Below are 57,671 nucleotides of genomic sequence, written 5' to 3'. Positions count from 1 at the left end.
TACCGGGGCCGGAAAGAGTTACATGGCCCGGCAGATTTATGAGTTTTCTGTCTGTCATGGGGTACTTCCGGAAGGGGCGCCGTTCATCACGCTGAATTGTGCCCAGTACGCCAACAATGTGGAGTTGTTGTCCAGCAATCTGTTCGGATATGTAAAAGGAGCGTTTACAGGGGCATACGGTACATCCAAGGGACTTTTGGAGGCAGCAGACGGAGGGATGCTGTTTTTGGATGAAGTGCACCGCCTGAACAATGAAAGTCAGGAAAAACTGTTCATTTTTTTGGACCAGGGAATCTTCCGCCGGATGGGAGAAAGTGAAGGGTGGCATAAGGCAAAAGTCAGGATCGTTATGGCTACCACAGAAGATCTCGCTTCCAATTTTCTGGACACATTTCTGCGCAGGGTGCCTATTGTGGTGGAAATCCCTGATCTCATGGAGCGGGGATACCAGGAGCGGATGCAGTTTATTTACCGCTTTTTTATTCAGGAGAGCAAGGTGCTGGAGAGAACATTTTCAGTTTCGGGAAATGTGCTGGACGCGCTGGCAGGACATAACTTTAAGGGGAATGTGGGCGAACTCCAGAATACCATCAAATATCTCTGTGCCACAACTTACGCAAAAAATAAAGAAAAGGAAAAGATCGCACTCCGTCTGGGGGATCTGCCGGACGAGATCATTTCGGAGATCGCCCAGAACGACGGAATGAAGATTAAGAAGAGCCAGGAAGTGCTGATCACGCCGGAGTCCAGGCCTGAGACGGCTGCAGGTGCGGACACGGAAGAATCTATACATTACAGGGAACTGTTTGAAAAACTCAATTCCATCTATGAAGAATTCCAAAGCCAGGGATATGCTCTGGACCAATTTGAGAAACGGTGCTTCCATGCGGTCAGCGACATGCTGGACCGCCTCATCTATCAGCAGAGTAAGGAGTCGGAAACTATGCTCATGCGCTATGTGATCGGCAGTGTCCACGAGGCTTTCCGGTATGTGGAATACAGCTGCAATGTTCGATTCGGGGGCAATGTCCTCCACGCTGCGGCAGCCTATTTCTTCTATCTGAACGGTCATCCTGCGGAATATGAGTCCGGGGGAAAAGTATCGGGGCAGTTTCTTTCGTTTGCGGAGGAACATTACAGACAGGAAACGCAGCTCGTTAAGAGGATGATGGATCTGCTTTCCGCGAAGATGGATTTAAATGTAACGGAGGCGGACCTGCTCCCTCTCGTGCTCTATTTTAAGAGCCTGAATGTGAAGTCACAGGACGGCAGGACTAAAGCCATCATTTTAGCCCACGGATATGCCACGGCAAGCAGTATTGCCAATGTGGCCAACCGGCTTTTGGAAGAAACAATATTTGAGGCGGTGGATATGCCCATAGATAAAAAGATGGAAGATATTGTCCTATGGATCAAAGAATATATTGAGCTTCATGATCTGAGCAGCGGCCTTCTGTTTCTGGTGGACACAGGCTCCCTGATGGACATTTATGAGGAACTCAGCGATATGCTCAGAGTGCCCGTAGCCATCGTAAACAACATTTCCACGCAGATGGCGGTGAACGCCGGACAGATGGTGAAACAGAAGTACCGTCTGGAGGACATTCTCTTAAGGCTGAAGAAATACAATCAGACCGAATACCAGATGATCTATCCGAAGATAGACAAGCAGAAAGTGATCCTGACCTGCTGTCTTACCGGGACCGGGACCGCAGAGCAGATCCGGGGCCTGATCGACGACAGTATTCCTTCGGACATTGATATTACGGTGGTCTCCTACGACTATGACCAGCTGAACAATCAGTCAACGGCCGATGCCCTGTTGGACGGCTACGACATCCTGGGAGTCATAGGGACTGTAAATCCAAAGCTTTCCGGCATCGAGTTCATACCTCTTGAGGAGGTTGTGTCAGGGGAGGCGGAGAGGAAGATGGAAAAGATCCTGTCCCCGGTTATCTCTCATGAGCGCATACAGGAGATCAATGACCATCTCGTGAGAAACTTTTCTGTCCGGCAGCTGATCGGTTCCCTGACGATCCTGGATACGGACAAGATCATGAACCACATCGAGGACTGTCTGAAACAATATGAGGTCACGGACGGGAAAGCACTTTCAAACAGTACAAAGATCAATCTTTTCATTCATGTGGGATGTCTTGCGGAGCGCCTGATCAGGAGGAGCCCGATCGAAGACTATCCTGATATCGATGCATTTGAGGCAGAACGGACAGAAGAGATTGCAAAAATACGGAGTGCCTTTAGTGGGATAGAAAACACTTACAGTGTCAAAATCCCACTGTCTGAAATCGGATATATTTATGACATTATAAATGGAATATAAGATAATCAGCGGTTTGCGGAGCCAGAGACAAAAGCGTGACACTAAGTTGGCACGCTTTTTGTTGTATAAATGGACAGAAAGCAAAAAACATCACATTTATATGATCTGGGAAGGAGAACTACATACAATGATTATTTCAATGGGAGAAATGCTTGGCAAGGCAAAGAAAGAAGGATACGGGGTGGCGGCCCCAAATGTATTCAACAGAGAGACGATCGAGGCATCTTTTCTGGCCGCAGGAAAACTAAAAGCGCCGGTGATCCTTGATGTGGCTTCTGTCCACGGCATTTACGAGTGTGCAGACCTGGCGAGGTTTTATGCAGCCAGATATCCGGAAGTACCCGTGGCGGTGAATCTGGACCACGGCGGCGCCTTTGAGGATATCATACAGGCGATCCACGCCGGATTCAGTTCTGTCATGATCGACCGTTCCACACTTCTGTATGAGGAAAACGTAAGAGAAGTAAAGGAAATCGTAAAAGTGGCTCATGCGGTCGGCGTTTCCGTAGAAGCAGAGCTTGGTCATGTGGGTCAGGGCGACGAATATGAGGAGACAAGAGATGCGGGACTGACCAAATTGGAAGAAGCACAGTCCTATGTGGAAGAAACCGGAATTGACTGCCTGGCTGTGGCCGTGGGAACGTCGCATGGAGTGTATAAAGGAACTCCTCATCTGGAATTTGAACTTCTCTCCACTTTATCAAAAGAAATCAAGATTCCTCTTGTACTCCACGGAGGTTCCGGCACAGGAGATGACAATCTTGCCAAAGCAGTGAAGACCGGAATACAGAAAGTCAATTTAAACACAGATTTAAGCGAGGCAGGAAAGAATGCACTGAGGAAAGCCCTTGAGAGCAGCGCGCCAAGAAAAGATGTTAAGGCCGCAGGAGAGTTTGCACCGAAGAAAATGAACATGCAGCAGACCATCGCAGCGGGAACCGAGGGATTTCAGGAAGTGCTGGAACACTACATGAGGCTGTTTGATTCACAGAACCGGTGGTAAACCTATGGATCTGATCGACAGGAAACAGCCCGCTCCCATGAATCATATCTTCCGCTTTTATGAGTTTAAGGACTATCTGAGGGCGGCAGCAGAAAGCGGCTATGAGAGCATTGACCTTTGGACATGCGGAGCCCACTATTTTGTGGATGCCCATACTCATGAGGAAACAAAAAGCCTCAAAAGGATGCTTGGAGACTATGGGCTGAAAGCGGTGAGCATGACGCCGGAGCAGTCCTGTCCGAAGCCATTTCACATGGCCGCAAAAAGACCGGAGATCAGAAAAAAGGCGAAACGCTATTTTCAGCATATGATCCGGGCGGCGTCAGAACTTGACTGTGACAGAGTGCTGATCACATCCGGCTGGCAGTTCTTTTCCGAAGACAGGGAAGAAGCCTGGAAAAGGAGTGAGGAAATGGTCGGGGAACTCTGCAGATTTTCAGAGGATTACGGCGTATATCTGACTATGGAGACCTTATCGAAGAAGAGCACCAGGCTGTGCAACCGGCTTGAAGATGTAAAACGGATGATGGAAGCGGTCAACTCCGGACAGTTTGCCGTGACCGCAGACATCCATACGATCCACAATGCCGGAGAATCCCTCCAGGACTGGTTTGATGCATTTGGAAAACGGCTGAATTTGGTACACTTTATGGATTACAGAGACGGCGCCTTTTCCCATCTCAAATGGGGAGACGGAACTTGTGACCTGGAAGGGACACTGAAATTACTGGATCAAAACGATTACAGAGGGCCGCTGGTGCTGGAGTATACAGACAGCAGATATTTTGAAGACCCGGCGGCAGTCTATGAGGATACGATGAAAAGATTGAAACCATATATCAGGAGATAGAGAAAGAGGTAAGCGAAATGGCAAAAACAGAGACGACAAGATTTGCAGTGATCGAACAGGAACGGGTGGTGAAAGTACATGAGCGGAAGATTCCGGAACTGAAAGCCGATGAGGTGCTGATCAAAAACGGAGCCTGCAACATTTGTACGACAGATTACGGACAGTGGACCGGGGCCAGAAAGAATCTGAAGTTTCCTATGGCATTCGGGCATGAATTCAGCGGGACGATCGTTGATATGGGATCGGAGGTAAAAGGATTTGAAATAGGAGAGCCGGTTGGCATCGGCTATGACAACTGCGGGAAATGTGAGTTCTGCAAAAAGGGCCTCACAAGTGAGTGTGTGACTCTGGGAGAAGGAAGGAATAAACTTTCACCGGACGGTTACCACGGAGGCTTCGGCTGCTCTGAGTATGTGGTCAAGCCGTACCGCTCTCTGTTTAAGATGGACCCGTCCATCGATCCTTCCGAGGCGGCATTTGTGGAACCGGTTGGCACGGTCTGCCAGGGACTGCGCAAATTAAGAGTGTCCGCGGGAGAAAAAGTGGTCGTCATCGGAGCCGGAACCATGGGGATTCTGAATGCACTGGCGTTAAAGGCAGAAGGATGCGATGTGCTCATCACGGAAATGATGGAGAAAAAACTTAAAGTAGCAAGAAATCTGGGACTTCACGCAGTGGATGTATCTAAGGAAGATCCGGTGGAAAAAGTAAAAGAATGGACGGACGGACGCGGCGCCGATGCGGTCATCCTGGCGGTAGGTGTCACGGCGGCCAATGATCAGGCCCTTGAGATGGTGAAACATCTTCACGGAAGAATTCTATTATTTGCCGCAGGATATCCGGCTCCGGAACTGCATGTGGATTCCAACCTGATTCATTACAGAAAAATGGAGCTGATCGGAACATTTTCAGCGGATCTCTGTGACTTTAAAAAAGCCGCGGAGCTGATCAGCGAAAAGAAAATTGACCTGTCTAAACTTGTGGAGGCAAAATATCCGCTGGATCAGGTGCAGGAAGCCTTCGAGGCCGCTGTTGTCCCCGGAGCTTACAGGGTCAGCGTAGTATTTTAAGAAAAGAATGAGGAGGGATTACCTATGATTAAGAAATTAAGAGTCGATTATCGTCTGGTACACGGACAGGTGGCGATCTCCTGGTCCAGGGCGCTGGGAGTGGATTGCATCCTGGTGGCAAATGATGAGGTGGCAAAAGATGAGATGCGCCAGTCTATGCTGCGTATTTCCAAACCCCAGGGAATTAAGCTGGTCATCAAATCTATGGAGGATTCCATTAAGGCCATCAAGTCAGGCGTCACTGACAAGTATAAATTGTTTATTGTGGTCAACAACGTAAAGGACGTGGAAAGGCTGACAGATGCCGTTCCGGAGATCAACGATGTAAACCTGGGAGTACTTCCGGCAGTGGAGGGAAGCAGGGCACTGAGTAAGGCAATCAACGTGACCGCAGACGACACAGAAACTCTGAAACACCTGCTTTCTAAGGGTATCCGCATGGAAATACAGCAGGTACCCACAGAAACCGCTGTAAAAGTTACGGAAAAACTGTTGGAGAGTTAGAAGGGAGAGAGGGATATGTTAACAAAAGCGCTGCTTGTGGGGCTGATTTTAGGCCTCTGCAAAATGGAATATTTTTTTGGGTACTGCATGATTTGCCGACCGATTGTCATTTCCACGCTGACTGGACTGGTTCTTGGAGATCCGGTGCAGGGTGTGATTCTTGGAAGCGTATTGGAACTAATGTTTATCGGGTCTTTTCCTATCGGAGCGGCAGTGAGTCCCGACTATGGCTCTGCGGGAGCTATCTGTACGGCATTTGCCATTATAACAACCGGAGGAAAGGCCGTGGCTACTACTCTTGCAGTGCCGATCGCCCTGCTCGGAGGCTTTATCTTTATCGGGTGTAAACTGATGAACGCGGCATTCGGACAGGTCATGATGAAGAAGATCGAGAAGGACAATACAAGGGCTGCAGGAAGAATTTATCTCTTTGGTGCATTTTTCACTAGTTTTGTTGTTTACTTTTTGTATGGCTTCCTGTCCATCTATGCGGGAAGCACTGCGGTGCAGGCAGCCGTCAATGCCATCCCTAAGGTGGTCATCAACGGGCTTGCCTCTGCGGCCAACCTGCTCCCGGCCATTGGTTTTGCCCTGCTTCTTAAAATGATCATCAGCAAGAAAATGGCACCGTACTTCTTTGTGGGATTTATGCTGGCGGCTTATCTAAAACTGCCGACCATTGCGGTGACATTGTTTGCAGTCATGATGGTACTGATCATCTTATCCAACCAGAAAAATACGCCGGAGACGGCAGAGGCCTATGGAGGTGACGAAAATGAGTTCTAAGTTAAACAAGAAAGATTTAAAACAGATTTTTATCCGGTATCTTGCGCTGAATGCCATGAACGATTATCCGGGACAGATGCACAATGGCTACACTTTCAGCCTGATGCCGGCCATTGATAAGATTTATGACAAGAAAGAAGACAGGATAGAGGCAAAGAAACGCCATATGGAATACTTCAATATTACTCCGAATATTGCGGGATTTGCCCTGGGGATTTCTGCGGCAATGGAGGAGGAAAATGAAAAAAATCCAGACTTCGACGCCACGAGTATCAATGCGGTAAAAACAGGTCTCATGGGCCCGCTGTCAGCCATCGGAGATACTTTATTTCCTTCTACGCTGAGAATCCTTGCCACATCCTTAGTCATCGGCATGGCTGCCGCGGGAAATGTGTTTGCTCCGGTCTTATTCCTGCTGATGTACAACATTCCGAATGTGCTGGCCCGCTGGTACAGCTTAAAATACGGGTACAGTATGGGAACAGAATTCCTGCTGAAATCCGAGAAGTCCGGAATCATGGACAAAGTTTCCTATGCCTGCTCTGTGGTCGGACTCATGGCCATCGGCGCTATGATCGTGGCTACGGTCAACGTGTCTACGCCAATCACTATCGGGGATGTGAAAAACGGCGGAATGGTACTCCAAACAACATTGGACAGCATCATGCCGAAAATTCTCTCCCTTGGCCTGGTTGGTACAATCTACTGGCTGCTCGGCAAAGGAGTCAAAGTCGTGCCTCTCCTGATCGGCACCATGGTTGTGGGAGTCGTCTTATTTGCACTGGGCATCATCGCATAGGAGGTCTTGACATTGAAAAAACAGAAAAAAGAACTGCTGGTCATCGGAGCAGGAAATATCGGACGGGGCGTCATCGGAGGGCTGTTTTATGAATCCGGTTATCATCTGTACTTATATGACATCATGGCAGAGCGGATGGAACAGCTGAAAAAACAGGGTACCTATCTGATCGAGAGAGTCGGCGCCGAAGAAAAACGGCGTGTGCTTGTAAAAGGATTTGACGTCCTGGACTGTTCAGACGAAAAAGATCTGGTCCTGCACATGGAACAGGTGGATCTGATTGCCTGCTGTGTCTATGAGGGGGCATTTGAGAGCATCGCGCAGAATCTGGCTCAGGCCATAAAGGTCAGAAGCAGGGAAAATGCAGGGAACTTTAACATCCTGCTCTGCGTCAACGCCCTTGGGGCTCCGGATTTCTTTGAAAAACGTCTTGGGGAATTGTTGAAAGGTGATGAGGAAGCGCTGGCTTATCTGAAAGAAAAGACAGGAATCTGTCAGGTTATGGTCGGCATGGCAGCTATGCCGTCTTCCAAAGAGCTGATGGAAGAAGACCCGTTTGCCGTCACAACCAAACTGGACGGACACATCGGTATTGACGCGGAAGCGTTTAAGGGAGAATTTCCAGAGGCAGAACAGGTAGGGAAATCGGTGAAAGCCAAAGCCCAGATTTACCGGAAAGTATATACAGGGAATATGAAGCACTGTATGACGGCATTTCTCGGGAAAGCAAAGGGATGTACTTACATTGCAGATACATATGACGATCCGTGGATCGATGACTTTATTTCCGGCGCCTTTTATGAAGCGGAAGAAGCGGTTTCCAGAGAGTATGGATTTACAGAAGAAGAGCGGAAAGAATGGGTGGATTTTATTATGAATGCGCCGAAAAACCGCAATTTAAAAGACGAGATCCGCAGAGTTGCCGCAGGGCCCAAAGGGAAACTCTCAAGAGGGAACCGTTTTACAGGACCAGCGCTTCTGTGTATGAAACATCATATCCTTCCGTATTATCTGGCGAAAGGAATCGCCTATGGATTCCTCTACCGGGATGAGGAAGAACCAGAGAGCATCGAGATCACGGATTACGTAAAGGAACATGGAATCCGGGAGGCCATAATGAAATACTGTGGACTGCTGCCGGATGAATGGGAGCTTTTAGATCTGATTGGAGCACAGTATCAAGAAGCATTGAAACAGAGATAGGATCAGGAGGAAATCATGAGATATAAACATTTTAAAAATGCAGGAGCAGATATATCAGCGCTGACCGTGGGAACATGGGGAATTGCGGGAGCCAATTCAGCGGGAGTCAGCTGGGGAGACGTGGATACAAAGGAATCCATCGCAGCCGTGCGCCGGATGGTGGAAAATGGGGTCAATATGGTGGATACCGCACCGATTTACGGGGAAGGACACTCAGAGGAGGTCGTTGGACAGGCGTTAAAAGGGATCAGGGATAAGGTATATTTGACGACCAAGTTTGGGTCTTATATTAATCATTTTACCGGTACGTCTGTGAGAGACTGCAAATATAATACCGTGGAGAGGGAGATTGACGAATCCTTAAAACGCCTTCAAACGGATTATATTGACTTTTATGTTATGCACTGGCCGGATGTAAATACGCCGATCGAAGAGACGATGGCAGCGGTCAATATGCTGAAAGAAAAAGGCAAGATCCGGTTTATCGGGATGTCCAACTCTCCGAAAGAGCTGATCATGGAAGCGCAGAAATATGCAAAGATCGATGTGATTCAGCCGCCGTTTTCTATGGTAAATCAGACGGAGAGAGAGCTGATGGAATGGGCGGAGACTCAGGGCATCGGCACCATGACGTATGGTTCCCTCGGCGCAGGAATTTTAACCGGGGCTATCAGGGAGTGTCCGGAGTATGATCCGAAAGATATGCGGCTCGTATTCTACCCATTTTTTAAAGAGCCGACATTTTCAAAGATCATGGAATTGTTAAAGACTCTGGATGCCATCGCAGAGGAACACGAAAAGCCGGTGGCACAGGTTTCGATTAACTGGAGTACACAGAAAAGCTTTGTGAGTACGGCGCTCACAGGTGTGAATACCCCGGCACAAGCCGATGAAAACTGCAGTGCTTTTGACTGGGAGCTTACAGAGGAAGAGATAGCAAGGATCGACAGCGAGATTAAGAGGCTTGAGATCGGATGAGTATGAGAAGAAAGATAAAGATCCAAAACAGCAGCGGTATTCATATTCGCACGGCGGCCGAGCTTGCAAATTTATGTGAAAATATGCCGTGTGACGTAAAGATCATGTGGAAGGACCGCACCTATGACGGAAAAAGCATCATAGAACTTCTCGATGCCAGGATACGTAAAGGGGACGAGATCATCCTTGAAGTTACAGGCAAAGAAGAAGATAAGACAATAAGAAAAATTGAAGACTGTATTCTTCGCTGGAGATAAGGAAGGACAGATGCCGAACAAAACGGGCATCTGTCCTTATTTACTTCCAGCGGAAATTATTTGACATTATAATTGACACACCTATCATAATCATACATGTTTGTATAAAAAGAGAAATTTCTGTTTAAAAAGGGGTATATTTTCAGTCATAAGAAAAGAGCATCAGATCAATACTTCCTAGAGCGACAAGGGACAGGTGTTCGACAGTTCTTCTGCAAAGAGTGGGGAAGACCACACCGTGAACTTCAAACCGGAGCCCGGTTACTATGTCGGCAAAGTAGTCGTGGATGGTGTCGGGAGAGATGATCTGAAAGACGCAGGAAGCATTCAGTTTAAGGGGGTGGCGTCTGATCATACGATTTACATAGAGTTTGTAAAGCATGATGGAAGCACAGCCGGAAAGCAGTTTGATATTTCTACTTCCATCGGAGGAGGAGAGGGAACGATTTCCCCGTCTTCCAAAGTTGAGGCCGGAACAAACAAAGAAGTACAGTGGAATCTAAAAGAAGGATATGAGGTTTCTGCAGTGATCATAGACGGAGTTACCAGGGATGATTTAAAAGAAGACAAAGGGAAGATATCATTCAGTGGCGCAGACCGGAACCATTCTTATGGAAGTTATTTATAAAAAGAAAGACAACAGTACACAGGGAAACCCTGACTTTATAGAGATTAAGACATCCAGGGAAGGAAAAGGAAGCATCACAGCAGGCGGAGATGTAGAAAAAGGTGGAAGCTATCAGGTTGTATGGAAGCCTGCCAAGGGATATGAAGTCCAGAAGGTCATTGTGGACGGAGTAGAACGGAAAGATCTTAAAAATGCTGGAAAAATTGACTTTAAGAATGTGAGCGGAAATCATACGGTAGAAGTTGTGTATCAGAAAGAACAGAAAAACAGCGGCAATACCGCAGATGATCCGTCAAAGAGCAAGAAGAAAAAGAAAAAAGATGATAACAGCGGTAAGTTTCATGCAGGCAGTTCAGAAACAAGATCCAATCGGGTTCTTAGAAAAGGCGTAGCTGAAACAGGAGACGAAGACAAGGGTGAAATGGAATTGATCTTTTTGATTGTGTCCGCGGCAGCAGTGTATATGGTCTTAAAGAAAAAGCGGGAGATTCATTAGGTCCCTGTTGTTGAGAAGAGCAAAAAAGGAATGCATTTAGGTGCATTCCTTTTTTGATGCGTAGAAAAATCAGCAAACGTATTTGACAATCACCGCAGATTGTTATACAGTGAAAGTGTAAATGCACACATTAGTGAAAATATGTGCACATAACAGAAAGGAGAAACTATGGAGGAAAGATTAAAAGCTTTAAAACAGCAGATACAGCAGCGAAATGATATGGGAGTGCGGTCCACTTATCTTTATAAATATATTGCGGATTCATTAAGGACGACAGAGAATGAACCGGTACAGATCAGAAGGGCGAAAGCTTTTGCCAATATACTGGAAGAAGTAAAATTAGAAGTCCTTCCGTATGAATTGATTGCCGGGAGTATGCTCGGCATGTGCCCGGTGTATGAGGAACGGATGACAGAGGAAGAACAGGAAAAGAAGTCTGTACAGACGATTGAGAACTATCGGAAGGAAAAAGCAGAAAATAAGAATCTTGACGGATCCATCGTGTTTGAAGAGGGCCATGCAAAAAGCTTTGAGGACGATTTCACCAGCAAAAAAAGCCGCTGGTCGCTGATGTCCAGAGTCCACCATGACGCCAGCATCGAATTTAAAGATCTGCAGAAGCAGATTGCATTGATGGAAGAGCGGTACGCCGGATGTAAAGATCTGGAACCGTATGAGATCGGAAGAGAGCTGGAACGCGCATTCAAGATCCCATATGCGGCAGAGGACAAAAAGCTGTACAATGAGCTCCCGTGGTTTGTGGGAAATCATTTGAATCTCAATTACGGGAGGGCTTTGCAGAAAGGTCTTTTACAAATGAAAGATGAGATCATCAGCCGGCTTGGCAGTTCGTCAGACCCGGAAAAGTCTGAATATTATGAGGCAGCCCGTATTGCGGTTGACGCAGTGATCCGATTTATCAAACGGTATGCGGATGAACTGGATCTGCACAGCCAGAATACCAACGTGACGGAGGAGAGAAGCAGAGAGTTAAAAAGGATGGCAGACATCTGCCGGAAGATTTCAGAGAAGCCTGCAAAATCATTTTATGAAGCCGTCCAGCTGACCTGGATGCTGCATATCATTGCCAATATCCAGGGCGGTTCTGCATTATCTTTCGGAAGACTGGATCAGTATTTATATCCGTATTTTAAGAAGGACACAGAGGAAGGCAGAATTACATACAGCGAGGCAAAAGAGCTGGTGGGATGCCTGTGGCTGAAGGTGAATGAGCCGAAGATGCGTACTGTACAGAGTGTTACATTGGGAGGGATTACCCCGGATGGAAAAGATGCGGCCAATGAGCTGACCCGGATCTGTCTTCAGACAGCAAAAGACGCCGGGATGCCTTATCCAAATGTGGGACTCCGGGTGAACCGTCTGAATCCTGACTGGATTTATGAGGAGGCACTGGAAACGATCAAAGCCGGATGCGGGCAGCCGATGCTGTTAAATGACGAGATATGGATCACAAATATGAAGAAGCTTGGATATCCGGAGGACCAGGCCAATGATTATTACAATATGGGATGCGTGGAGATCATGATTCCCGGGAAACAGCCCAACTGGGGAGTTACAGAGGCCATCGCATTTCCGGTCCTCATAGAAGAAGTTATGAGAAAATGGGGAGCAGGGGAAATTAAGATCCGGTCATTTGATGAGTTCATGGACGCATATTTACAGGAGATGGATATAGCAATAGAAGCTGACCGGCAGGAGGCACTGCAGAAGAAAGCCAATATGACAGAACGGTGTTATGATCCCTTTTCTTCAGTCTTGATCGATGGGTGCCTGGAACATGGAAAAGATATGCTGCAGGGCGGAAGCGAGTGTCCTGTGCACTGGTCTGTCTATGCCTACGGCATCGGAACTGCGGCTGACTCCCTGTGTGCAGTGAAAAAATTTGTCTTTGATGATCAGAAGGTGACACTGGAGCAGATGAAGGATGCGCTGGAGGCAGACTTTGAAGGTTATGAAGAACTGCGCGCCATGCTGGACCGCATGACACCTGCTTACGGCAATGGATTAGAAGAAGTGGACAGTATTGCGGACAAAGTCCTTACTCATTTCTCCAAATCGGTCTTTGAGCTGAATCACAATTCAGAAAAGGATAAATATGTGTCGACGCTCTTCGGTTACTTTTTCCACATTTATCACGGGGAAATTGTCGGTGCGACACCAAACGGCAGGCATAAAGGAGAACCGTTCAGTGACAGCATGGGACCGGGACAGGGAAAAGACGTAAAGGGCCCTACCAGGCTGCTCCATTCTGTCATCCGGCTGAATGATGACTATATAACGGGCGGATATGCCTTGAATTATAAGCTGAATCCTGCATTTTTAAATGAGGAAAAAGGGAGGCAGGCTGCCATCAGCCTCCTTAAGACCTACATAGAAAACAGAGGACCGCAGATCCAGGTTTATACAACAAATTTGGACGATATAAAAGATGCCCAGGTCCATCCTGAAAAGCACAGGGATTTGATCGTACGCGTAGGCGGTTACTGCGAGTTTTTTGTGAATCTCGACAGAGTGCTGCAGAACGAAATTATTGCAAGAACGATGTACGGGGAAGGATAGAGATATGGAAGAGGAAGTGAAGGGGCTGATTTTTGGTATCCAGCATTTTTCAATTCATGACGGTGACGGAATCAGGAGCAATGTTTTTATGAAGGGATGTCCGCTCAGATGCCTGTGGTGTCACAACCCTGAAGGGCTGGCACCGGCCGCTGAACTGCAGTATTTTGAAAACAAATGCCGGAAGTGCGGCAAATGCGGCGGCATCTGTCATAATCTGCAGACCGTATCCAAAGAGCCACAGTCCATAAAAGAAACATATGCAAAAGGCTGTCCTTACGGTGCACTGGAACTGGTGGGAGAAGAAATGACGGCAGAGGAAGTTCTCGAAGAAGTCTGTATAGACCAGGCATTTTTCCGTACAAGCAAAGGTGGAATTACTCTTTCGGGCGGGGAGCCGATGATACAGGCAGACTTTGTTCTTGAGCTGTTAAAGAAATCGAAGGAGATGGGACTGTCCACAGCCATAGAGACCAGCGGGTATTCTGACCAGAGGAATTATGAACGGATTCTTCCCTATGCGGATGAGTTTTTATGGGACTATAAAGAGACAGACAATGTAAAGCACAGGGAATTGACCGGAGTGGAAAACAAGAAGATTCTTGAAAATTTAAGATTTCTTTACCAGAAGGGTGCAGTGATCACTTTGAGGTGCCCGGTAATCCCGGGAGTGAACGACACAGAGGAACATTTCAGAGGAATCGCGGGACTCATAAAAGAACTGAGGAATTTGAAAGGATGGGAAATCATGCCCTACCACCGGATGGGCATTGCAAAAGAAAAGAGATTAGGAAAAGGTGAGAGCATAGAATTCTCTGTGCCCTCCAAAGAAGTACAGGAACAGTGGAAACAAAAAATTTTATCATATATAGGAGAAGATTCAGATGTTAATGTTAATTGATGATGCAGATTTAAGAAATATTGAGGAATTGTACAGCAAATACCCATATGATGGGGTGACAACAAATCCTACCATTCTGAGCAAAACAGGAAATCCTGATCCGATGGACCAGCTGAAACAAATCCGCAGCCTGATTCCTTCAGATGCCATGCTTCACGCACAGGTATTATCTGTGGAAACGGAAGATATGGTGAGAGAGGCGAAATATATGGTATCTGTGTTGGGAAAAGATACCTTTATCAAAGTCCCCGTCACGGAAAATGGATTAAAAGCAATTTCTATTTTAAGCAGTGAGAATATCCGTGTTACAGCCACGGCCATTTACGGCACGATGTCAGCGTTTCTGGCAGCCAAGGCGGGAGCAGAGTTTCTGGCGCCTTATGTAAACCGTCTGGACAATCTGGGATACAACGGTGTACAGACTGCTCTGGATATCCACATGATGGTAAAAGCTGCAGGCTATAAGGCCGAAGTCCTTGGAGCGTCATTTAAAAACGCACAGCAGGTCATTGATATGGGGAAAGGCGGCATCGGTGCGGTGACAGTCAGTTCCGATCTGTTAAAGTCACTTGCATTTAACGGGATTGCAGAAAACGCGGTGAAAGACTTTATCCGTGATTTTGAGAGCTGCTGCGGTGAGGGGAAGACCATGCTGGATTTTTAGAAAAAAAGATAGATTATTTGTTGGCACGAAGAGCTCCGGAATTGTTTCCGGAGCTCTTTTGTGATTTTAACCACTAAAATGAAAAAATGTGCATTTTCTATTGACAAAGAGGAAACAGCTGGATATAATAACACCATAGAGAACATAATCACACTTATATGGAAGTATGAACAGGAGGATCGAATTTTGAAGGTTTACAGACAGGAAAAAATGAACAAAGACCTGCCGGGGATCATTTTATTAAGTCACGGACCGTTTGCAGTCTCTCTGGTAAAAACTGCACAGATGATTTTCGGAGACAGTGAAAACATCGCAGCCTTTTCTCTGGAAGCAGGAGATGATATTGACAAGTACAGAGGAGCTTTTACAGAAATGATCGAAGCATTTCCGGAGGGAAGCCTGATCATGGTTGACCTGTTCGGCGGAACGCCGTGCAACCAGGTTATGAGATACATTCAGGAGACAGGAAAGACACTGGAAGTTGCGGCAGGAATGAATTTACCGATGCTGATCAATGCAGTGATGTCCAGGGAAGAACTCATAGGAAAGGAATTCAGCATGGACACAGTGGAAAATGGCAAAAAGGGAATTTTCAGAATCGATGTGGAAGGATTTCTTAACGATGATGATGAGTAAATAACCATCAAAATAAAAGGAGAGAGCTTATGGCAAAGAAATTAGCAGTGAGAGTGGATGACAGGTTAATTCACGGACAGGTGGTAACACAGTGGGTCAATGTCTTTAAAGCGCAGCACATCGTGGTCATAGACAACAATGTGGCGAAAGATAAGATGCAGAAAAGCGTGTTAAAGTTTGCAGCGCCGCCGGATATCAAAGTAAGTATTTTCTCTGTGGACAAAGCAGTGGAAGCATGGGAGAAAAACCAGTTCGGGACGAAAAATGTGTTCGTACTTTTCAGAGATGTAAAACAGATCGCCGAACTCCAGGAAAAAGGGGTGTCCTTCGAGGAGATCACCATCGGACAAATGGCGATCATCAACGACAGAAAGCAGATTTATAAGCAGGTTGGTCTGTCAGAGAGTGAGGCACAGACTTTAATGGATATTGAAAAGACCGGAGTGAAGTTATACTTCCAGATGCAGCCCACAGACAAAAAAGAGTCGCTGGAAATCATGAAGAAAACATTTCCTGATCTGCACTAACTTATTTACATAGGAGGAGAGAAACTATGACGATTACAATTTTACAGGCAGTGCTGCTTGGCTTATTCTGCGGGATAGCAAAATGCTGTGTTCCTTATACGGCCGGAGCTTTCATGTTCAATACCGTCATCTTTAACGCGGTGGTTGTCGGAGCCGTGCTCGGAGACATGCCGCAGGCAATGATTATTGGTGCGTCACTGCAGCTGATTTACCTGGGAGTCATCTCAGCGGGAGGAAATCAGCCGTCAGATCCTTGTCTGGCCGCTTATATAGCAATTCCGGTTGCTATGGCTTCCGGACTCAACACTACAGCAGCAGTTGCTTTGGCAGTGCCGGTTGGACTGCTGGGAGCACAGATTACAAATCTGATTTACTTAATGGCCGGATTTTTTGCCCAGAAAGGCGATACATTCGTAGAAAAGGGCAATGCGGCAGGAATGACCAGATGGTCGGTGATATATTGTGCCATCGCAAGAATTATCTGCTTTGGTGTCCCGGTTGCCATCGCATTATATTTTGGAAGCGGTGCCCTTCAGGGAGTGCTGGATAATATACCGGCAGCAGTGACAAACGGTTTATCTGCCATGGGAGCCTGTCTTCCGGCAGTAGGATTTGCCATTATTGCAAACCTGATCTCAAAACCAAAATATATTCCATTTTTCTTCGCAGGATTTTTCCTGATCCAGTATACGAAGATCGGAACCATTCCGCTGCTGATGGTGGGAGGATTCCTGACATTCCTTTACATCACATTTAAATCCAACGAGTTCCAGGGAGAGACAGACGAGGATGAGGACGACGAAGATGAGGAAGAAGAACCGGCAGAAAAACTGCTGAGTAAAAAAGATATCCTGAAATCCTGGGTGATCTGGTGGTTCAGCGCAGAGACCTGCCACAGCTTCGAGAGAATGCAGGCGCCAAGTTTTTGTACATCATTGGTACCGGCACTGAAGAAGTTTTATCCGGGAGAAGAAAATAAACCGCGTTATATTGAAGCATTGAAAAGAAATATGACATTCTTTAACACAGAGGCACACTGGGGCGGAGGACCGATTCTTGGACTTACCTTAGCACTGGAAGAAAAGAAGTCACGCAACTATGAAGCGATTCCGGGAGAGGTTATCATGAACCTCAAAACCGGTCTGATGGGACCGCTGGCAGGTATCGGTGACACGATCTCATGGTCAACCCTGATGTACCTTTTAATCGGTTTATTCCTTCCCCTTGCTAAGAAAGGAAATCCATTGGGCGGCATCGGGCCAATCGTACTGCTGACTGTGATCTGCTTTGGAATCGGATATTTCTTAACACAGAAATGCTACACATTTGGATACTCTTTTGCAGAAAATATGCTGAAGTCAGGCTTAGTCAACAAGATTATTGCAGGAGCAAGTATTTTAGGACTGTTTATGATGGGAGGGCTTGCCTCTACCTATGTGACAGTATCCACACCAATAAAATTTGCCACAAGCGCATACACGACGACACTCCAGTCCATTTTTGACTCTATTGTGCCGGGACTGCTTCCGCTGATCGTTGTACTCTGTGTATGGGGATATCTTTCAAAAGTAAAACGAAACTATTTTGCGGCCACTTTGGGAGTTACAATAGTCTCTTTAGTATTGGGATGCTTGGGAGTTATTATTTAATTCAGCTGATTCTTTCGATTGACGTGTCCTTCCGGAGTTATGTATACTAGAAATAGAAAAATACCTTATCGTGCGAAGCACGTTTACCCGAAGGGTATAGATTGAAAACAGAAAGGCGTGGGCAAATTGAGAGAAGAAAGATTCATCATCAAAGTGGTAGAAATGCATTATAAACAGGGGATGTCACAGCTGGAGATAGGGAAAAAACTGAACGTTTCGAGGACGACCATATCAAGGACCCTGGCTCAGGCCAGAAAAGAAGGGTATGTACAGATCAAGATCAATTATCCTGACGGGGCCATGACAAGTACAGAGACGATTCTGGAAGAAAAGTTTCATTTAAAGGAGGCAGTGATCGCCTGTGTAAAAGATGGTGAAGACCTCAGTGAAGAAATTGCCTTTTATGCGTCAGACTATATACTGAGAACGCTGAAGAACCATATGACTCTTGCCTTGACAAGAGGAGTGACCCTGCAGAAGACGGTGGAGTGCCTGGCGAAGGACGTGAGGCTGAGATTCCTCAAGGTGGACGATGTTAAGGTGGTGCCTCTGATGGCCACGACCAACATTCCTCTTACTGCAGAGAAATCATTTCGTCTGGCTTACTCTAATTACCTGATCGATGAGGTGGCAAAGATCATCAACGGCAACGGCTATCAGCTGCTGGCACCGCAGTATGTGACGTCCTCGGAAATAAAAGAACATTTCCTCAACGAGGCCAGTGTGAAGGAAGTCATGGACCTGGCGAGAGCGGCAGATGTGGCGGTAATGGGAATCGGAACCGTGGATCAAAACTCCGCTATCATCAATGCAAAACTCATTCCAGTGGAAGAGTTTGAGCGGATGCAGGAAAAAGGCGGAACAGGAGAAATCCTTTCCCATGTGGTCAACAAGGACGGAGAACTGATCGAAGATGACTTTGAAGGAAGACTGATCAGTTTAAGCCTGGAAGACCTGAAAAAAATACCGATCCGCGTCGGCGTGGCATATGGCATGGAGAAAAAAGATGCGATCTTAAGCGTATTAAAAGGCCAGCTGATCAATGTGCTGATCACAAATGACAATGTAGCAGAATATCTGGCTAAAGTATGACATTTTCACCAGTTCTCCGGCTTGCTGTCTCAGGAATGTAAGATTTTCTAACTTTCAGCAAAGTTCCTCCGGCGGCCCGTTCGGAACTCGCTAACGCTCAGACAGCCTCACTGCGCTTTGCGCACCGCCTGCGAAACTTTGCTTCAAGAAGAAAAACTAACATTTCTTCGAATGCAAGGCCTCCGAACTGGTGAAAATGGACGTAATGTCTGCTGGAGCAGGTTGTTTAAAGACAAAAATCCCAAAGAACAAGCTTCTTTGGGATTTTTTCTTTTGATATAGAAAGGGAGAAAAATGAAGATTTGTGTGAAAGAAAAATTAGAAGAGATAACGCCCCATGCATTTGAGAAGAAAGTTCTGGAGAGGGAGATGGCAAAAGGGGAGCCGAGGGTCGGTATGTTTTATCAGAAAAATCAGATCCCGTCGGAGGATCTTGACCTGGCCCTTCTGCGCACGGAGATGAAACGGGAAGGTGAGGATATCACGACAAGTGAAATCTGGGAGATCTCGAAGATTATTAAAGTAAAAGATCATATGATCAATATCCATATATACGGGGGAAAGGACACCGGAAAGAAAAAGAATGCGGTGCTGTTTATCCATGGAGGCGCATTTTTTGGCGGGGATGTGAAGACAAAGGGGAATCAATGCCGGTATCTGGCGGAACAGGCAGAGGCAGTGGTGATCTCGCCGGAATACCGTCTGGCCCCGGAGACACCGTTTCCGGGAGCGGCAGATGATGTGCTGGGAACTTTAGACTGGATGACGGAACATGCGGGGGAACTGAAAATCGATGAGGATAAGATTGCAGTTATGGGAGAGAGTGCAGGCGGCACCCTGGCTGCCAACTGCTGTCTTATGGATCAGAAAGAGAGAATTAAGCTGGCGGTTTATATTTATGGAGCCCTCGACCTGACTCCGGCAGAGAAGACGCCGTATCACTGGGACTATTCTTTATATGACATGTATGAGGGGCAGAAGGATTATATTATGAACCGGCTGTTCCGCTTTAAAGAACTGGCAGGTTATATGGAAGAGCTGTATGTGCAGAATGGATATTCTACAATGGACGGAAATGTATCGCCTCTTTATGCAGAAGACTTATCAAAAATGCCTGAGACTCTGATGATAGAGGCAGAATTTGACTATTTTAAAATATGCAATGACGAATTTGTAAAGCGGCTCACTGAGGCCGGGATAAATACGGAGGTGATCTTATATGAGGGCCTGGACCACGGGTTTTTTGACCGGATCGGTTCACTGCCCCAGGCGGAAGACTGTATCCGGGAGATCGCCGAAAGAGTAAAACGCATGTAAAAAATGAGATCTGTCGTCTGTTCCGCTGATGATTGAAGTTTCAGTGAATGTGTGGTAAGATTCAGAAAGAAATGAAAACAAAATATGCTGGTGTGCCCGGATGAAATCCTGCTGGTCAGGAGAGAATAAGACGGAAGACTGCCGGAAGCGGACATATGCCTGAGGGCTGTGTCTGCTTTTGGCAGTCTTTCTGTTTTATTGGAATCCCCGGTGAAATAAAAAGATATTTGTACAGACAGCACACAAATGAGTATAAAAATGATTCTGAGGAGGCGTTAAAATGTATGTGATGGTGGATCACTATGATTCCTATGTTTATAATCTGGTGAGGGACTTTCAAAGTTTGGGAGCAGAAGTAAAACCGGTAAGGAGCGACTGCATAGATTTTGAATCTCTGAAGCGGCTGGACAGGCAGAAGGAACTTCAGGGACTGATTCTGTCTCCGGGTCCTGGCAGTCCGGAGGAATGTGTAAAATCCGTGGAGTTGGTGAGGAGGTTTACAGGCAGGGTTCCAATTCTCGGAGTATGTTTAGGACATCAGATTATCTGTCATGCCTTCGGCGGCCGAATTATCAAAGGATCAAGACCTATGCATGGGAAACTGACCCCGGTAAGGCACAGACAGGAGGAATTGTTCGCAGGGCTTCCTCAGGATTTTCTTGTGACCAGATATCACTCTCTGACTGCGGACAAAGCGGGCCTTCCGGAGACACTCAGAGTGGACGCTGTCTCCCCGGACCGGGAGGTGATGGCGGTCAGCCACAGATCAGAGCCGGTCTGGGGCGTCCAGTTTCACCCGGAAGCGGTACTTACCGAGTACGGGCCGGAGCTGCTTGCAAATTATATGAGACTGTGTGAGAGGTGGAGAGCATGAAGACAAAAATAAAAAAGCTGGATTTTTATAAGGAGCCGGAAGAGGCCTTTTATCCGTACAGGAACGAAAAATATGCCGTATTTCTTGACTCTTCTATGAAGAATGAACAGGGCAGATATTCTGTCATTGCCCTGAAACCTTATCTTATTCTGGAGGAGAAAAATGGAGTGTGCAAAATAAACGAAAACATTTCCCGTGATCCTATTGAGAAAGTTCTGGATCATTATCTGAACTTATATAAAGAAGAAAATATCACCGGACTGCCTGTGGTTTCCGGGGCATTTGGGTATTTGTCTTACGATTTCGGAAGAAAATTTGAGATGATCCCATCCAGACATGCAGACACGTTAAAGATTCCGGATGCCGTATTCGCTTTTTATGACCGTCTCATCATAGCGGACCAGGAAGAGAGACAGCTTTATCTGGCGTCAAGAGAGGAACTTACCGGCGCCGGTAAAGCATTTCTGGAGATGGAGGAGACACTGCAAAACAATACGGTTCCTGATTTTTTACAGAAACAGGAGGGGAGAGCAGAGTTTTTTCCGGATTTCAGGAAGGAAGAGTATGAGAAAGCGGTGGAACAGATGATTGCTCATATTGAAGAAGGAGATATTTATATTGCCAACATGACACAGCAGCTTTCGATTCCGGGAAACGGAAGGTGTTATGAGGTGTTCCGGTATCTGCGCACTTATAATCCGTCTCCGTTTGGAGCCTATATGAACTATGGGGAATTTCAGGTGATCTGTGCCTCTCCGGAACATTTTCTCAGCGTAAAAGACGGCGCCGCCGTGACAAGACCGATTAAGGGAACCAGAAGAAGGGGTGAAAACGCAAAGGAAGATGCACTGCTGAAAAGAGAGCTTTCAGAGTCGGAAAAAGACCGAAGCGAACTGCTGATGATCGTGGATCTGGAACGGAATGACTTAAACCGCGTGTGCACGCCCGGAAGTGTCCGGGTGCCGGAACATTGTGTGCCGGAGGAGTATGCGACCGTATTTCATTTGGTCAGCACCGTGACAGGGAAACTGGAAGATCAGATGTCTGTTGACCAGCTGATAAAAGCCATGTTTCCGGGGGGATCGGTAACCGGGGCTCCGAAGATCCGGGCAATGGAGATCATTGACCGGCTGGAGAGGAGCAGAAGGGGACTCTATACCGGCTCTATCGGGTATTTTTCACTGAACGGGGACTGCGACTTCAACATTGTAATCCGCACAGCAGTTTATAAGGATGGAACATACCATCTGGGCGTGGGCGGCGGTATTACATGGGAATCGGACCCGGAGTTTGAACATGAGGAAACGATGCAGAAAGCAAAAGCGGTGCTGGAAGCTATCGCGGCAGGAGAGAGGAGACAGGAGCAATGAGACTGCAGATGGATGAAGGGTATTATTTTGGAATCGGGGCGTTTGAGACAATGGCTCTGGAAGACGGAGAACCGGTATTTTTTGACCGGCATATGGACAGGCTTGAGGAGGCTGTTAAGTATTTCGGAATATTTTTTGAAAGGAAAACGGCAGAAAAAATGGTGTGGGAATATCTGGACCGGAACAAAGAAAAGCTTTCCGGGCATGATGCCCTGAAGACTGCGGTATCAGAGAAAAATTTTGTGATCTCTGTGCGCCCAAACCCATATGCGGGAAAAGAGCCAGATACAAAAATCCGTACAGCATACAGCGGGATTCGAAGAAACGAGACATCGCCGCTCACATACTATAAGACACTAAACTACGCAGAAAATCTGATGGAAAAGAGGAAGGCGGCACAGCAGGGATTCGGCGAAGCTGTTTTTCTGAACGGAAGAGGAGAGATCACAGAGGGAACCGTATCCAATGTGTTTTTTGTAAAGGGCGGGAAGCTTTATACTCCGCCCGTTTCCTGCGGGATGCTTCCCGGTATCATGAGAGCATATATATGCCGGTCTTTTCAGGCGGAAGAGACGGTCATCCGGCCGGAGGACATAGAAATGTACGATGAAATGTTTCTGACCAATTCCCTTATGGGCGTTATGCCTGTGGAGAGTCTGGGAGAGCATCGGTTTCATTCTTTAAAAACGGCAAAGAGACTGAGAAGCCGGTGCAGCCCGGGACATTTTCAGCCTGCCCTCTAGGTCTCTTTTCTGTCGTAGGTGCCTTTGATCCCCATCTGTTCCCGGTATTTTGCCACAGTTCTTCTGGAGATGGAGATTCCTTTGTCCTTTAAAAGATTGCAGAGTTTTTGATCACTGTACGGCTTTCTCGGGTCTTCTGAGGCTACCAGCTCTTTTAAGATCATCTTGATATCTCCCGTGCTGACAGACGCGCCGGAGGCAGGTGCAGCGCCGGAAAACAGGGATCTCATGGAAACGATGCCGCACGGAAACTGAAGATATTTGCCCTTGATGCCGCGGCTCACCGTGGAGACGTGCATGTCAATATCCCCGGCGACGTCATTCATGGTCATGGGCTTCAGACAGCCATGGTTTAAAAAGAAATCAGGCTGTCGTGCAAGAACGGCTTCTGTGATCTTTAACATGGTCTGTCTGCGCTGTTCAATGCTTGCGATGATAAAACGGCACCGCTCATATTTTTTTTGAAAATAGTCTTTCAGTTCCGGGTCTTTTGCGTCTCTGAGCATTTTTACATAATAGTCATTCAGAGAATAATTTCCTACCCAGTCGTCATTCAGCCGGATATCCCACTGGTCCTCCTGGTATGTGACAATGATATCCGGCGTGATATATTCGGTCCTCGCCGTTGAAAAGCCCTGGAGCGGCTTGGAATTCAGGTTTCGGATGACGGCAATGTTTTTTCGGACTTCTGCCGTGCTGAGCTTTAGTTTCCTGGAAATAGTGCTGATATGTCCCAGGGCAATGTCATCCAGATGATCCAGGATGATCGTCTCCAAAATATCGGTTTTTTTACCTTTCACCTCCAGCTGTTTGAGCAGACACTGGGACAGGTTTTCAGAAAAGATTCCGGCCGGTTCCAGATCGGAGAGCACATCATAGCACTTCCTGATCTCATCTTCCGGAATGGTTAAAAGAACAGAAAGTTCATGAACAGAAATCTTAAAGAAACCGCCGGAGTCCAGGCAGTCGATCATGAACTTCATGGTCTGCCATTCCATCGGTGTGAAATCATTCTGGTTCAGCTGATCCAGCAAAAAGGTTTTGACTTCCTCCGTGTTTTCGGCCGGGATGTCAAAACTCCGGTCTTCAGAAACGGTATAGGAAGAGGGGGACGGTGAATAATCCAGGATTGGATTTTCAATATATTCATTTTGCAGGAACTCAGACAGCTCCCCATTATCCAGTGCCAGTATATTCAAAGACTGGATCTGTGACTGGGACAGCTGCTGCTTTTGGTTCAGTTCCAGGCTTGTGCGGTAAGACGTATCCACGAAATCCTCCTCCTTTTCACGTGCTCATTTTAATATAGACATATTATATCATATATCGTTCTCCAGGGCACGCTCCGCGAAGCGGGAGATTTCTCCGGTATATAGGAGGGTCAGCCGGTGCATGGCTCTTGTGCAGGCAATATAAAGCAGATTTTTATCATGTTCGGCTTTGTAAGTTCTGCTGTCTGCATCGGGGAGGATGACTTCATCAAATTCCAGGCCTTTGGACATCCTGACGGAAGTGACCGTGATGCCGTTCTGAAAACTGGTACTCTCGGGAGTGAGGAGATGGACTTCAAATTCTTTCGTAAGCAGATTAAAAACTGCAGAGGCCCCGGCATTTGTTTTTGTGATGATCCCAAGAGAAGAACTGCGTCCCTCTATAAAATGTCTGACAGCAGTTTTAAGTCTGTCAAGATGGTCCGCTTCATCGGCACAGGCATAGAAGGCAGGCGGTTCACCGCGGCGCTCCACCGGCTCTAAGGAGTCAGTACCAAGAATACATTTGGCAAACGTCATGATTTCATACGTAGAGCGGTAGCTTTTCTTCAGTTCCGTAAACTTTCCAGCTTTATAAACAGTCCTGATATCTTCCAGGCTGTGAAGGTGATATGGATGTACGGACTGCCCGAAATCACCAATAATAGTTTTTGAACATGGAAATAAAAGATTGATGACAGCATACTGTATCGGAGTGTAATCCTGCATTTCATCGATCACCAGGTGTTTTGTGATCCTGCTTACGTTTAATCCTTCAAAGGCAGCGCTCAGGTACAGAAAAGGATATACATCAGGCCATTCCAGAGTGCTTTTTGCTGGCAGCACCAGCATTTCCGGTACTCCCGCTTTTCTGTAAAAATCTTTGTATAGTGCAAGAGTACTTTTCACAGAAAGCATAGAAGTCAGCTTTTTCAATATTTGACTGGCACTTGGCAGATCTTCCTGCATGGTATTTTCGGAATGAAACCGGTCACAGATATCGTCTGCCGTCATTTGCAGACGCTGCTTAACAGGGTGTTTTCTGTATGCGTCAAACCGTTTCGTGATCCATTCTTTTTCCGCCTTAAAATGGCCAAAGGACACATCGTCAGGAACAAAGATCTGATGGGGCATTTCTTCTATATAAATATCCATGAGACGTACAAAATCCAGCGATGACTTAAAACGGACTCTCTGTATATAGGACCCATCGTTAAATTCCAGAGGATCTTTTTCTGATTCAAAATCAACGTAATGTTCCAGCTGGATTCCGGCAAGTTCGGAGAAACTCAATTCATAGATGGGTTCCTCACCGAGTTCAGGGATGACGTTTGAAATATAATCTCCAAACACTTTATTTGGGGAAAGAATGGTCACGTTTTTGGAACTGAGACGGTCTTTCAGACGGTAGAGGAGAAAGGCGATGCGGTGCAGTGCTATGGAAGTTTTTCCTGAACCGGCAGCCCCCTGGATAATCAATGTCTCGGTTTCTTCATCCCGTATGATCCGGTTTTGCTCCTTTTGAATCGTAGAAATGATCGTCTTCATCTTTTCGCTGGAAGTATGGCTCAGTTCTTTCTGAAGGACGTCATCCTGTATATTTGCAGAAGTCTCAAGGGCATATGTAAGGATCCCGTTTTTGATGCCAAACTGCCGTTTCTTTGTAAGGCTTCCCTCAATCCTGCCCGACGGCGCATCAAATCCGGCCGGACCGATCTCGTAATCATAGAACATACCGGAGATTGGCGCCCGCCAGTCAAGGATCAAAAGTTCATATCCATGGCGGAAAGAAAAACGTCCGATATAATATGTTTCCGGCTTTAAGCTTCCTTTTTCACAAAAATCAATCCGGGCAAAATAGGGAGAATCCTTTAATTTGCAGAGCCTTTCATACATTTCGGCTGCAAATGCGCCTGTGTGGTCAGTCTGTTTTAAAAGCAGCTCATTTTGAAACATTTCATGAGGATCGATCTCTCCCCGGGCATCGGACATATATTGTCTGGCATCTGTGTACTGCCGGTCCAGCCGGCTGACAGATTCCTTCGCCTCGCCAAGCGCCTGGTCAAGCCTGGTCTGGATGAAGGTAAGGTGCTCCCATTCATCCGGGAACTGTAATTCTTTATTTTCCATGATTCTGCTCCTCCCTGTTCAAAACAAACCTTTGCGTGGGATAGCCGAATTCAATGAGCAGTTCCGCCTCTGCAAATCCCAGGTCCTGGATTTCTCTGCGGTGCCCTGTGTCTGCCTTATCCCCCTCTCTGAACGTGGTAATGCTGATTTCTTTTCCGTTCAGCAATTCTGTCATGACTTTCTCAAGAAAGGCTTTTGGTATGCCTTTTTTTCTATACAGAGGATGTACACCCATGAAATCAATCGCACCGGTTTGATACGAAAAGAGCATGGCACCCACTGCGCTGTTTCCGTCTTTTAAGATCAATGCCTGCTTTGCTCTGATCTTTTGGCGCAGAACTGTTTCATATTCATCCGCATGCAGGTGTGGAAACCCGTCAATGACAAGGCGTACCAGTTCCATCCAGCAGGGGATGTCATTTTCTGCCGCGAATGTCACATTCCAGTTCGAAGCTTCTTTGCTGTTTAACATAGGATAGTTACCTCCAAAATCAAATTTAAGCTGAAGGGGATAGAATTTTTCATTATCTCTGTATTTTCCCGGAGATGTCTTATACATTGCCGTAAAAATATTTGAAAAGGCCTGCTGGCTTTCATATCCTGACTTCAGAGCGATATCAAGAATCGGCTGTTCTGAAAAGACAAGCAGTTTAGCGGCCTCAGTCAGGCGCCGGCGCTGAATATAATCGTGCAGGGTCAGGCCCACAGCAGCAGTGAACATCCGGTGCAGGTGATATTTTGAATAGTGCATTGCTCCGGAGATGATTTCCAGGTCCAGTTTTTCGGACAGATGAGATTCAATATAGTCGATGACCGATATGATCTGTTCTATTTTTGTGTGATGCATTTTTCATTCTCCTTTCACTGGAATTGATTATAACTGCACAGGGCAGAAGGGTTTTCATCATTCTTGCGGTTTTCCTGAATAATAGAGAAAACAGGCTTATTGATTCATGATGAGTATGCAAATTGATCAAGCCCCTTTACTTTTTCTTTCGGGAAAGTAAAGGGGCTTATTCATGGAACGAAACAAACTATTCGGTTTTCCATCTGGTAATACAGCTGATGTCATTTCTCGGCCGGGGATCAGGGGATTCATCCGCATATCCGACTGCCAGTGCGGCAAAAAGCTGGCCTTCCGCGTGAAGCCATGTTGTCAGCTCTTCAAGGGCAAAGAAAATATCACAGATCCACAGGCTTCCCAACCCAAGTTCACAGGCGGTAAGAGTCATATTCTGGATTGCGGCTCCAATCGACTGGGCATTGCAGATTTCAGAAATACGGTCTTCTTCTGTCAGAGAGCGCGACAGGTCAAGGCCTAAAGCATTGGTGATGAAGATCGTAACCGGAGCCTGTCTCATAATTTCAAGGGTACAGCGCGCACCGTTCAGATGGGCGCTGCTGTCCGGCAGAAGTGGATTCACTTCTTCTCTTAGAATACCCTGTTCCATAACCGAGAGCATCCCGGCTTTTGCAGCGCCTGAGACGACGGTAAACCGCCATGGCTGCCTGGTTTTTGAAGACGGGGCCAGAATACCGGCCTGAATGATCTCCTCTATAATAGTAGGAGAAACATCAGTTTTTTTGAATTTCCGGATACTGCGCCGGTTTAAGATGGCGTCTATCATAATATAACCTCCTGACAGCATAAACTAATCTATCAACATATTCCTGAGAAATTTAAAATACAAAATTGGCAGGCTGTCACAATTTTTTGATTCTGAATTTTTAGAGTGCCTGACAGTTTTGTGTGCCAAATGCGATTTGACGCAGTCAAATCATTTCCTTACGCATTTGTGTACAGCCTCGCGGAGCGTTTTTTGTTTCTCAGGAAAAGCTTGTCATGTTCTTATGTACAAGTTTTTCCTGAGAAACAAAAAAAGTCCCGTTAAAACGGAACTTTTTATAAAATAGGCCTGGCGGGAATCGAACCCACAACGGCCCCTTAGGAGGGGGCTGTTATATCCATTTAACTACAGACCCGTGAAACACATCTATTATTGTAACGATTCATTTATGAAAAGTCAATGAAAAAAGTTGCACGGCGTTGACTTTTTCATTTTTTTTCATTAAAGTAGTTAAATAGGATCTTTCTGTGCTCGGGCCGGAAAGATACAGGGAGGTAGTTTATGAAAGCGATCAATGATTTTGTATGGGGACCTGTCATGCTTGTGCTCTTGATGGGGACAGGTATTTTTCTGACCATACGCCTTAAATTTCTTCCGTGGAGGAATCTGCCCTATGCCTTAAAGATGGTGTTTGTCAGGGATAAAAGCGGGGGAGAAGACGGGGATATCTCCGGATTCCAGTCATTGATGACAGCTCTGGCAGCTACCATAGGAACCGGAAATATCGTCGGCGTCAGCACCGCCATGGTCATGGGCGGTCCAGGGGCATTTCTGTGGATGTGGATCAGTGCCCTCTTCGGGCTTTCCACCAAATATGCGGAGAGTGTTCTGGCGGTGAAGTACCGGGAAGTCAATGAAAACGGAGAGATGTGCGGCGGACCTATGTATGCCATGAAGAATGGTTTTAAAATCAAATGGATCGGTCTCGTGCTGGCATTTTTCTTTTCCTTATTTACTGTATTTGCATCTTTCGGCATCGGGAATATGACCCAGGCCAATTCCATTGCCGAGTCAATGGCAGGCCTTTGGGGGACTCCCCACTGGCTGACCGGAGCTGTGATCGCTCTGCTGGCATTGTCCATCCTGATCGGAGGGATCAAAAGCATCGGCAGGGTGTGCGGATTTTTTGTACCGAAGATGGCGGTGTTTTATTTTGTGATGGGCATTGCTGTCATCTATATGAACAGGGCCAATCTCGGGCAGGGGATCGCAATGATCTTCAAAATGGGCCTTTCTCCGAGGGCTGTGGCAGGGGGAGTCGGAGGTACGATTGTCTCAGGATTATTTTCTTCCATGAGGTGGGGAATCGCCAGAGGAATCTTTTCCAACGAGGCAGGTCTGGGCTCTGCGCCGATCGTTGCGGCAGCGGCTAAGACGGATCATCCCTCCAGGCAGGGATATATCAACATGACGGGGACGTTCTTTGACACGCTGGTCGTATGCAGTGTTACAGGCCTCATCGTGGCTTCCTCGGGGGTGCTCGGAAGCGTGGATTCCCACGGCAAGCTGATCACCGGAGCGGCGCTGACGATGAAAGCATTTGAAAAGGCACTTGGACCGGCAGGAGAGATATGCGTCGGTCTGGGGATCGTCATGTTTGCCTTTTCCACGATCATAGGATGGGAGTATTACGGAGAGAAAGCGCTGGAATACCTGGTGAAAAAGACTTCTTATATTAAATTATACCGTGTTGTATACTCGTTTGTAATCTTTGTGGGGGCCACCGTGCCGCTCCAGCTTGTATGGAATTTTTCGGACACAATGAACGGGCTGATGGCAGTACCAAACCTGATATGCCTGCTTGTTTTACATAAAGTAGTAGTAAAAGAATGTTTTCGTTTTGAACAGATTAAGAAAGGACGATGAACTTATGAATAAGGTATTTGTATTTTTAGCGGATGGATTTGAAGAGATCGAGGGGCTGACCGTTGTAGACATGCTGCGCCGGGCGGGAATTGAAGTGATTATGGTTTCTGTGGGACCTTCTAAGATGATCACAGGCTCCCATCATATCGAAGTGGAGGCAGACTGCATGTTCCACGAAGTGCTGGAGCCGGAAGGAGCCATGTACGTGCTTCCGGGAGGAATGCCGGGCACCATCGCGCTGAGAGAGCATGAAGGACTTGCGAAGCTTTTGAAAAAGGCGTATGATAATGGAAAATATCTGGCAGCGATCTGCGCCGCACCGACAGTGCTTGGAAAGTATGGATTTTTAGACGGAAAGAAAGCGACCTGTTATCCCGGTCAGGAGGATGGGCTTGGAGAAGCAGAATATGTGACGGAATCCGTTGTCGTTGACGGCAGGGTGATTACCAGCCGGGGTATGGGAACTGCCATTCCGTTTGCGGGGAAACTGGCGGAACTTCTGCTTGGAACAGAGGCCAAAGAGAAATTGTTGGAAAGCATCATATACGAGGAAAAATAAGAATGCAAAGTACAGAAAAAATAAGCATTTTGGAGCAGTTCTACATTGCCTGCACCAAACCGAGGCAGTATAAGAAACTGCTGAACGTGAAAAAATGGAAAGTAGCTATATTTACATTACTGATGGGTCTGGTGATCACTCTGCTTGGACCGGTGATGGATCTGGCAGGATTTGCTGTGAGTGTGGGAGGCCCGAGAAACTTTGTCATGAACCGGCTGCCAGCCTTTGAACTGAAAGACGGACAATTAAAGCTGGAACGCGCGGTTGATTTCAACCTGGGTGCACTTCATATCTCGGCAGATTCAAATAAAAAGTCCGTTGGGGCAGATGACTTCGATGATAAATATTCCGATGAAGTTCATTTTTCAAAGAATAATATGGTGGTCAAGACTTCTGTCATGGGACAGACCATAACAAAGAATTTCAGCACCATGAAAAATGTCACATTTACGAATCAGGATATGGCGAATATGCTTCCATTGGTCTACTTCCTGATCTTTGTCTCCCTGCTTTTTGTCTATGCAGGAATCGTCCTTCAGTATTTGTTTTACTGTCTGCTGATCTCCTGGCTGGTGTCTCTGAATATGAAAACCAGAAACCAGCCCATGGCATTCGGGAAGATTTTTCAAATGTCTATCTATGCCAGGGTACCATGTGAACTGATCGGAACCATCGGCCTTACGGCGGGGATTTCTTTCTTCACAGGAATTATATGGATCATGATCGGATATCTGGTGAGCTATCAGCTGATGATGATGGGGCTTGTGGAGAGGAAAGCAAAAGAGTAGAATCTGTATCATAATGTTATTGAAAAAGTGTCCCGGGAGGGGCACTTTTTTTGTCATAATAGAACTAACTTTTTTATTTCTTCACATTACCTGACATACGTAGCAACATGTCTGAAAGTACATAAAAATTTATCATGGAGGGATCACAGGATGAAAAGGAAAAAACAATGGTTTGCTGTCATTCTGGCAGCACTGCTGACTGTGGGACAAGGAATCGTTTCAGCAGCACCGGCAGAGAGAACGGAAGAAGCAGTAACTGCTGAGGCTGATGAGAGTGCTTTGCAGGAGGAGACGGGAGTACAGACAGAGGAACAGCCAGAGTCTGCATCGGCAGCAGCCAGTGAGAAAAATCAGGAAATAACAGAAAAGCAAGGGGTGAAAGAAGCAAAAGTCTCCCAGGAAATCGGGGGGGGGTATTTCCAGAAAAAAGAAATCATCCCGCTTAGATGTTAAGAAGGCCGAAAACGGACAGACCAGGCTGGATATCAGCAAAGGAGATATCATCATCACTTCTAAAGGAGCCACTCTGAACGGCACTGCGGTGGACGATGCCCTGAACGAAAAGGGATACTGGATCACCGGGACCACGACAAAGTATCATCTGGTGGCAGAGCCTGGAGTGACCACGGCAATCACTCTGGACAACGTGGACATTACCGTGGATATCACAAAGCTCGACTGTATCAATGTCTCCCATGCCGATGTGGTCATCACACTGGTACGAAAAAACCGTCTGTACAGTCAGGCCGGAGGTACGGCTGACAAGTATAAGAACGGAAATGCGATCACAAAAGACGGGATGGATGGCTCCCTGACGATTCAGTGCGAGAACGAAGACAAAAAAGGACACCGCTGTGATGAAAGCTGCGGTTCCTTATCCGCAAAAGGAGATCCGAGCAAAAGCCATGCCGGAGCTATCGGGGGTACTTACCGGGTGGCCATCAATCCGGATACAAAGCCCATCGAGACCGGGTTTGTCAACTTTACGATCAAAGGAGGCAACATCGAGGCGTCTGCCGGAGCACACTGTCCAGGGATCGGAGCGGCCTGCCGGGCACAGGAAAGAGGCGGCTATACAAAAGATATCCTGATCTCGGGCGGGAACGTAACCGCTGTGGGGACCCAGTATGGCTCCGGTATCGGTTCCGGGATGGGCACAAAGGTAGACGGCATCAGGACCACGGGAGGAACGGTAAAGGCAACGGGAGGACAGTATGCCCCGGGCATCGGTGCGTCTGGTACTTTAGATGCTTTTACCTCTTTTCAAACTCAAGAGACAGAAAATGTAGTCATCAGCGGAAGAGACACGGTGGTCACGGCGATCGGGGATTCAGGATCCAGTATGCCGGGGATCGGGTCCGGCGGAGGAAACAGCAAGGTGAAAAACGTCAAGGCATCTCCGGATACCGGCTATCAGGGGTATATCAAGGACGGTACTTCATTGACAGACTATACGTTCATGGACGGCACGCCTTTTTCAGGACCGACGGATATCAAGGTCGGAAGGTTTTATACAAAGGTCTATTTCGGACCGTTCCGGGATGCCAATGACATTGACAAGACCAGCAAAGAACAGATCGGAGCCAACCACCTGATCAGCAAGAGCGGCGGAGAACCGTTTACCGGGGAACAGCTAAAACAGCTGACCAAGGTAACGGGAAAGCAGGAAAACGGTGAATATTTCCCGGCCGATGAGCTGAGCATCGCCGATGAAACACAGCTGGAAGCGATCAACGAGGCAAAGAAGAAAGGGCAGATCGGGGATTTCCCTCTTACTTTCACAACGGCAAATGGAACTAAGGCTACGGTCACCGTATCCTTTCGAATGGACGGGACCGATGCGGCCCAGATCGATCCGGAGAAACCGACGTCAATGATCGGTGCGAACGACTTTGAAGAGGAAACAGGGGGAGAGGCGTTTGAAGAAGAGGAGATCAAGAAGCTTGGGGAGCTGAAGGGGAAGGACCCGGAGGGGAACAATATCTCCTACGTAGACTATCTTTTAAATGCAGAACAATATAAAAAGATCAACGATGCAAAGACGGCAGGGAAGGCCGGGGTCTTTCCGCTGACCTACGAGACCGCAGACGGGGAGAAAGCCGTGATCAGCGTGACCCTGGTCAAATATGACCAGACCACGGAGAACCCAGAAAACGGGGAAACGCTGAAAGGAAAAGATGTGATCAGTAAAACCGGGGGAGCTGCATTCTCAGAAGAGCAGCTGCTGGCCATGACCAAGGCATCAGGGCTTGACCAGGACGGAAACCCCCTTCCGGAGGGGCAGATCAGCCTGGCTGACAGCAGTCAGGTGGAGAAGATCAATCAGGCAAAGAAAGCAGGGGCCAAAGGAGAGTTTCCGCTGACCATAAAGACAGAGGGCGGAACCGAAGTGGCAGTTACTGTGTATCTTACAGATGAGGGAAGTGACGGGACAGCGTATGATCCGGAGAACCCGGCTGCAGCCATCGGGGCTGACGATGCGGAGCATGAGACCGGAGGAGAGGCGTTTACAGAAGAAGAGATCATAGAACTCTGTAAGGCCCGGGGAAAGAACAAAAATGGAGACACTCTGGACCTTAAAGCGGACAAAAACCAGCTGACTGCGCTGAATGAGGCGAAAAAGGCAGGAAAGACGGGAATGTTTGGGATGACCTTCTCGATGGAGGACGGCACAAAGGTGCAGGTGAAAGTAACGCTGACCGGAAAACATCAGGTAGTCTTTGATCCCAACGGAGGAGACTACACACCGGAGGTACAGACGGTGGAAGGCGGGAACCGCCTGGTCCGTCCCAAAGAGCCGAAGAAAGACGGATATGAGTTTGCGGGATGGTTTTACACGGATGAGAACGGGACAGAAAAAGAATGGGACTTCAAAACACCAGTCCATGATGGCATGACACTGAGAGCAAAATGGGAGAAGACACCGGAGAAGCAGACACAGACAGGAGACGGAAAGAAAGAGCAGGGGGAAGACAGTAAAAAAGACAGTGGAGGGAAAACAAAAAAGAAGAACCCTCCGGACTGGGAATACAGTAAGAGGAACGGAAGTGCATCAAAGACAAACGCGGCAAAGACTTCAGACAGAAGGCCGGTGCAGGGAATGCTGCTGCTGACGGCCGCATCCATGGCCGGATTTGTGATCCTAACCATGAAAAAAGCAAAGTGATAAAATAGAACAAAGTGGGCAGGCCGCTTCAACTCCCCAACCCCTCAATACGCATCTGTGTACAGCCCGCGGAGCGTTTTTATTTAATAGGGAAGGCCGCAGAACTTTCCTATGAAACGAGAGAAAACCCCTGAGCACATCCTCAGGGGTTTTTCAGCAAAACAATCTTGAAGTATTATATTAGAGTTAAATTGAAATGTCTTAAGTTTGTCAGAGATTAGTCGTCATGTTAGTAAAAACTAGTCGAATTCCAGCTTTTTATATAAGCGGGGGAGAGGACCCCGGTTATATCACTAATATTAATGATCGCTTTTCAGTGGGAAATCTGCATAACCGGAAATACCATGCTCTGATATATCCATACCTGCAATTTCTTCTTCCTCGGAAGCCCGAAGTCCGATGGTATGCTTCAGTCCCTGGAAGATGATGAGCCCGCCGACAATACAGTAAGCTGCAACGGCAGCGACACCGATGAACTGTGCTTTGATGAATGCACCTCTTGTGATATCCATAAGCTTTAAGGAATCTCCGGTTGCGAAGAAGGCTGTCAGGAGGGTTCCTGCCACACCGCAGGCCAGATGCACACCACAGGCTCCGACCGGGTCATCAATTTTTATTTTTTTGTCAAGCAGTTCAATGACTGCGACTACAACGACTCCGCAGATGGCACCGATGGCGATTGCGCCGTAGTTGGATACGACATCACATCCGGCTGTGATACCTACGAGGCCGGCAAGGGAACCGTTCAGAGTCATGGAAACATCGGGTTTACCATAACGCATCCAGGTGATAACCAGCGCCACTAACGTGGATGCGGCGGCGGCCAGGTTCGTGGTCATGGCGATGGAACCGAGAGTATCGGTGGCAGCAGTCGTGGAACCGCAGTTAAATCCGAACCAGCAGAACCATAAAATAAAGACTCCTAATGCGCCGAGCGCAATATTATGAGCCGGGATCGCTCTTGGAGTTCCGTCGGCTTTGTATTTTCCGATACGGGGACCGACTGTCGCAGCACCGACCAGTGCCAGCCATCCGCCGACAGAATGGACTGCAGTGGAACCTGCAAAATCATGAAACCCTAACTCAGCCAGCCATCCGCCGCCCCAAATCCAGTGTCCGGTGATCGGGTAAATGATCAGACTGATCAGCGCACTGTAAATCAGATAGGAAGAAAATTTTGTGCGCTCTGCCATGGCGCCGGAAACGATGGTGGCGGCTGTGGCACAGAATACAGTCTGGAAGATCATAAAGACACCGGGTGTAAGATCTTTAAATTGCTGCAGGTCAATGGATGTCGGATCAAAAAAGCCTGTGGTGCCGACGATGGGATTGCTGCCTCCGAACATCAGAGCAAATCCGATGACAAAGAAACAAAGAGTACCGAGGACAAAGTCCATCAAGTTTTTCATAATGATGTTGCTTGAGTTTTTCGCTCTTGTAAAACCTGTCTCGACCATTGCGAAGCCTGCCTGCATGAAGAAGACAAGGAAAGCTGCGATGCAAGTCCATACAATATTTAATAACTGCTGTACGTCCATATTAATATCCTCCTTTAAGACAAAAAGGGGACAATGCGTGCCTGCCGTTTATGGCCTGGCTGCATTATCCCCTTTGATAATGATGTAAGTATGTTATTGTTTTCATATTTCTGCCGATTAGATTATAAAGCGTCTTTTCCGGTTTCACCGGTACGGATTCTGATTGCTTCTTCCACGGGTGAGATAAAGATCTTGCCGTCTCCGAATTCGCCGGTGCGGACGGTGTTCACGATATCTTTTGTCACCTTTTCAACAACTTCCTCCGGCATTACAGATTCTACTTTGATCTTAGGCAGCAGATTGGAATTCAATTCATTCCCTCTGTATTTCTGTGTAAATCCTTTCTGATTTCCATAGCCCATGATATTGGAGATCATGAGTCCGGATACCTTGTGAGCTTCCAGGATATGCTTTACATCTGTGAGCTTCTCGGGTTTGATGACAACTACAACTTTCTTCATCATAATATAATTCCTCCTCTTTTTTATTTTAAGAAAAAAAGGCATTCCAATCTCTTGATCGGAACGCCTTTGTTCTTGAATGGTTCCCATTATACTCCAGAAGACTCATTTGTCAATAAAAAATCGGTTTGTATAAAAATAAATACAGATGAAAATCATTCTTAATGTGTCTGTAAAACATGGTAGAATAGAAGAATCATCAGGAGCGGAGGAATTTATGAAAATAAAGAATAAATCATTGATGGCAGCCCTCGCGGTGCTTGCCACTTTTTTATGGGGAAGTGCCTTTCCCAGCGTAAAATTGGGCTACGAGATTTTCAAGATACAGGGAGACGATATCGGAAGCAAGCTGCTGTTTGCAGGCATTCGTTTCGCGGCGGCAGGACTCATGGTGCTTGCAGTTTTGGGAGTTCAGACAAGACAGAGGCCACTGCCGAAAAAAGGGGCATTTAAACATCTCTTGACTCTTGGAATTCTTCAGACGACAATCCAGTATTATTTCTTTTATGTGGGACTTGCGCATACCACGGGAGCCAAGGGGTCGATTATCAACTCATTTACAGCATTCTTTCCGGTAGTTTTGGCTCCGTTCTTCTTTAAGAGCGACCGGCTGACGGCGAAGAAAATCATAGGATGTGCCGTCGGACTTTCCGGCATCGTCCTGATCAATCTGAAAGGAGGGAGTCTCGGCGGATTTGCCTGGAATGGAGAAGGATTCATTGTACTGGCAGCACTGTCACAGAGTCTCGCATCCATTTACAGCAAGAAACTGGCACAGACGATGAATGTGATGCTGATCGCCGGATATCAGCTTCTGCTTGGAGGAAGCCTGCTTTTGATTTTTGGATATGCGGGAAACGGAACTTTGACATTCCAAACAAGCGGACTGATCCTGCTTCTTTACATGGCTGTCCTTTCTGCTGTTGCATTCAGCGTCTGGACCTGGCTTTTATCCCATTATCAGGTCAGTTCCATTTCCATCTATAATCTGCTGATTCCGGTGTTCGGAACACTGCTTTCCGGCCTGCTTTTAAAAGAAAACGTCTTTACTGCGGTTAATATCGCATCCATTCTTCTTGTATGCGGAGGAATTGCTGCAGTGAATAAACAGTAGGCAGCATGTTTTTCGGAAAAAGCCATATGAATGTTGTATTCATACGGCTTTTTCATTGTAACAGTTTCTGGGATGAAGTATATTAGAAGAAAGGAATATTACATATTGGGCAAAACAGGTGAAAGCCTGCGGCGCAAAGCTAAAGGGTCTAAGATTTTATTGATTATGACAGCCAGCTGCAGTTTTTATGCATTGCGTTTTTAGGACAGCAATGCATTTTTTATTTAATGATTATATGGGGACATTCACAAATATATTGAGGAGGGGACTAAGTTGAACTTAACAGGATTTAGAAGGATCACAGCTTGTTTCCTTGCCGCAGTCATGGTATTTTCAATGCTGTTTCAGACAGTGAAAATATCTGCGGCGGGAAGCACCGTCAAATCATCAGGCCTTAAGACGGTCTTTCTGACTGGATCAGACGGATATCCGTCTGGAGACGGCAGTACAAAGGAGCAGCCGCTGCATGATATCAATGCGGCATTTCGGGCTGCAGCAGACGGAGGAACGATTGTCATTATTGATTCCTATGTGGATCAAAAGGGGATTACAACGCCTGAGGAGAAAAAACTTACAATCCGGGGAGAACATCCGAGCGTATCTCTGACTCTCCGTTATGGGATAACTCTGGGGAGTGATCTGAAGTTTGACAGGATCAAACTTGAGACTACTTCTGTTGATGAGGAGGCCAGGCGTTTTTATGTCAATGGATATTCGTTGACCCTGACCGATACGGTCCAGTGTTTTGTGAATGAAAATGACAATCAGAAAGCCTATATTTATGCGGGAAGTCCGGACACCACAGAAGTCTCAGGGCGGAGGGCAAGGATTGATGTGGGCGGCGGAAACTTTGCCGGAATATACGGTTATGGGAAAAACGGGGCAAAAGTTTTGGAAGGAACAGAGGTTACGATCAGGGACAATGCCCTGACCGACCGGCTGGACACGGCATCCGTTGTAAATATCTATACAAAACAGAATCTCAGGGAGGCAGCACGGAATATTGACCTGCTGAATATTGCCGCGCCTCTTAACACATATAACCTGTTTCAGGTTAAAAATGTGACTCTTAGCTCTATTCTGACGATGGGCACTAACGGCGGAACCACGCTGGAAGGGAACCTGAATATGAAGGGAGACGCCAATCTGGACATCAGCTCTGATCTTTATGTCAAGGGGACGGTAAATGGCTCGGGAACGATCACTCCATGGTTTAGGGGACAGGTAGTTTCGGAGAGAAAAGATTCAGACGGACGTCTGTCGTTTTCAAACGATGTGAATGCATGGGAGATGCGCACAGAGGAGACGTCATCAGGGAAACGATGGTTTGCCGCGCCAAAAAATAAGGAGAGTGTGTATTTTATTGACGGAACATCGGGGAACGACGGGAATACCGGGGAGTCGGCAGACCAGGCATTTGCATCTGTACAAAAGGCTCTGGAGGCCGCCAAATCCGGGAAACAAAACATATCCTTGATTATCTCGGGAGACACGACAGTCGATGAGCCGCTGGAACTTTCCCTGCCGGGACATACGTTTTCAATTTCCGGTATCGGATCTGCTCCCGCTAAGCTTACGGTCAGCAAGCCTCTGACAATCAGAGAATACACGGAATTCAGCTTTTTGACCATGGACTTTACGGGGCGCGCCGGACAGGACGGCATTGTGATCGACACAGATATGGCTGTATTTGAAGATAATCTTACGATGGAGGGGACTCCGCCTGATATCAGATATATAAAATCTGGAGATGCGGGACAGCAGGTAGATATATTCAGCGGCACTTACGGGAATATAAACGGAGAAAATGAGGAGGCATTCCTTATCCTGCATAACGGATCTATCCAGGGGAAAATCAGCGGCTGGGGCTATATTAATGCGGCACCGGAAGAGTGGAACAATGATGCTGTATTTGTAGGAGGAGGCATTGAGAGCAGCGGCTGGCTGACCATATTAGGAGGAACACAATCTTTCACCGTAGATGGAGATATTAAGGCAGGATCACTGGAGACAGACGGACAGGAGGCAAATCTTCAGATCACCAGCGGAAGCCAGATTACTGTTAAAGATTTTGATCCTCAGGTTTCAATCACAGTTCTTCCAAAACAGGGAATGATATCCGAGGGTATTTATGTGACGGCAGATTCTTTTGTTGGAAATACTGAGATTTCCAGGGTCAGGCTAAAAAATACCAAGGGGTATGTGCTGCCTGTACAAAAAAGCGGCGAAAAATATATCGGAACATTGAAGGAAGCCCCGCAGCTGGATGCGCCCAGAAAGATTACTTGGGATGAAAAAGGATTCGGTGAACTTACGTGGGAAAAAGTTCCCGGGGCATCCAGGTATCTGGTCACAGTTTTCAAAGGAGACGAAGAGATTCTTACAGACGAAGAGAGCAGTACAGAGAGCCTGGATTGTTCCAAAGATTTGAGCAGATATGGAAAAGGCGGGTACAAGGCTGCTGTCCAGGCGGTTTCTGACACTGGCGAGTATTCAGACAGTGATATATCATACAGTGACCTGCTGTCCTATCATGTAAAGGCTTCAAGCATAATTTTGAGTCCAAATGCGAAAGAACTGATTGTTGGAGAAACTTTTCAGCTGAAGGCCCGGGCTCTGCCATTCGATGCAGACTGCGGATATCAGTGGACTTCCTCCGATATTTCTGTGGCAGATGTAGACGATAATGGAAATGTAACGGCAGTATCACCGGGTACGGCAAGTATCACAGCAAAAGCCGACGACGGAAGCGAAGCCGCTTCATCCTGTCAGGTTACAGTAAAGCCAAAACCGGTGGAAAGGATTGTGCTGAGTCAGACAGAGAAGACACTGTATACAGGAGAAAAATTTACTTTAGGGGCAGAGGTACAGCCTCAGGATGCAGCGGATAAGACGGTAAAATGGAGCAGCTCAGATCCAAAGGTTGCCTCAGTAAACAGCGCGGGAAAGGTTACTGCATTATCTCAGGGCCGGGCAGTGGTGACTGCCAAAGCCAATGACGGAAGTGGCATAAAGGCCAGCTGTAACATTATAGTATCTGTCAGATCTTATTCTATTGAATATGTCTTAAACGGCGGCCGAAACCACAGAGATAATCCTTCTGAGTTTTCGAATACGCCGGTGCGTCTGAAAGCTCCGGCAAGGGATGGATATTTATTTGCAGGCTGGTATGCAGACGCAGGGTTTCGATCGAGAGTAGAATCTGTTACACAGAAAAGGGAGTGCAGACTGTATGCCAAATGGCAGAAGATCGCTCTTTCGGCACCGAAGCTGACCTCTATGAAGAATCCGTTGGGACCGACGATGACAGTGGATTATTCTAAGGTTCCCGGTGCCGCGGGCTATGAGATTTCTGTGTCACCGAATACAGGTTTCAGCAAAAGTTCCACGAAGCGATGGGAAACTGCAGCCGGGGGAAAGACACTGACAGGGCTTAAGAAAAATACAGTGTATTATGTCAGAATCAGAGCTTACCGTTGGGATTCTGCGGGCAGGAAAGTGTATGGAACATACAGCAGCAAAACAAAAGGATATACTGTCAAATACCGGCTCAATAAAGGCAAAAACAACAATGCGAATATGATCAGTTACTACAATATAAAAGTGCCGTTGAAAAATCCCTCTCGGAAAGGGTATCGGTTTAAAGGCTGGTACACATCTAAGAAATATAAGAAAAGAATCAAGACCATACCGAAAGGAAAGCGTGCAAATTATACACTTTATGCAAAATGGAAAAAGAAATAATAAAGAGCGGGAGAGGATCAGCTGTCAGGCAGATCCTCTGCGACTACATGATCCAGTGTAAATTGTGAGAGACTTTGTCTGTAAGCCTGTTCTGCACGGGTAAAAACAGAGATGATCTGCTGTTCTTTTTCATGAGCAATCATTTTTTCCTTCGGGAATACTTTATCTACCAGATTTGTAGTGGACAGAAATGGAGCGGTACTCTCAATGGCCTCGAACACATCCAGGAGACTGATGTTTTTCGGGGCCCTTTTTAAAACAAATCCTCCCTTTTTTCCCGCTTCGGAATCGACCAGGCCCGCCACGACCAGCTGGCGCATGATTTTCTTTAAGTATGAGTCTGACAACCCCAGACGTTCGCTGAGAGTATAGCTTTTCACAGGGGCATGGCCTTTGGTATGGGCGATGACCAGCAGAATACAGACGGCCTGCTCCAGGCTTCCTTTGATTTTCATTTTTATAAATCCTCCTTGTTAAACACAATTTTACTTGATATGGAGACGTTTTATCAAGATGTGTTGACAAATAAAAACCGGATGAATATAATACTCTGTATCCGTAGATAAGGAATATCCATGGATATATTATATCTACAAAGTATTCTTTTGTAAACAAAAGGTGTGGGAAGGACATAAAAATGAAGCTGAGAAAGAAGGAAGAAAGATGCTGAAAAAAGAATGGCAGAACATACGGAACAGTAAATGGATGATGCTGGTTTTGACGGCGATCATTCTGATCCCAACCCTGTACACGACGATTTTTCTCGGGTCTATGTGGGACCCGTACGGTGAGACGGAACATCTGCCGGTGGCAGTGGTCAACAATGATAAAGCGGTTTCTTATAACGGCACAAAAATGGAAGTGGGAAAAGAACTGATCAGCAATCTGAAGAAATCGGATGCGATGGATTTTCGTTTTGTCAATGAGGCGGAAGCGGACTCAAAGCTGAGAAGCGGAACATACTATATGGTCATAACGATTCCCGAGAACTTTTCAGAAAATGCTGCTACAGTATTAAATGAACATCCGAAGAAGATGGAACTTGAATACCGGACGAACCCGGGAACAAACTACATTGCGTCTAAGATGGATGAGACGGCCGTCAATACGATCCGCTCCCAGGTGGCAGAACAGGTCACGAAGACTTATACAAAAACCATGTTCCGGCAGATAAAGTCCGCAGGAGCAGGATTTGGGCAGGCCGCCGAAGGCGCAGAGCAGATCGGCAGCGGAGCAAAGAAACTTTCGGCAGGCAGTCAAACCATTACAGACAATTTAAACTCACTGGTCTCCAGCTCTCTGACATTTAAAGACGGAGCAGATTCTCTCCAGATAGGGCTTAAACGCTACACAGACGGCGTGGCTGAGGCGGACCGGGGAGCAAAGAAGCTGGATCAGGGAGCGGGGCAGCTGTCAAAAGGCGCAAAAGCTCTCAAGTCCGGCGCTGATGAGTTAAAAAGCGGAACCGGAACACTGAACAAAGGAGTGGCAGACTATACGAAAGGAGTCGGGGCTGTCTATGCAGGCAGCAGTGAGCTTGAGAAAAACAGCAGTTCATTAAACGGAGGAGTACAGGCGCTATCCGGAGGAATTCAGGCACTGGAGTCAGGAAGCGGAAGTGTCCTCACCGGATTAGAGGCCATGTCCTCTGAACTTGGAAAGTCGCTGACACCCGAAAAACAGCAGCAGACAAAGCAGCTGGCCGCGGGGATGAAACAGGCAGCCGATCAGCTGGACCCTCAGGGGACATCAAAGACCGTAAGCGTACAGACAGAAAAAACGGCGGAGACATTGTCACAGAAGGCTTCGGACCTCTCAGAACACGCAGATGAGCTAAAACAGCAGATTGCAGATTTAAAGGCTTCTTCAGAGTTTCAGAAACTCAGCAGGGAGGAACAGCAGAGTCTACTCTCCGGGCTGGAGAAAAGTGCGGATGCTGTTTCCTCTGATGCGGAGACGATTCAGAATAGGGCACAGAAGGTCAAAAATTCTGCGGCCAGTACACAGTCAGCTGGGACAGATCAGATGAAGAATACTGCATACCTTCTCAGAAACGGTGCGGATGCCATTGGCAGCTTGTCCTCCGGTCTTAGTCAGGTCAAAACAAACCTTGATAAAACGGGTACAAAACCTTCGGATATGGGACTGATTCAGGGCATGCAGACAGTTCACCTGGGAACCGAAAAGCTGAAAACCAGTGTGGATGGAAAAAACGGACTCAAAGAAGGAGTGAATGCATATACAGCCGGAGTAACCCAGGTAAACGGGGGCTTACAGCAGATGGACAGCAAATCAGGACAGCTGAAGACTGGAGCGTCAGAGCTGAACACAGGTGTTGGAAAGATGACAGAAAAGCTGCCTGAGCTGTTTCATGGAATGGCAGATCTGAAAAACGGGACACTGAGTCTCTGCAAAGGAACCGGTCAGCTTAACAAAAACAGCCGGAGTCTTTTAGACGGAAGCGGCAGACTTTCCGACGGGGCAGAACAGATCGGCAGCGGGGCAGAAAAACTGGCAGACGGCTCTGAAACAGTGGGGACCGGGCTTTCTGTACTTCAGGACGGAAGCCGAACATTAAAGTCAAAACTTTCTGACGGAGCTGCACAGGCAGGAAAAGTAAAAGATTCAAAAAAGACCGTCGGCATGTTTGCGTCACCGGTAAAAACAGAACATTCTCAGATGTCAGATGTGCAGAACAACGGTCATGCCATGGCTCCTTATATGATGTCTGTGGCTTTATATGTGGCATGCATCGCATTCTGCCTCATGTTTCCGCTGAAGGAACACAACGGCAGGGTGCGAAGCGGATTCAGGTGGTGGCTGTCCAAAGCTTCTGTCATGGCGGTGATCGCAGCTGTGCAGGCAGTTGTTATGGTTCTTATGCTGATGCTCATCAATGGGCTGAAACCAAAAGAACTGACGGCAACATTTTTGATGGCAGTTTTAGTCTCTATGACGTTTATGGCCATGATCACATTTTTCAATCTTTGGCTGGATAAAGTGGGCAGCTTTATCGTGCTGGTGTTCATGGTGCTGCAGCTGGGCGGAGCGGCAGGAACCTATCCGATCGAACTGTCACCGAAATTCTACCAGATGATACATCCGTTTATGCCGTTTACTTACAGTGTGAACGCATTCCGGAATACGCTCATGATCGGCGGCGGCATCACGGCGGATGTGCTTGTATTTATAGGAATTCTGATTGCTTTTTCTCTTTTATCCCTCGGATACTATGAGAAAAGAGCAAAAAAAGCGGAGATCAAACACGCAGTTACTGCAGAAGGATGAAATGAGTGATAAAAAATGAAGAGAATTTTGCTTATGGTATTCAGAAACATTTTTCTGGTGCCGTTTATGTGGATCAAGCTGTGCTATTATGCTTCTCATGTGGATAAATATCCGGAGGAGAAGCGGTTTGCTATGCTGAAATTTATCACATCCCGTGCAAACAAAGGAGGAAATGTTACGATTGAAGTCCATGGGGAAGAAAATATACCAGAGAAAGACGGATTTATTTTCTACCCCAACCATCAGGGACTTTATGATGTACTGGCGGTGGCAGAGGCGTGTCCAAGACCGTTTTCTGTGGTCGCAAAAAAAGAAGTGGCTGAAATCCAGTTTTTAAAACAGGTTTTTGCATGTATGAAGGCCTATATGATTGACCGCGATGATATCCGCCAGTCCATGCAGGTGATTTTAAGTGTTGCAGAGGAAGTAAAGCGGGGTAGGAATTATCTCATATTTGCGGAAGGAACCCGCTCGAAAAACGGAAATGAGGTGCAGACATTGAAAGGAGGAAGCTTCAAGGCTGCCGTAAAGGCGAAATGTCCGATCGTCCCGGTGGCCCTCGTTGATGCCTTTCTTCCTTTTGATTCCAATACGATAAAGCCTGTCACAGTCCAGGTGCACTTTTTAAAGCCCCTGTATTATGATGATTACAAACATATGAAGACTACGGAAATTGCAGAACAGGTGAAGGAAAGAATCCAAAAGGCGATCGGATTACAATAAAAAATATTATTTTTAGACAGTAAAAAGGCCAGATAGGGAAATCTGGCCTTTTTGAGGGGAGTATAAATAAATTAATAAGGGGTTATGATAGTAGAAATATACATAATTAATACCTTCTACTATTTGCATTATAAGGTATCTTCAAAAAAAAAGCAATAAATTTTTTAAGTCAGATGAAAATTATGGATGAAACAAAAATTTTTTAAAATTGCGTTTTGTAAATCTTGCAAGAATATTTTTTTCTCTTTTGCAGACAATATTTGTGTAACCAACAGAAAGGAGAATTTATTATGTCAAAAAATTATTCTAACGAAAGCAACAACAGTAACAACAGCAACAATAACAAAAACAATAACTGCAGCAACAGCTCAAACGAGAGCAACAGCCAGAACAGGTCTCAGAACAAATCTCAGAACAAAAACCAGAACAAATCTCAGAACAGCAGCCAGAACTCTTCTAACCGTTAGTTATTAGAAGAAGAAAGCGGGAGAGACGTCCAAAGAAATTTTCTTTGGACGTCTTTTCATGTCCCTGCATATTCTAAATTATAAAAGGGGAAGTGTTTGAAAATGGAATTTACAAATATAACTTTGCAGGAAGGTATTGACCGTTCAAAACAGGATGATCATGTGATGTTCGATGTGAGAGAACCGTATAGATATAAACAGGGACATCTCGAAGGGGCTCTCAGTATGCCCTATGGTGTCATAAAAGACCAGGATGCTTTCAGAGATAAAAAGATCATTGTCTACTGCGACTTCGGCGGACAGAGCATGCTCGCTGCAAGGCATCTGGCTGAGCAGGGATATGAGGTCTACAATATTGTGGGCGGGATTTATTATTACCGCGGAGAGTTGACATCTCTGGGCCTAAAATTGTAGAATGAATATTATAATGCAAAGGAGAAACATGAAGAATATAGAATTGATCGCCCCATGCCACTTTGGTCTGGAGGCAGTATTAAAGAGAGAAATACAGGATTTAGGATACGAGATTGCAAAGGTTGAAGACGGAAGGGTGACCTTCTTTTCTGACCTTGGCGGAATTGCAAGGGCAAACATGTTTTTGAGGACTGCAGAACGGATTCTGCTTAAGGTTGGTGCCTTTCGCGCATCGACCTTCGAGCAGCTGTTTGACAGGACGGCAGAACTTGCCTGGGAAGAATTTATCCCTGAGGACGGAAAGTTCTGGGTGAAAAAGGCTTCCACTGCAAAGAGCAGACTTTACAGTGCTCCGGATATTCAGTCGATCGTCAAAAAAGCCATGGTGGAACGTCTGAAAAAGCGTTACCGTGTGTCATGGTTTTCAGAAACAGGGAACCAGTATCCAGTGCGTGTTTTCATATTAAAAGATGAGGTAACCATAAGCCTCGACACCAGCGGGACTCCGCTTCATAAGCGGGGCTACCGCACACTGACAAGTGAAGCTCCCATCAGAGAGACCCTTGCAGCGGCGCTGATCATGCTGACACCCTGGAAGAAGGACCGCATCCTGGTAGACCCGTTCTGCGGAAGCGGAACCTTTTTAATCGAGGCTGCCATGATGGGAGCAGGCATCGCCCCGGGGATGAACCGTTCCTTTGAGGCAGAGGCATGGACCAATTTTCTCACGAAAAAGACATGGTATGATGCGGCCGATGAAGCCGGAGATCTGATGGACCTGGATGTTTCCATGGACCTTCAGGGCTACGACAAGGACCCAAAAGTACTGAAGCTTGCCAGGGAAAATGCGGCCGCCGCTGAGGTGGATCATCTGATCCATTTCCAGCAAAGAGAGATAAAAGATTTCAGCCATCCGAAACCTTATGGATTTATCATAACCAATCCGCCGTATGGCGAGCGCCTTGAAGAAAAAGAGGCTCTGCCGGAACTTTACGGACAGATCGGAGACATTTTTCAGAAGATGGATACATGGTCTAAATATATGATCACTGCCTATGAAGATGCACAGAAGTACATTGGCAAAGCAACAAAGGTCAGAAAGGTATACAACGGAATGATCCGTGCCGAGTTCTGCCAGTATCTCGGACCAAAACCGCCCAGGAGATAAAACGATGAAGAAACGAATGATATTTGCAACTGGAAATCAGGGAAAGATGAAAGAGATCAGGGAAATCCTTGCGGACACAGAGTATGAGGTCGTGTCTATGAAAGAGGCAGGGGTGGACGCTGAGATAATAGAAGATGGTACGACATTTGAGGAAAATGCAGTCATTAAGGCTAAGGCTATCATGGAACTTACCGGAGAACTTACTCTGGCGGATGACTCCGGTCTGGAGATCGACGCTCTGAATAAAGAGCCAGGCGTATACTCGGCCAGATATATGGGAGAGGACACCCCGTATCCCGTTAAGAATCAGAAGATTTTGGACCGGATGGAAGGCGTGCCGGAAAAAGAAAGGACCGCCAGATTCGTCTGTGTGATCGCAGCCGCATTTCCGGATGGACAAATACGGACAAGTCGTGGTACTATGGAAGGTATCATTGGATATGAGATAAAGGGAGAGAATGGATTTGGCTATGATCCGATCTTTTTTCTGCCGGAGTTAGGCAGATACAGTGCGGAACTTTGCAGTGAAGAGAAAAACAGGTTAAGTCATCGCGGAGAAGCATTGAGGAAAATCAAAGACATTCTTTAGGGAGGTTATCTTGTGAGAATTTTAGTAATCAGTGACTCTCATGGTCGTAATGACGATGTAAAAGGGGTATTGGAGCAGGTCGGCGAGATCGACATGCTGATCCACTGCGGCGACGTAGAGCGCGGTGACCAGTATATCCGCGATATTGCAGGATGCCCTGTCGTCATGGTGGCGGGAAATAATGACTATTATCTTGACCTCCCCAGCGAGGAGACCATAGAGGTAGAGGGCTACCGCATCTGGGTAACCCACGGACATCCGTATTATGTGAATTCCGGGGTGGACTATCTGCGGGAATATGGAGAAATGCACGACGTAGATGTCGTGATGTACGGGCACACACATGTGCCGTTCATAGAGATCGGGGACGATATGACAATCTTAAACCCCGGGAGTATTTCCTATCCGAGACAGGCCGGCAGAAAGCCAACGTTTCTTCTGATGGAGATCGACGATATGGGAGAGGCTCATTATGCCCATGGATATTATAAAGAGCATTTCAGAGAACTGAACATTTAACATGAAAAAACTGTTTGTGGCATGAATACTGTAAGTAACAGCGAGGCTGTCCGAGTGTCAATGGCACAGGCAGTTTTTTCGTCGTATATAGAAAAATAAATTAGAGTTGAGGTCAAAAGATGAAAAAGAAGGATTTTGTAGAAGGCTTGATTGAGAAGACAGAGTTTCCGAATAAAGGGACATTTGCATTTGAGGACAGGGAGATCACGGTCAAAGGAGTTATCCAGGGCCAAAGAATCGCAGGACAGGTGACAAAGCTGCGAAAGGGCAAGGCTGTTGCGAGACTGGTAGAAGTACTGGAACCGTCTGAGATGGAGGATGGGATTCCAAGGTGTCCTCATTTCGGGACCTGCGGGGGCTGTTTTTATCAGACAGTTTCCTATGAGAATCAGCTGAGAATCAAGGAAGGACAGGTACGGGAGCTGTTAAAGGATTATATCTCCGATGAAAAATGGGAGGGAATCAAAGGAAGTCCTAAATGGTGGGAGTACCGAAACAAGATGGAGTTTTCTTTTGGAGACGAAGTCAAAGGAGGTCCGCTGGCTCTTGGTATGCATAAAAAGAATACGTTCCACGATATTGTCAACATTACGGACTGCAAAATTGTGGATAATGATTATAATCTGCTCGTCTCCTGTGTATTAAATTATTTTTCACAATCAGGCTGTGATTTTTATCATAAAATGAGCCACGAGGGATATCTAAGACATTTGGTCATCCGCCGTTCCGAGGCAAATGGAGACCTGCTGATCAACATCGTCACAACTTCCCAGGCTGATGTGGATATGAAGCCTCTGGCGGAGGAGATGCTCTCTCTGCCCCTTTCCGGAAGTATCCGGGGAATTCTGCATACGGTGAACGACAGTCTGGCCGATGTGGTTCAGGCGGACCGGATGGAGACGATTTACGGGGAAGATTTTTTCTATGAGGAAATCCTTGGGCTGAAATTTAAAATTTCTCCGTTCTCTTTCTTCCAGACCAATTCTCTGGGGGCGGAAGTGCTGTATGAGACTGCAAGGGAGTATGTGGGAGAGACGAAGGATAAGGTTATCTTTGACTTGTACAGCGGAACCGGGACCATTGCCCAAATGCTGGCGCCGGTGGCAAAGAAGGTGGTCGGCGTGGAAATTGTGGAAGAAGCCGTGGAGGCTGCCCGGGAAAATGCCGGTTTTAATGGGCTTGAGAATTGTGAATTTATTGCAGGGGATGTGCTGAAGGTGATCGATGAGCTGGAAGACAAGCCTGATTTTATTGTGCTGGACCCGCCCCGGGATGGGATACACCCGAAAGCGATCCAGAAAATCATTGACTTTGGGGTGGAGAAGATGGTTTATATCAGCTGTAAGCCGACCAGCTTGGCGAGAGATTTGGAAATCTTTCGGGAGGCGGGGTATGAAGTTGAAAGAGGGGGATGCGTGGATATGTTTCCTTCGACGGTGCACGTGGAGACGGTGGTGTTGCTGGAGCGAAAACTCTGATTCTAGGCGGGTTTGCGGAATTGTTAGCGAGATATGAGGTTGTGTTTTTGAGGAAGATGAGATGGATAAGTTTCCACAGATAAGGGGGGACGGGGATAACGTTGGATAGTTTGAAAATGAGGGTTCTTTGGACAAAAGATACAATCTGTCAGAACTCTTGCTATTTGGATAAAGTGGATACTATCCGGAAAAACTTATACTTTATGGGAAAAAGGCGATATTAGTTAAATTGAAACAGATGATAATATGTTAGGAGTTACTAAGGAGACTTTATGCTAGAAGGATTAATAATTGATTTCAAAACAGAATTAGATGAAAATATATCTATGTCATTAAAGGAGAATAATAAGAAATTAGATAAGGTTTCTTTGAATATAGAAATAGTTGAAGAAATTGTGGCAAATATCAATAGTGAGCCACAGATTATATTAAAAGAAGTAATACATGACTTGATTTCGGCCTTATACTCTGGCTTACAAGCATTGTATAGGAATTCATATATTAGTTTGAGAAGTGCAATTGAGTTATCTTTAGTATATGTGTATTTTCTCGACCATAACTATGATTATTTTTTTTGGAAGCAAGATAAATATGATGTGAAATGGTCAGTGTTAGAGAATGAAGAAGCTGGGGTCTTAAGTGAAAAATATTTATCACTTTTTAGTAAAGATAATTTCAATATCTTATTTAGATCTTGTAGAGAAATTTATAGAGATTGTTCTCAATTTGTGCATGGAAAATATGAGTATATGCACACTGTCAGGCATCAGAGCTTAAAATACGACAAGAAAACTTTTGACGAATTTTTAAACATGCTCTTTAAGTGCACTAATGTTCTGATCGCGTTGCTGCTAATAAGGCATGGCGATTTACATTTAGATATAGATGAAACATATAAAGATACGATAGAAGAAAATTTAAAGTTATTGCAATTAACTGAAACATTGGAAATGATAAAGGAGTTCTGGAAATGACGATAAGTTTTACATTAAGAACAGAAGATTTAACATTGGATGAAATTGGTAAATTCTATGTTGATACAAAACATGATAGAGAGAATATTGAATTTTTAAAGAGTAATGCTACAGGACTTTTAATAGGCAGTAGGGGAACGGGAAAAACTATGTTATTAAAAATAGCAGAAAAAGAGTTGTTAGATAAGTTTGAAAATGACCACATTCTTCCTGTTTTTGTTAGCTTTTCTTCTGCGGCATTGGTAGACAATAAAGAAGATATATTTAAAAAATGGATGTTGTCTAAAATCTTGTTTGCACTTCAAGGACAATTAAAAAAAGTAGGATTGTTAAAAACAAAGAATATTTTTTCTTTCCTAATCGGGAAAGATAGTGAAGAAACAGATGATTTAGCAGTACAAATAAGTAAATTAATTAATAAATTGGAGAAATCATGGAAAAATAATCAAACAGTAGTAGATAATGCATCTCCTTTTGTAGAAGATGTAGATTATTTCAAAGAACTATTGCATTCTGTTTGTGAAGAATTGAAAATAAAGTATTTAATTTTTTTGTTTGATGAGGCTTGCCACAATTTTCTTCCTAAGCAGCAAAGAGAATTTTTTACATTATTTAGAGATTTGAGAGATTCATACATCTGTTGTAAAGCGGCAGTATACCCAGGAATAACATCATATGGAACCTTTGAAATGTTTCATGATTCCATTGTAAAAAGAGTAGAAAAAGATATCTTGGCTGAAGATTATGTTGATAAAATGAGAGATATTATTGAACGACAAACAGATGATAGAACATATAACATTTTAATTCAGCAAGGGGAATTATTAAATTCATTAATTTACGCTGCAACAGGTAACCCTCGTGTTTTATTAAAAAGTGTTTATGAAGCCAGTGAGAAGTTAACATCTCTGAAAAAGACAAATGTTAATTCAACTATCAAAGATTTTTATAGAACGCAAATGTGGAATGAATATACTAAATTAGGAGATAAATTTACATCTTATAAAGAAATTATTGATTGGGGTAGGGCATTTATAGAAGATAAAGTTTTGATGGAAACGCAGAATAAAAATTCGCGTTCTAATAATGAAGAGTTTTATGATAAACAAACGATATATTTTATAATACATAAAGATGCTCCAGAATTGGTAAAGAAAGCAATAAATATTTTAGAATATGCAGGAATTGTTGTCTTACATACAGAGGGTTATAAGACGAGAGGGGGAATATATAATAGGTATCAAGTAAATATGGGAATCGTAGCTGCAAGCACGTCAGAATTAGATTTGTCTTCGTATATAATTAAATTAAGAAGAGGCCTATCGATAAAAGTTGTTACAGAATATGGTGCAAATTCTGTTGCATTTAAAGAAATAGACCAGATAAAAAACAATATCAATTTTGAGAATGGGGGAATTGATTTGCAAACATTATTGGATAGAAATATAGACATTTTAGATATTTATGAATATCAAAAGAAAGAAATAAAAAAAGAAGGGTTTTGTAAACTGATCGATATATTAAATTCATCAGAAATGGATTTACAGAGAGCTCATTTGATAGGTCCCGTAAGAGCAAGGAATATTTATAATTTGTCTATGAATGCTTTATTAGAATATATTATTGGATAAAATAGATAGTAATTCAGTACCAGAGTCAATGCGAATGCTTTATTGGTATGGAATTAAAATCAATGGGGTGAAAAATACTTAAAGGGGTAAGTGGGGGATTAGTTTGGATGAAAATCAGCAAATGACTATGGGGGATAACTCATGATATCTCGATCAAATATTGCAAAATATTGGAGCAATAGAGGTATAAATAAGAATTCTTTTGAGGTTGAAGAATTGAGTAATAAGAGTTAACGAATGTAAACACATAGCTGTGAAAGAAAATTTTGACAAGAACTTGGAAAAAGAGATATATAAAAGCAATAATTGGAATAATTAGTCAAAAATATTCAGTAAATAATGGATATTATGGAAGTAAAATAGCAGATTCAACGTTTTATATGAACTTTATTGGTGAAATATGTAAGGATAAAAATAAAATGATATGAATTATAATTGTTTTATGCAATTCGTTTAATATTTTAAATTGGGGAGGAATGGAACAACAATTTTATGAACAAATAAAAAGAATTCTATCTGATGCCAGAAACAAAGTATACCGAACTGCAAACTTTGCAATGGTGGAAGCATACTGTAATATTGGTAAAAGTATTGTGGAGTAGCAGGATGGCTGTGAAAAGCAGAATATGGTAGTAGATTAATTGCGGAACTATCCAAACAAATAACTGAAGATTTTGGTAAAGGTTTTACGACAATTAGTTTTAAATACATGAGACGGTTTTATCTGACATTTCCAAATATTCACGAACTGTGTGACGAGTTAAGTTGGACACATTATCGTCTTCTTATGCGCGTGGAAAATGAAAATCCCCTTGAATTTTATACAGAAGAAGCCATTAAATCAAATTGGAGTACACGGCAATATTATCTCGTGATCCATATGTATTAAAGTTTCTGGGTTTAAGTCCTAATGATAATTTTTATGAGAGTGACCTTGAAGAAGCATTGATAACGCATTTGCAGAAATTCCTCTTAGAGTTGGGGAGAGGATTTTCTTTTGTTGCCAGGCAGAAAAGGATTACATTTGATGGGAGACATTTCCGAATAGATCTTGTTGTCTATAATTATATTTTGAAATGCTTTGTATTAATTGATTTAAAAATTGGAGATTTGACACATCAGGATTTAGGGCAGATGCAGATGTATGTACATTATTACGAATGTGAATTGATGAATGATGGAGATAATCCACCGATAGGAATTTGTTCTTTGTGCGGATAAAAGCGAATCTGTAGTGAAGTATACATTGTCAGAAAATGAAACACAGATTTTTGCGTCAAAGTATAAGCTATATCTTCCGAGCGAAGAAGAGCTGTCACAGGAATTGCAAAGAGAGTACAGAGCATTAGAATATGATAAGAAAAAATCAAAATAACTCTACTTAAATAAAGTGTAATTTTTATTGGAGGACATTAAAAGAGGTAAATTCACTCCAACATCTTTTTATGAAAATATTTCTGTCATATAGTATCAAACTTTTGTTCCAATATATGTGGAGACAGTATGCTTAGTAGTAAAATTTCATGCAGATCAATATATTGAAGTGGGGTTGAAGATGGGTGAGATAGATTTGACACAAGCAGAAAGTAGGGTAACATACGCTCAAATAAGGCGATATGTATTTGATAAGACAGAAATTAAAGTGTCTCAATAATATATGGTACAAGTTAAAAGAAGATGAGGACTGATAAAACGAATCAATAATAATTTAGGTGAAAAAAACAAATGTTCTGTAAATATATTCAGAAAAGGAACAAGCAATTGAGGGTGCATTAGAAAATTTTAAGATAATTTAGTAAGCAAAATGGTTTCAAAGAATTGAGGTGTTGATTATGGCTAATATTGAAAGTATCAAACAAAAAATTCTCCAATTGGATGCAGGGTCATTTCAAAATCTTTGTGATTCTTATTTATATAAGATTGGCTATCCTAATATAGTATCTCTTGGTGGAGAAGCAGGTACACGAAAGACTACCCCAGGGACACCAGATACTTATTTTATTACACCAAATGGAAAGTATATTTTTGTAGAATACACGACTCAAAAGGCAAACTTATTTGCGAAAATTAAGGATGACCTTGAAAAATGTCTTGATACATCAAAGACTAGCATTTCACATGATAAAATCTCTGAAATCATTTATTGCCATACTTCGTCAAATCTTGCACCCTCTCAAGATAATGAGGTAAAAGTTATATGTGAAAATGTTGGAATCAAGCTTATAATTATAGGAATTAATAAACTTGCAGAAGATATATATCTTTTCCATCATAATCTTTCTCGTGATTTTTTGGGAATATCAATAAGTACTGATCAAATTCAAACGTGTGACGATTTTGTTAATCGTTATAATTCCAATAGAATGGCTGCTCCAATCAATACTAAATTTTTATTCAGAGAAAAAGAATTAAATGATATTTGTGATGCTTATTTAAAAGTGGATGTCGTTATACTCAGCGGTGCAGCAGGCACAGGAAAAACACGATTAGCTTTGCATTATGTAAAAAATCACCCAGATGCTAACAATGAAAAAATCTATTGTATTCACAGTAATGCCTTACCAATATATGAGGATTTAAAACTTTTTATAGACAGCCCTGGAAACTATTTTCTTTTCATTGATGATGCAAATCAATTGTCAGGATTGCAGCATATTATTCGTTATGTCACTATGAAACCAGAGGGGTATAACGTAAAGATACTTATTACAGTGCGGGATTATGCACTTCAAAAAGTGATACATGATGTTCGAGAAATTACTTCGTATGAAATCATAAATATAAATGTATTTACGGATGATGAGATTAAAAAATTGCTCGAAACTTCATTGGGTATTCTAAATCAAGACTATCATGAAAGAATCATAAGAATTGCAGAGGGAAATGCCCGTATTGCTATTCTTGCAGGGAAAGTAGCGTGCGATTCAAATCGTTTGGACTCTATTAATGATGTGTCACAATTATATGAAGATTATTATGGAGCTTCTTTAGAGGATAATCAATTGTTTGTCAACAATAACATGTGTATAACAGCTGGAATAGTTGCTTTTTTAGAAGCAATCCATCTAGAACACATTGATGCATTTGTTCCGATTTTACAGGATAAAGGGTTAAATCGAGATGATTTTATTGAAAACATTTATAAGCTTCACGAGCTAGAAATCGTTGATATTTGCAATGACAAAGCCGTTCGTTTTTCTGAACAATGCCTGTCTAATTATTTGCTAAAATATGTTTTTTATGATAAGAAATTACTCAGTTTGTCGAAAATGATCAAAGCTTGTTTTCAAAGCTATAGAGAGAGAACAATCTCTTCCATTAATACATTACTTAATATATTCAGAAATAAACCCCTTTTCAATTTTGTTGAGAAAGAAATAAAAATATTATGGGATGAATTATCAACAGAAGAGTCCCCGTTTTTCTTTGAATTTGTCAAAGTGTTTTTTCGTATTAATCCTACGGAAACACTTCTAATTTTACAAAATCAAATTGAGTTGGAAGAAGGCGTAATTTGTGAATGGCTTGATATTGATACTGAGAAAGGGAAAAACTATCAGAACGTAACAAACGATATCATTAAAATTCTTGGCGGTTTTGCAGATATGGCAGATTTGCCTACAGCCTGTGACTTGTTTTTTCAGTATTATTTAAAGCGCCCAGATTTATATATGGATTTTTATCATACAGCTAATCAATGTTTTGGTATTAATAAAGATTCTATACGCTATGGCTTTTGCACGTAGATAACTTTTTTTGAGAAGATAAAAGAATATTCAAACGACTGGAAACAAGAAGCTGTTGCCATTCTCTTTTTAGAAATAGCAAAAGAATTTTTAAAACTGCATTTTTCTCCGGCAGAGGAAGGCAGAAAGAACACAGTTACTTTATATCAAATCCCATTGACTATATCTGAAGGTGTTAAAAAATATCGAGAGCTAATTTGGGAATCTTTATTCTCTTTGTGTGAGATTGAAAAGTATAAAGCAAAAGTTAGAGAAATCCTTAGTTCTTATGGTGGGACTATCGAGGATATAAGTATTCCTGTTTTACAATTTGACTTAAAATTTATTAATTCAATTTTAGAGTCAAATTTTCCACCAAATCGATTAGAGAACTGTCTTTTAGTGAACAGAATAGTGGATGTTTTCAAACGTATGAAACTTTCTTGTGAATTGTTATTTACTGAATATTTTGAAGGAGAATCCTATCAATTATATTCTCTTCTTAAAGGATCGGATTACAATGGAGAAACTGATTATGAAGAGTATGAACAACTAAAACGGCAATCAATTGATCAATACGTTTCTAATTGTGATTTAGAAATGTTCAAGAAGTTAATTGATGTTTGTAATAATATCCCTGATCTTGATGGTCAAACATCCGGGGAGACAGTAGATGGATTAGAAATTGCCTTCAATGCTATTTCTCTTAAAAAAGATTGTTATATTGATGCAATTAAATATTACATAGAAAAGGATACACCAAACAATTTACACCCAAACCCATTGACAGGCATACTCTTTTCCTTAGTGTCTGATTCAGAAGTATATCAAATTATTAGTACTGGAGAATATAGCCAAAAAAATGCTTGGCTATATGCCTACTATCATGAGCTGCCGCCGAAGTTAATCACCAAAGATCATCTACATGGGCTTTATAACTTTTTGAGAGACACTTCTGACAGAAATATTACGTCATCCTCAATGCGTGATGTGGATTTTCTGGAAAAATATAATATAATAGATGAGCAAGCATTAATTAAAGGAAGTAAAATTATTTTGGATAAAATGGAGTATTCACCCTTTATAGTGCATATTTACTTTGGTTTGTTATTTAATAACTATCATAATACAACTGTCGGGCGGCGAATTAAAGTTCCAACCGACTGCAATTCTACCGCAAATTAAT

At 44.7% G+C, this 57,671-nt stretch carries 51 protein-coding genes, 1 tRNA gene and 1 riboswitch (1 of these 53 running past the window's edge); of the genes, 44 read left to right on the top strand and 8 right to left on the bottom strand.

Annotation, left to right across the window (positions count from 1 at the left end):
• The 23 genes from DWV34_RS00245 to DWV34_RS00135 all read left to right on the top strand — a co-directional run.
• A protein-coding gene (locus DWV34_RS00245; protein WP_009289207.1) for a sigma 54-interacting transcriptional regulator crosses the window boundary here: on the top strand, positions 1 to 2,341 show its 3' portion. It extends 422 nt beyond the left edge of the window; 2,341 of the gene's 2,763 nt are visible here — the last part of the coding sequence; the start codon falls outside the window, past its left edge; it ends in the stop codon at positions 2,339 to 2,341.
• A gap of 127 nt (positions 2,342 to 2,468) precedes the next feature.
• The gene (locus DWV34_RS00240; protein WP_009289206.1) at positions 2,469 to 3,344 is read left to right on the top strand and encodes a class II fructose-bisphosphate aldolase; all 876 of its coding nucleotides are present in this window, start codon (positions 2,469 to 2,471) and stop codon (positions 3,342 to 3,344) included.
• Positions 3,322 to 4,194 carry a sugar phosphate isomerase/epimerase family protein gene (locus tag DWV34_RS00235; protein ID WP_225103649.1) on the top strand — a complete coding sequence of 291 codons (873 nt, stop codon included), beginning with the start codon at positions 3,322 to 3,324 and terminating at the stop codon, positions 4,192 to 4,194. The genes DWV34_RS00240 and DWV34_RS00235 overlap by 23 nt, the downstream gene beginning before the upstream one ends.
• 17 nt (positions 4,195 to 4,211) lie before the next feature.
• The gene (locus tag DWV34_RS00230; protein WP_006568695.1) at positions 4,212 to 5,264 is read left to right on the top strand and encodes a zinc-dependent alcohol dehydrogenase; all 1,053 of its coding nucleotides are present in this window, start codon (positions 4,212 to 4,214) and stop codon (positions 5,262 to 5,264) included.
• A gap of 24 nt (positions 5,265 to 5,288) precedes the next feature.
• Complete coding sequence (locus DWV34_RS00225; RefSeq protein WP_006568694.1) at positions 5,289 to 5,768, top strand: PTS sugar transporter subunit IIB; 480 nt, start codon at positions 5,289 to 5,291, stop codon at positions 5,766 to 5,768.
• A 15-nt stretch (positions 5,769 to 5,783) separates the two neighbouring features.
• A complete protein-coding gene (locus tag DWV34_RS00220) occupies positions 5,784 to 6,554 on the top strand; it encodes a PTS mannose/fructose/sorbose/N-acetylgalactosamine transporter subunit IIC (protein ID WP_006568693.1) in 771 nt (256 codons plus the stop codon).
• Entirely contained in the window at positions 6,544 to 7,353 is an 810-nt protein-coding gene (locus DWV34_RS00215) for a PTS system mannose/fructose/sorbose family transporter subunit IID (protein WP_009289205.1), read from the top strand. The genes DWV34_RS00220 and DWV34_RS00215 overlap by 11 nt, the downstream gene beginning before the upstream one ends.
• A gap of 12 nt (positions 7,354 to 7,365) precedes the next feature.
• Positions 7,366 to 8,556 carry a mannitol dehydrogenase gene (locus tag DWV34_RS00210; RefSeq protein WP_006568691.1) on the top strand — a complete coding sequence of 397 codons (1,191 nt, stop codon included), beginning with the start codon at positions 7,366 to 7,368 and terminating at the stop codon, positions 8,554 to 8,556.
• A 15-nt stretch (positions 8,557 to 8,571) separates the two neighbouring features.
• Positions 8,572 to 9,534, top strand: a complete 963-nt coding sequence (locus DWV34_RS00205; RefSeq protein ID WP_006568690.1) for an aldo/keto reductase — start codon at positions 8,572 to 8,574, stop codon at positions 9,532 to 9,534.
• Positions 9,531 to 9,791 carry an HPr family phosphocarrier protein gene (locus DWV34_RS00200; RefSeq protein WP_006568689.1) on the top strand — a complete coding sequence of 87 codons (261 nt, stop codon included), beginning with the start codon at positions 9,531 to 9,533 and terminating at the stop codon, positions 9,789 to 9,791. The genes DWV34_RS00205 and DWV34_RS00200 overlap by 4 nt, the downstream gene beginning before the upstream one ends.
• Before the next feature lie 238 nt (positions 9,792 to 10,029).
• Positions 10,030 to 10,419 (top strand): hypothetical protein, encoded by a 390-nt coding sequence (locus DWV34_RS00195; protein WP_225103650.1) that lies wholly within the window; start codon positions 10,030 to 10,032, stop codon positions 10,417 to 10,419.
• Positions 10,403 to 10,915, top strand: coding sequence for a hypothetical protein (locus tag DWV34_RS00190; protein WP_006568687.1), 513 nt, complete (start codon positions 10,403 to 10,405; stop codon positions 10,913 to 10,915). The genes DWV34_RS00195 and DWV34_RS00190 overlap by 17 nt, the downstream gene beginning before the upstream one ends.
• A gap of 168 nt (positions 10,916 to 11,083) precedes the next feature.
• Positions 11,084 to 13,495: a pyruvate formate lyase family protein gene (locus DWV34_RS00185; protein ID WP_006568686.1), complete on the top strand. Its 2,412-nt coding sequence runs from the start codon at positions 11,084 to 11,086 to the stop codon at positions 13,493 to 13,495.
• A gap of 4 nt (positions 13,496 to 13,499) precedes the next feature.
• The gene (locus tag DWV34_RS00180; RefSeq protein ID WP_118475037.1) at positions 13,500 to 14,393 is read left to right on the top strand and encodes a glycyl-radical enzyme activating protein; all 894 of its coding nucleotides are present in this window, start codon (positions 13,500 to 13,502) and stop codon (positions 14,391 to 14,393) included.
• Positions 14,377 to 15,057, top strand: a complete 681-nt coding sequence (locus DWV34_RS00175; protein ID WP_006568684.1) for a transaldolase family protein — start codon at positions 14,377 to 14,379, stop codon at positions 15,055 to 15,057. Before DWV34_RS00180 ends, DWV34_RS00175 begins: the two co-directional genes overlap by 17 nt.
• Before the next feature lie 186 nt (positions 15,058 to 15,243).
• Positions 15,244 to 15,693 carry a PTS sugar transporter subunit IIA gene (locus tag DWV34_RS00170; RefSeq protein WP_039947023.1) on the top strand — a complete coding sequence of 150 codons (450 nt, stop codon included), beginning with the start codon at positions 15,244 to 15,246 and terminating at the stop codon, positions 15,691 to 15,693.
• Between the two features lie 29 nt (positions 15,694 to 15,722).
• A complete protein-coding gene (locus DWV34_RS00165) occupies positions 15,723 to 16,220 on the top strand; it encodes a PTS sugar transporter subunit IIB (protein WP_009289202.1) in 498 nt (165 codons plus the stop codon).
• A gap of 26 nt (positions 16,221 to 16,246) precedes the next feature.
• Positions 16,247 to 17,869, top strand: coding sequence for a PTS system mannose/fructose/sorbose family transporter subunit IID (locus DWV34_RS00160; RefSeq protein WP_006568681.1), 1,623 nt, complete (start codon positions 16,247 to 16,249; stop codon positions 17,867 to 17,869).
• 117 nt (positions 17,870 to 17,986) lie between these two features.
• Positions 17,987 to 18,961, top strand: a complete 975-nt coding sequence (locus DWV34_RS00155; RefSeq protein ID WP_199485870.1) for a sugar-binding transcriptional regulator — start codon at positions 17,987 to 17,989, stop codon at positions 18,959 to 18,961.
• 294 nt (positions 18,962 to 19,255) lie between these two features.
• Positions 19,256 to 20,278, top strand: a complete 1,023-nt coding sequence (locus DWV34_RS00150) for an alpha/beta hydrolase (RefSeq protein ID WP_006568679.1) — start codon at positions 19,256 to 19,258, stop codon at positions 20,276 to 20,278.
• Positions 20,279 to 20,558: 280 nt separating this feature from the next.
• On the top strand, positions 20,559 to 21,152 hold the full coding sequence (locus DWV34_RS00145; protein WP_006568677.1) for an anthranilate synthase component II: 594 nt from the start codon (positions 20,559 to 20,561) through the stop codon (positions 21,150 to 21,152).
• On the top strand, positions 21,149 to 22,522 hold the full coding sequence (gene pabB / locus DWV34_RS00140; protein WP_006568676.1) for an aminodeoxychorismate synthase component I: 1,374 nt from the start codon (positions 21,149 to 21,151) through the stop codon (positions 22,520 to 22,522). Before DWV34_RS00145 ends, pabB begins: the two co-directional genes overlap by 4 nt.
• A complete protein-coding gene (locus DWV34_RS00135) occupies positions 22,519 to 23,265 on the top strand; it encodes an aminotransferase class IV (protein WP_006568675.1) in 747 nt (248 codons plus the stop codon). The genes pabB and DWV34_RS00135 overlap by 4 nt, the downstream gene beginning before the upstream one ends.
• Here the strand turns inward: DWV34_RS00135 and rpoN are convergent.
• The 5 genes from rpoN to DWV34_RS00110 all read right to left on the bottom strand — a co-directional run bounded on the left by rpoN (position 23,262) and on the right by DWV34_RS00110 (position 28,628).
• Positions 23,262 to 24,536 (bottom strand): RNA polymerase factor sigma-54, encoded by a 1,275-nt coding sequence (gene rpoN, locus DWV34_RS00130; RefSeq protein WP_006568674.1) that lies wholly within the window; start codon positions 24,534 to 24,536, stop codon positions 23,262 to 23,264. The genes DWV34_RS00135 and rpoN overlap by 4 nt on opposite strands.
• A gap of 48 nt (positions 24,537 to 24,584) precedes the next feature.
• The gene (locus DWV34_RS00125) at positions 24,585 to 26,645 is read right to left on the bottom strand and encodes a HelD family protein (RefSeq protein WP_118475035.1); all 2,061 of its coding nucleotides are present in this window, start codon (positions 26,643 to 26,645) and stop codon (positions 24,585 to 24,587) included.
• Positions 26,635 to 27,492 (bottom strand): GNAT family N-acetyltransferase, encoded by an 858-nt coding sequence (locus DWV34_RS00120; RefSeq protein ID WP_006568672.1) that lies wholly within the window; start codon positions 27,490 to 27,492, stop codon positions 26,635 to 26,637. The genes DWV34_RS00125 and DWV34_RS00120 overlap by 11 nt, the downstream gene beginning before the upstream one ends.
• A gap of 187 nt (positions 27,493 to 27,679) precedes the next feature.
• Positions 27,680 to 28,273 carry a nitroreductase family protein gene (locus tag DWV34_RS00115; RefSeq protein ID WP_009289195.1) on the bottom strand — a complete coding sequence of 198 codons (594 nt, stop codon included), beginning with the start codon at positions 28,271 to 28,273 and terminating at the stop codon, positions 27,680 to 27,682.
• Positions 28,274 to 28,556: 283 nt separating this feature from the next.
• Positions 28,557 to 28,628: transfer RNA gene (locus DWV34_RS00110), tRNA-Arg, on the bottom strand.
• Positions 28,629 to 28,774: 146 nt separating this feature from the next.
• Between DWV34_RS00110 and DWV34_RS00105 the strand changes: the two genes are divergently transcribed.
• From DWV34_RS00105 to DWV34_RS00085, 5 genes are all read left to right on the top strand, one after another.
• Positions 28,775 to 30,139 carry an alanine/glycine:cation symporter family protein gene (locus DWV34_RS00105; RefSeq protein ID WP_006568669.1) on the top strand — a complete coding sequence of 455 codons (1,365 nt, stop codon included), beginning with the start codon at positions 28,775 to 28,777 and terminating at the stop codon, positions 30,137 to 30,139.
• Between the two features lie 4 nt (positions 30,140 to 30,143).
• Positions 30,144 to 30,698, top strand: coding sequence for a DJ-1 family glyoxalase III (locus DWV34_RS00100; RefSeq protein WP_009289194.1), 555 nt, complete (start codon positions 30,144 to 30,146; stop codon positions 30,696 to 30,698).
• A 2-nt stretch (positions 30,699 to 30,700) separates the two neighbouring features.
• Positions 30,701 to 31,486, top strand: coding sequence for a DUF1189 family protein (locus DWV34_RS00095; protein ID WP_006568667.1), 786 nt, complete (start codon positions 30,701 to 30,703; stop codon positions 31,484 to 31,486).
• Between the two features lie 150 nt (positions 31,487 to 31,636).
• A complete protein-coding gene (locus DWV34_RS00090) occupies positions 31,637 to 31,939 on the top strand; it encodes a hypothetical protein (RefSeq protein WP_006568666.1) in 303 nt (100 codons plus the stop codon).
• Positions 31,940 to 32,027: 88 nt separating this feature from the next.
• Positions 32,028 to 34,652 (top strand): InlB B-repeat-containing protein, encoded by a 2,625-nt coding sequence (locus DWV34_RS00085; protein WP_118475033.1) that lies wholly within the window; start codon positions 32,028 to 32,030, stop codon positions 34,650 to 34,652.
• Positions 34,653 to 34,951: 299 nt separating this feature from the next.
• Here the strand turns inward: DWV34_RS00085 and DWV34_RS00080 are convergent, their stop codons facing one another.
• Both DWV34_RS00080 and DWV34_RS00075 read right to left on the bottom strand, forming a co-directional pair.
• Positions 34,952 to 36,190: an ammonium transporter gene (locus DWV34_RS00080; protein ID WP_006568664.1), complete on the bottom strand. Its 1,239-nt coding sequence runs from the start codon at positions 36,188 to 36,190 to the stop codon at positions 34,952 to 34,954.
• Between the two features lie 122 nt (positions 36,191 to 36,312).
• Positions 36,313 to 36,651 (bottom strand): P-II family nitrogen regulator, encoded by a 339-nt coding sequence (locus DWV34_RS00075; RefSeq protein ID WP_039930244.1) that lies wholly within the window; start codon positions 36,649 to 36,651, stop codon positions 36,313 to 36,315.
• Positions 36,652 to 36,868: 217 nt separating this feature from the next.
• On the opposite strand from DWV34_RS00075, the gene DWV34_RS00070 reads away from it, so the two are divergent.
• Complete coding sequence (locus DWV34_RS00070) at positions 36,869 to 37,765, top strand: DMT family transporter (RefSeq protein ID WP_009289189.1); 897 nt, start codon at positions 36,869 to 36,871, stop codon at positions 37,763 to 37,765.
• A 98-nt stretch (positions 37,766 to 37,863) separates the two neighbouring features.
• Positions 37,864 to 37,949: riboswitch (cyclic di-GMP riboswitch) on the top strand.
• Between the two features lie 89 nt (positions 37,950 to 38,038).
• Complete coding sequence (locus DWV34_RS00065) at positions 38,039 to 41,509, top strand: Ig-like domain-containing protein (RefSeq protein WP_118475031.1); 3,471 nt, start codon at positions 38,039 to 38,041, stop codon at positions 41,507 to 41,509.
• Between the two features lie 17 nt (positions 41,510 to 41,526).
• Here DWV34_RS00065 and DWV34_RS00060 read toward each other — a convergent pair whose 3' ends face one another.
• Positions 41,527 to 41,964, bottom strand: a complete 438-nt coding sequence (locus tag DWV34_RS00060) for an Rrf2 family transcriptional regulator (protein WP_006568657.1) — start codon at positions 41,962 to 41,964, stop codon at positions 41,527 to 41,529.
• 208 nt (positions 41,965 to 42,172) lie between these two features.
• On the opposite strand from DWV34_RS00060, the gene DWV34_RS00055 reads away from it, so the two are divergent.
• From DWV34_RS00055 to DWV34_RS17460, 14 genes are all read left to right on the top strand, one after another.
• Positions 42,173 to 44,797, top strand: coding sequence for a YhgE/Pip domain-containing protein (locus tag DWV34_RS00055; RefSeq protein WP_199485869.1), 2,625 nt, complete (start codon positions 42,173 to 42,175; stop codon positions 44,795 to 44,797).
• 15 nt (positions 44,798 to 44,812) lie between these two features.
• Positions 44,813 to 45,520: a lysophospholipid acyltransferase family protein gene (locus DWV34_RS00050; RefSeq protein WP_009289183.1), complete on the top strand. Its 708-nt coding sequence runs from the start codon at positions 44,813 to 44,815 to the stop codon at positions 45,518 to 45,520.
• 569 nt (positions 45,521 to 46,089) lie between these two features.
• Entirely contained in the window at positions 46,090 to 46,401 is a 312-nt protein-coding gene (locus DWV34_RS00045; protein WP_009289182.1) for a rhodanese-like domain-containing protein, read from the top strand.
• A gap of 28 nt (positions 46,402 to 46,429) precedes the next feature.
• A complete protein-coding gene (locus tag DWV34_RS00040) occupies positions 46,430 to 47,569 on the top strand; it encodes a THUMP domain-containing class I SAM-dependent RNA methyltransferase (RefSeq protein WP_118475025.1) in 1,140 nt (379 codons plus the stop codon).
• 4 nt (positions 47,570 to 47,573) lie between these two features.
• The gene (locus DWV34_RS00035; protein WP_006568651.1) at positions 47,574 to 48,158 is read left to right on the top strand and encodes an XTP/dITP diphosphatase; all 585 of its coding nucleotides are present in this window, start codon (positions 47,574 to 47,576) and stop codon (positions 48,156 to 48,158) included.
• 12 nt (positions 48,159 to 48,170) lie between these two features.
• Positions 48,171 to 48,677, top strand: coding sequence for a metallophosphoesterase (locus DWV34_RS00030; RefSeq protein WP_006568650.1), 507 nt, complete (start codon positions 48,171 to 48,173; stop codon positions 48,675 to 48,677).
• Between the two features lie 119 nt (positions 48,678 to 48,796).
• Complete coding sequence (gene rlmD, locus DWV34_RS00025) at positions 48,797 to 50,155, top strand: 23S rRNA (uracil(1939)-C(5))-methyltransferase RlmD (RefSeq protein WP_054335182.1); 1,359 nt, start codon at positions 48,797 to 48,799, stop codon at positions 50,153 to 50,155.
• Between the two features lie 272 nt (positions 50,156 to 50,427).
• Positions 50,428 to 51,129 (top strand): hypothetical protein, encoded by a 702-nt coding sequence (locus tag DWV34_RS00020; protein WP_118475023.1) that lies wholly within the window; start codon positions 50,428 to 50,430, stop codon positions 51,127 to 51,129.
• Positions 51,126 to 52,760 carry a hypothetical protein gene (locus tag DWV34_RS00015; protein ID WP_118475021.1) on the top strand — a complete coding sequence of 545 codons (1,635 nt, stop codon included), beginning with the start codon at positions 51,126 to 51,128 and terminating at the stop codon, positions 52,758 to 52,760. The genes DWV34_RS00020 and DWV34_RS00015 overlap by 4 nt, the downstream gene beginning before the upstream one ends.
• Before the next feature lie 640 nt (positions 52,761 to 53,400).
• Entirely contained in the window at positions 53,401 to 53,649 is a 249-nt protein-coding gene (locus tag DWV34_RS18050; RefSeq protein ID WP_187115070.1) for a DUF1016 N-terminal domain-containing protein, read from the top strand.
• Entirely contained in the window at positions 53,607 to 53,981 is a 375-nt protein-coding gene (locus DWV34_RS17470; RefSeq protein ID WP_227032297.1) for a PDDEXK nuclease domain-containing protein, read from the top strand. Before DWV34_RS18050 ends, DWV34_RS17470 begins: the two co-directional genes overlap by 43 nt.
• Before the next feature lie 13 nt (positions 53,982 to 53,994).
• The gene (locus DWV34_RS18160; protein WP_416386110.1) at positions 53,995 to 54,135 is read left to right on the top strand and encodes a hypothetical protein; all 141 of its coding nucleotides are present in this window, start codon (positions 53,995 to 53,997) and stop codon (positions 54,133 to 54,135) included.
• 457 nt (positions 54,136 to 54,592) lie between these two features.
• On the top strand, positions 54,593 to 56,506 hold the full coding sequence (locus DWV34_RS17465; RefSeq protein WP_243000791.1) for an ATP-binding protein: 1,914 nt from the start codon (positions 54,593 to 54,595) through the stop codon (positions 56,504 to 56,506).
• A gap of 216 nt (positions 56,507 to 56,722) precedes the next feature.
• A complete protein-coding gene (locus DWV34_RS17460) occupies positions 56,723 to 57,670 on the top strand; it encodes a hypothetical protein (RefSeq protein ID WP_243000790.1) in 948 nt (315 codons plus the stop codon).
• Position 57,671 lies beyond the last annotated feature (1 nt).

The organism is Anaerostipes sp. AF04-45, from assembly GCF_003461725.1.
Taxonomy (GTDB): Bacteria; Bacillota; Clostridia; order Lachnospirales; family Lachnospiraceae; genus Anaerostipes; species Anaerostipes caccae.
Note: the sequence above shows the minus strand (reverse complement) of the source record. Positions and strands in the feature narration are given on the sequence as shown.

Bases quoted from the DNA above. Each gene is read 5' to 3' on its own strand.
- DWV34_RS00145 (WP_006568677.1), top strand. From the start codon at position 20,559: ATGTATGTGATGGTGGATCACTATGATTCCTATGTTTATAATCTGGTG.
- DWV34_RS00205 (WP_006568690.1), top strand. From the start codon at position 8,572: ATGAGATATAAACATTTTAAAAATGCAGGAGCAGATATATCAGCGCTG.
- DWV34_RS00240 (WP_009289206.1), top strand. From the start codon at position 2,469: ATGATTATTTCAATGGGAGAAATGCTTGGCAAGGCAAAGAAAGAAGGA.
- DWV34_RS00180 (WP_118475037.1), top strand. From the start codon at position 13,500: ATGGAAGAGGAAGTGAAGGGGCTGATTTTTGGTATCCAGCATTTTTCA.
- DWV34_RS00120 (WP_006568672.1), bottom strand. From the start codon at position 27,492: ATGCATCACACAAAAATAGAACAGATCATATCGGTCATCGACTATATT.
- DWV34_RS00225 (WP_006568694.1), top strand. From the start codon at position 5,289: ATGATTAAGAAATTAAGAGTCGATTATCGTCTGGTACACGGACAGGTG.
- DWV34_RS00190 (WP_006568687.1), top strand. From the start codon at position 10,403: ATGGAAGTTATTTATAAAAAGAAAGACAACAGTACACAGGGAAACCCT.
- DWV34_RS00015 (WP_118475021.1), top strand. From the start codon at position 51,126: ATGACGATAAGTTTTACATTAAGAACAGAAGATTTAACATTGGATGAA.
- DWV34_RS00095 (WP_006568667.1), top strand. From the start codon at position 30,701: ATGCAAAGTACAGAAAAAATAAGCATTTTGGAGCAGTTCTACATTGCC.
- DWV34_RS00055 (WP_199485869.1), top strand. From the start codon at position 42,173: ATGCTGAAAAAAGAATGGCAGAACATACGGAACAGTAAATGGATGATG.
- DWV34_RS00020 (WP_118475023.1), top strand. From the start codon at position 50,428: ATGCTAGAAGGATTAATAATTGATTTCAAAACAGAATTAGATGAAAAT.
- DWV34_RS00215 (WP_009289205.1), top strand. From the start codon at position 6,544: ATGAGTTCTAAGTTAAACAAGAAAGATTTAAAACAGATTTTTATCCGG.
- DWV34_RS00135 (WP_006568675.1), top strand. From the start codon at position 22,519: ATGAGACTGCAGATGGATGAAGGGTATTATTTTGGAATCGGGGCGTTT.
- pabB (WP_006568676.1), top strand. From the start codon at position 21,149: ATGAAGACAAAAATAAAAAAGCTGGATTTTTATAAGGAGCCGGAAGAG.
- DWV34_RS00035 (WP_006568651.1), top strand. From the start codon at position 47,574: ATGAAGAAACGAATGATATTTGCAACTGGAAATCAGGGAAAGATGAAA.
- DWV34_RS00070 (WP_009289189.1), top strand. From the start codon at position 36,869: ATGAAAATAAAGAATAAATCATTGATGGCAGCCCTCGCGGTGCTTGCC.
- DWV34_RS00100 (WP_009289194.1), top strand. From the start codon at position 30,144: ATGAATAAGGTATTTGTATTTTTAGCGGATGGATTTGAAGAGATCGAG.
- DWV34_RS00060 (WP_006568657.1), bottom strand. From the start codon at position 41,964: ATGAAAATCAAAGGAAGCCTGGAGCAGGCCGTCTGTATTCTGCTGGTC.
- rlmD (WP_054335182.1), top strand. From the start codon at position 48,797: ATGAAAAAGAAGGATTTTGTAGAAGGCTTGATTGAGAAGACAGAGTTT.
- DWV34_RS00105 (WP_006568669.1), top strand. From the start codon at position 28,775: ATGAAAGCGATCAATGATTTTGTATGGGGACCTGTCATGCTTGTGCTC.
- DWV34_RS00230 (WP_006568695.1), top strand. From the start codon at position 4,212: ATGGCAAAAACAGAGACGACAAGATTTGCAGTGATCGAACAGGAACGG.
- DWV34_RS17465 (WP_243000791.1), top strand. From the start codon at position 54,593: ATGGCTAATATTGAAAGTATCAAACAAAAAATTCTCCAATTGGATGCA.
- DWV34_RS00200 (WP_006568689.1), top strand. From the start codon at position 9,531: ATGAGTATGAGAAGAAAGATAAAGATCCAAAACAGCAGCGGTATTCAT.
- DWV34_RS00080 (WP_006568664.1), bottom strand. From the start codon at position 36,190: ATGGACGTACAGCAGTTATTAAATATTGTATGGACTTGCATCGCAGCT.
- DWV34_RS00150 (WP_006568679.1), top strand. From the start codon at position 19,256: ATGAAGATTTGTGTGAAAGAAAAATTAGAAGAGATAACGCCCCATGCA.
- DWV34_RS00185 (WP_006568686.1), top strand. From the start codon at position 11,084: ATGGAGGAAAGATTAAAAGCTTTAAAACAGCAGATACAGCAGCGAAAT.
- DWV34_RS00160 (WP_006568681.1), top strand. From the start codon at position 16,247: ATGACGATTACAATTTTACAGGCAGTGCTGCTTGGCTTATTCTGCGGG.
- DWV34_RS00040 (WP_118475025.1), top strand. From the start codon at position 46,430: ATGAAGAATATAGAATTGATCGCCCCATGCCACTTTGGTCTGGAGGCA.
- DWV34_RS00115 (WP_009289195.1), bottom strand. From the start codon at position 28,273: ATGATAGACGCCATCTTAAACCGGCGCAGTATCCGGAAATTCAAAAAA.
- DWV34_RS00045 (WP_009289182.1), top strand. From the start codon at position 46,090: ATGGAATTTACAAATATAACTTTGCAGGAAGGTATTGACCGTTCAAAA.
- DWV34_RS00175 (WP_006568684.1), top strand. From the start codon at position 14,377: ATGTTAATGTTAATTGATGATGCAGATTTAAGAAATATTGAGGAATTG.
- DWV34_RS00220 (WP_006568693.1), top strand. From the start codon at position 5,784: ATGTTAACAAAAGCGCTGCTTGTGGGGCTGATTTTAGGCCTCTGCAAA.
- DWV34_RS00125 (WP_118475035.1), bottom strand. From the start codon at position 26,645: ATGGAAAATAAAGAATTACAGTTCCCGGATGAATGGGAGCACCTTACC.
- DWV34_RS00075 (WP_039930244.1), bottom strand. From the start codon at position 36,651: ATGAAGAAAGTTGTAGTTGTCATCAAACCCGAGAAGCTCACAGATGTA.
- DWV34_RS00050 (WP_009289183.1), top strand. From the start codon at position 44,813: ATGAAGAGAATTTTGCTTATGGTATTCAGAAACATTTTTCTGGTGCCG.
- DWV34_RS00090 (WP_006568666.1), top strand. From the start codon at position 31,637: ATGAAAAGGAAAAAACAATGGTTTGCTGTCATTCTGGCAGCACTGCTG.
- DWV34_RS00165 (WP_009289202.1), top strand. From the start codon at position 15,723: ATGGCAAAGAAATTAGCAGTGAGAGTGGATGACAGGTTAATTCACGGA.